The organism is Streptomyces zingiberis (assembly GCF_012034935.1).
Taxonomy (GTDB): domain Bacteria; phylum Actinomycetota; class Actinomycetes; order Streptomycetales; family Streptomycetaceae; genus Streptomyces; species Streptomyces zingiberis.
Window position 1 is genome coordinate 1 of the sequence record NZ_JAATEN010000018.1, and the last position, 57,671, is coordinate 57,671.

Annotated in this window: 45 protein-coding genes (1 of these 45 running past the window's edge); 29 read left to right on the forward strand and 16 right to left on the reverse strand. The window is 74.9% G+C overall.

Going from position 1 to position 57,671, the window contains the following annotated elements; all coding sequences use genetic code 11:
• Positions 1-54 precede the first annotated feature (54 nt).
• Both HCK00_RS20215 and HCK00_RS20220 read left to right on the forward strand, forming a co-directional pair.
• Positions 55-723: a bifunctional 4-hydroxy-2-oxoglutarate aldolase/2-dehydro-3-deoxy-phosphogluconate aldolase gene (locus HCK00_RS20215; protein ID WP_168103434.1), complete on the forward strand. Its 669-nt coding sequence runs from the start codon at positions 55-57 to the stop codon at positions 721-723.
• 595 nt (positions 724-1,318) lie between these two features.
• Positions 1,319-2,695 (forward strand): cytochrome P450 family protein, encoded by a 1,377-nt coding sequence (locus HCK00_RS20220; RefSeq protein WP_168103435.1) that lies wholly within the window; start codon positions 1,319-1,321, stop codon positions 2,693-2,695.
• 114 nt (positions 2,696-2,809) lie between these two features.
• Here the strand turns inward: HCK00_RS20220 and HCK00_RS20225 are convergent, their stop codons facing one another.
• Positions 2,810-3,748 carry a GlxA family transcriptional regulator gene (locus tag HCK00_RS20225; protein ID WP_168103436.1) on the reverse strand — a complete coding sequence of 313 codons (939 nt, stop codon included), beginning with the start codon at positions 3,746-3,748 and terminating at the stop codon, positions 2,810-2,812.
• Positions 3,749-3,954: 206 nt separating this feature from the next.
• On the opposite strand from HCK00_RS20225, the gene HCK00_RS20230 reads away from it, so the two are divergent.
• The 13 genes from HCK00_RS20230 (at position 3,955) to pcaDC (ending at position 19,509) form a co-directional block, all read left to right on the forward strand.
• On the forward strand, positions 3,955-4,644 hold the full coding sequence (locus HCK00_RS20230) for a DJ-1/PfpI family protein (RefSeq protein WP_168103437.1): 690 nt from the start codon (positions 3,955-3,957) through the stop codon (positions 4,642-4,644).
• A 59-nt stretch (positions 4,645-4,703) separates the two neighbouring features.
• On the forward strand, positions 4,704-5,024 hold the full coding sequence (locus HCK00_RS20235) for a hypothetical protein (RefSeq protein ID WP_168103438.1): 321 nt from the start codon (positions 4,704-4,706) through the stop codon (positions 5,022-5,024).
• Positions 5,025-5,456: 432 nt separating this feature from the next.
• The gene (locus HCK00_RS20240) at positions 5,457-6,755 is read left to right on the forward strand and encodes a cytochrome P450 family protein (protein ID WP_168103439.1); all 1,299 of its coding nucleotides are present in this window, start codon (positions 5,457-5,459) and stop codon (positions 6,753-6,755) included.
• Between the two features lie 272 nt (positions 6,756-7,027).
• Positions 7,028-7,810 carry a GntR family transcriptional regulator gene (locus HCK00_RS20245; RefSeq protein ID WP_168103532.1) on the forward strand — a complete coding sequence of 261 codons (783 nt, stop codon included), beginning with the start codon at positions 7,028-7,030 and terminating at the stop codon, positions 7,808-7,810.
• A 631-nt stretch (positions 7,811-8,441) separates the two neighbouring features.
• Positions 8,442-9,416 carry a sugar ABC transporter substrate-binding protein gene (locus tag HCK00_RS20250; protein WP_168103440.1) on the forward strand — a complete coding sequence of 325 codons (975 nt, stop codon included), beginning with the start codon at positions 8,442-8,444 and terminating at the stop codon, positions 9,414-9,416.
• Between the two features lie 101 nt (positions 9,417-9,517).
• Entirely contained in the window at positions 9,518-10,492 is a 975-nt protein-coding gene (locus HCK00_RS20255; protein WP_168103533.1) for an ABC transporter permease, read from the forward strand.
• A gap of 317 nt (positions 10,493-10,809) precedes the next feature.
• Complete coding sequence (locus HCK00_RS20265; protein WP_168103441.1) at positions 10,810-11,727, forward strand: ATP-binding cassette domain-containing protein; 918 nt, start codon at positions 10,810-10,812, stop codon at positions 11,725-11,727.
• 273 nt (positions 11,728-12,000) lie between these two features.
• The gene (locus HCK00_RS20270) at positions 12,001-13,140 is read left to right on the forward strand and encodes an ROK family glucokinase (RefSeq protein WP_168103442.1); all 1,140 of its coding nucleotides are present in this window, start codon (positions 12,001-12,003) and stop codon (positions 13,138-13,140) included.
• A gap of 419 nt (positions 13,141-13,559) precedes the next feature.
• Positions 13,560-14,081: a hypothetical protein gene (locus tag HCK00_RS20275; RefSeq protein WP_311765408.1), complete on the forward strand. Its 522-nt coding sequence runs from the start codon at positions 13,560-13,562 to the stop codon at positions 14,079-14,081.
• Positions 14,082-14,411: 330 nt separating this feature from the next.
• Positions 14,412-15,845, forward strand: coding sequence for a hemolysin family protein (locus HCK00_RS20280; protein WP_168103443.1), 1,434 nt, complete (start codon positions 14,412-14,414; stop codon positions 15,843-15,845).
• Positions 15,842-16,861, forward strand: a complete 1,020-nt coding sequence (locus tag HCK00_RS20285) for a hemolysin family protein (protein ID WP_168103444.1) — start codon at positions 15,842-15,844, stop codon at positions 16,859-16,861. The genes HCK00_RS20280 and HCK00_RS20285 overlap by 4 nt, the downstream gene beginning before the upstream one ends.
• Before the next feature lie 156 nt (positions 16,862-17,017).
• Positions 17,018-17,983 carry an ion transporter gene (locus HCK00_RS20290; protein ID WP_168103445.1) on the forward strand — a complete coding sequence of 322 codons (966 nt, stop codon included), beginning with the start codon at positions 17,018-17,020 and terminating at the stop codon, positions 17,981-17,983.
• A 236-nt stretch (positions 17,984-18,219) separates the two neighbouring features.
• Positions 18,220-19,509 carry a bifunctional 3-oxoadipate enol-lactonase/4-carboxymuconolactone decarboxylase PcaDC gene (pcaDC, locus tag HCK00_RS20295; protein ID WP_168103446.1) on the forward strand — a complete coding sequence of 430 codons (1,290 nt, stop codon included), beginning with the start codon at positions 18,220-18,222 and terminating at the stop codon, positions 19,507-19,509.
• Positions 19,510-19,726: 217 nt separating this feature from the next.
• On the opposite strand, the gene HCK00_RS20300 is transcribed toward pcaDC, so the two are convergent.
• A complete protein-coding gene (locus HCK00_RS20300; protein WP_168103447.1) occupies positions 19,727-21,466 on the reverse strand; it encodes a cellulase family glycosylhydrolase in 1,740 nt (579 codons plus the stop codon).
• A gap of 541 nt (positions 21,467-22,007) precedes the next feature.
• On the opposite strand from HCK00_RS20300, the gene HCK00_RS20305 reads away from it, so the two are divergent.
• Both HCK00_RS20305 and HCK00_RS20310 read left to right on the forward strand, forming a co-directional pair.
• Positions 22,008-22,697, forward strand: a complete 690-nt coding sequence (locus HCK00_RS20305) for an MBL fold metallo-hydrolase (RefSeq protein ID WP_168103448.1) — start codon at positions 22,008-22,010, stop codon at positions 22,695-22,697.
• A 138-nt stretch (positions 22,698-22,835) separates the two neighbouring features.
• On the forward strand, positions 22,836-23,615 hold the full coding sequence (locus HCK00_RS20310) for an exodeoxyribonuclease III (RefSeq protein WP_168103449.1): 780 nt from the start codon (positions 22,836-22,838) through the stop codon (positions 23,613-23,615).
• A gap of 55 nt (positions 23,616-23,670) precedes the next feature.
• On the opposite strand, the gene HCK00_RS20315 is transcribed toward HCK00_RS20310, so the two are convergent.
• Positions 23,671-25,515, reverse strand: a complete 1,845-nt coding sequence (locus HCK00_RS20315; RefSeq protein ID WP_168103450.1) for an SGNH/GDSL hydrolase family protein — start codon at positions 25,513-25,515, stop codon at positions 23,671-23,673.
• Here HCK00_RS20315 and HCK00_RS28215 point away from each other — a divergent pair.
• Entirely contained in the window at positions 25,454-25,585 is a 132-nt protein-coding gene (locus HCK00_RS28215; RefSeq protein WP_277348272.1) for a hypothetical protein, read from the forward strand. The genes HCK00_RS20315 and HCK00_RS28215 overlap by 62 nt on opposite strands.
• Before the next feature lie 331 nt (positions 25,586-25,916).
• The gene (locus HCK00_RS20320; protein ID WP_168103451.1) at positions 25,917-26,423 is read left to right on the forward strand and encodes a DUF6278 family protein; all 507 of its coding nucleotides are present in this window, start codon (positions 25,917-25,919) and stop codon (positions 26,421-26,423) included.
• Between the two features lie 145 nt (positions 26,424-26,568).
• Here HCK00_RS20320 and HCK00_RS20325 read toward each other — a convergent pair whose 3' ends face one another.
• Both HCK00_RS20325 and HCK00_RS20330 read right to left on the reverse strand, forming a co-directional pair.
• The gene (locus HCK00_RS20325) at positions 26,569-28,272 is read right to left on the reverse strand and encodes an alpha/beta fold hydrolase (protein WP_168103452.1); all 1,704 of its coding nucleotides are present in this window, start codon (positions 28,270-28,272) and stop codon (positions 26,569-26,571) included.
• 201 nt (positions 28,273-28,473) lie between these two features.
• Entirely contained in the window at positions 28,474-29,235 is a 762-nt protein-coding gene (locus tag HCK00_RS20330; RefSeq protein ID WP_168103453.1) for a hypothetical protein, read from the reverse strand.
• A 322-nt stretch (positions 29,236-29,557) separates the two neighbouring features.
• Here HCK00_RS20330 and HCK00_RS20335 point away from each other — a divergent pair, with 322 nt between their 5' ends.
• The 7 genes from HCK00_RS20335 (at position 29,558) to HCK00_RS20365 (ending at position 40,949) form a co-directional block, all read left to right on the forward strand.
• Entirely contained in the window at positions 29,558-31,507 is a 1,950-nt protein-coding gene (locus HCK00_RS20335) for a gamma-glutamyltransferase family protein (protein ID WP_168103454.1), read from the forward strand.
• 222 nt (positions 31,508-31,729) lie between these two features.
• Positions 31,730-33,736 (forward strand): hypothetical protein, encoded by a 2,007-nt coding sequence (locus HCK00_RS20340; RefSeq protein ID WP_168103455.1) that lies wholly within the window; start codon positions 31,730-31,732, stop codon positions 33,734-33,736.
• 1,005 nt (positions 33,737-34,741) lie between these two features.
• Complete coding sequence (locus HCK00_RS20345; RefSeq protein ID WP_168103535.1) at positions 34,742-36,016, forward strand: aspartate aminotransferase family protein; 1,275 nt, start codon at positions 34,742-34,744, stop codon at positions 36,014-36,016.
• Positions 36,017-36,130: 114 nt separating this feature from the next.
• Positions 36,131-37,000: an inositol monophosphatase family protein gene (locus HCK00_RS20350; RefSeq protein WP_168103456.1), complete on the forward strand. Its 870-nt coding sequence runs from the start codon at positions 36,131-36,133 to the stop codon at positions 36,998-37,000.
• Positions 37,001-37,096: 96 nt separating this feature from the next.
• A complete protein-coding gene (locus tag HCK00_RS20355; protein WP_168103457.1) occupies positions 37,097-38,518 on the forward strand; it encodes a phytoene desaturase family protein in 1,422 nt (473 codons plus the stop codon).
• A 196-nt stretch (positions 38,519-38,714) separates the two neighbouring features.
• Positions 38,715-40,259 carry an AlkA N-terminal domain-containing protein gene (locus tag HCK00_RS20360; RefSeq protein ID WP_168103458.1) on the forward strand — a complete coding sequence of 515 codons (1,545 nt, stop codon included), beginning with the start codon at positions 38,715-38,717 and terminating at the stop codon, positions 40,257-40,259.
• 156 nt (positions 40,260-40,415) lie between these two features.
• The gene (locus HCK00_RS20365) at positions 40,416-40,949 is read left to right on the forward strand and encodes a methylated-DNA--[protein]-cysteine S-methyltransferase (RefSeq protein WP_168103459.1); all 534 of its coding nucleotides are present in this window, start codon (positions 40,416-40,418) and stop codon (positions 40,947-40,949) included.
• A gap of 369 nt (positions 40,950-41,318) precedes the next feature.
• Here HCK00_RS20365 and HCK00_RS20370 read toward each other — a convergent pair whose 3' ends face one another.
• Entirely contained in the window at positions 41,319-42,104 is a 786-nt protein-coding gene (locus HCK00_RS20370) for an SIR2 family NAD-dependent protein deacylase (RefSeq protein ID WP_168103460.1), read from the reverse strand.
• 86 nt (positions 42,105-42,190) lie between these two features.
• Between HCK00_RS20370 and HCK00_RS20375 the strand changes: the two genes are divergently transcribed.
• A complete protein-coding gene (locus tag HCK00_RS20375; RefSeq protein WP_168103461.1) occupies positions 42,191-43,354 on the forward strand; it encodes a glycerate kinase in 1,164 nt (387 codons plus the stop codon).
• 300 nt (positions 43,355-43,654) lie between these two features.
• On the opposite strand, the gene pssA is transcribed toward HCK00_RS20375, so the two are convergent.
• The 9 genes from pssA to HCK00_RS20420 all read right to left on the reverse strand — a co-directional run bounded on the left by pssA (position 43,655) and on the right by HCK00_RS20420 (position 55,493).
• Positions 43,655-44,437, reverse strand: coding sequence for a CDP-diacylglycerol--serine O-phosphatidyltransferase (pssA, locus tag HCK00_RS20380; protein WP_206320664.1), 783 nt, complete (start codon positions 44,435-44,437; stop codon positions 43,655-43,657).
• Positions 44,438-44,498: 61 nt separating this feature from the next.
• Positions 44,499-45,146: a phosphatidylserine decarboxylase gene (locus tag HCK00_RS20385; protein ID WP_168103463.1), complete on the reverse strand. Its 648-nt coding sequence runs from the start codon at positions 45,144-45,146 to the stop codon at positions 44,499-44,501.
• 188 nt (positions 45,147-45,334) lie between these two features.
• Positions 45,335-46,540, reverse strand: coding sequence for an acyl-CoA dehydrogenase family protein (locus HCK00_RS20390; protein WP_168103464.1), 1,206 nt, complete (start codon positions 46,538-46,540; stop codon positions 45,335-45,337).
• Positions 46,540-47,052, reverse strand: a complete 513-nt coding sequence (locus HCK00_RS20395) for a MaoC family dehydratase (RefSeq protein WP_168103465.1) — start codon at positions 47,050-47,052, stop codon at positions 46,540-46,542. The genes HCK00_RS20390 and HCK00_RS20395 overlap by 1 nt, the downstream gene beginning before the upstream one ends.
• A 5-nt stretch (positions 47,053-47,057) precedes the next feature.
• A complete protein-coding gene (locus HCK00_RS20400; RefSeq protein WP_240965814.1) occupies positions 47,058-48,143 on the reverse strand; it encodes an HpcH/HpaI aldolase/citrate lyase family protein in 1,086 nt (361 codons plus the stop codon).
• Positions 48,140-50,260 carry an ethylmalonyl-CoA mutase gene (locus HCK00_RS20405; RefSeq protein ID WP_168103466.1) on the reverse strand — a complete coding sequence of 707 codons (2,121 nt, stop codon included), beginning with the start codon at positions 50,258-50,260 and terminating at the stop codon, positions 48,140-48,142. Before HCK00_RS20405 ends, HCK00_RS20400 begins: the two co-directional genes overlap by 4 nt.
• Positions 50,261-50,275: 15 nt before the next feature.
• Positions 50,276-51,613, reverse strand: a complete 1,338-nt coding sequence (gene ccrA / locus HCK00_RS20410; protein ID WP_168103467.1) for a crotonyl-CoA carboxylase/reductase — start codon at positions 51,611-51,613, stop codon at positions 50,276-50,278.
• A 1,101-nt stretch (positions 51,614-52,714) separates the two neighbouring features.
• A complete protein-coding gene (locus HCK00_RS20415; protein WP_168103468.1) occupies positions 52,715-53,671 on the reverse strand; it encodes a TetR family transcriptional regulator in 957 nt (318 codons plus the stop codon).
• A gap of 85 nt (positions 53,672-53,756) precedes the next feature.
• Positions 53,757-55,493 carry a 3-hydroxyacyl-CoA dehydrogenase family protein gene (locus HCK00_RS20420; RefSeq protein ID WP_240965816.1) on the reverse strand — a complete coding sequence of 579 codons (1,737 nt, stop codon included), beginning with the start codon at positions 55,491-55,493 and terminating at the stop codon, positions 53,757-53,759.
• 1 nt (position 55,494) lies between these two features.
• Here HCK00_RS20420 and HCK00_RS27815 point away from each other — a divergent pair, with 1 nt between their 5' ends.
• Both HCK00_RS27815 and HCK00_RS27820 read left to right on the forward strand, forming a co-directional pair.
• Positions 55,495-55,785, forward strand: coding sequence for a hypothetical protein (locus HCK00_RS27815; RefSeq protein ID WP_240965818.1), 291 nt, complete (start codon positions 55,495-55,497; stop codon positions 55,783-55,785).
• A gap of 914 nt (positions 55,786-56,699) precedes the next feature.
• Positions 56,700-57,473 carry a HEAT repeat domain-containing protein gene (locus tag HCK00_RS27820; RefSeq protein WP_240965820.1) on the forward strand — a complete coding sequence of 258 codons (774 nt, stop codon included), beginning with the start codon at positions 56,700-56,702 and terminating at the stop codon, positions 57,471-57,473.
• Positions 57,474-57,479: 6 nt separating this feature from the next.
• Here the strand turns inward: HCK00_RS27820 and HCK00_RS28525 are convergent, their stop codons facing one another.
• Positions 57,480-57,671, reverse strand: partial view of a peptidoglycan-binding protein gene (locus HCK00_RS28525; protein WP_311765409.1) — the final stretch only. It continues 744 nt past the right edge of the window; the window shows 192 of its 936 coding nt (coding positions 745-936); its start codon lies off the right edge, out of view — the gene reads right to left on this strand; the stop codon is at positions 57,480-57,482.

Sequence of the window (57,671 nt, forward strand, 5' to 3'; positions counted from 1 at the left end):
TCCGGCCCCACCGCCGCACCCGACAGCCACCCACCACCCCGAAGGGCAACTGCCGTGTACCGCTGGGAGATCACCCGCACCGTGCTGGCGCAGCGCCTGGTCGCCGTCGTCCGCGACGAGACCTACGACCGTGCCGTGACCCGGGCGGAGACCCTGCTCTCCGCCGGGGTCACCGCCGTGGAGGTTTCGCTCACCACCCCGGGGGCCCTGGACGCCCTCACCACCCTCGCGCGTCCCCCGCGCGGGGAGGCGGTGGTCGGCGCGGGCACCGTCCTGGACGCGGCCTCCGCCCGGGCCGCCGTGGACGCGGGCGCCCAGTTCCTCGTCTCCCCCGCCCTCCAGCCGGAGGTGATCCGGACCGGGCACCGCCTCGGCGTCCCGGTGATCCCCGGGGTCGCCACCCCCACCGAGATCGTGCACGCCCTGGAACTCGGCGCGGACGCCCTGAAGGTGTTCCCCGTCTCCGGCAGGTCGCCGCGGTGGCTGGCGGACCTGCGGGCCGCGCTGCCGCAGGCGCCCCTGGTCCCGACGGGCGGGGTGACGGTCGAGGAGGCGCCCGCGTGGATCGCCGCCGGCGCGGTGGCCTGCGGGATGGGCGCGGCGCTCACCGCGGGTGACCCCTCGGAGATCCGCGGGCGCGTCGGCGGCCTGCTGCGCGCGCTGGCCGCCGCGGCACCCCGCGGGGAGACGCCGGCCGGTGACGGTGCCGGCGAGGGAGCATGAGAGGGGACATGCCGGGGCGAGGGGGGAACGGGGGCGCGTCGCCCGGGCGGTGGGGGACGAGGCGTGGTGGCCGGCGGAGCCGTGCGGGCGGGCGCGGGGCCGGAGCGGGTGGCGAGGCGGAGAGGTGGCGGGAGGGGCGACGGCACCGGGCCGGGGACGGCCCTCGACGGACCGTCAGGCGCGGGGAGAGGTACCCCCGAGGCATCACCGGAGCGGCCGGCCGGGGCGGGTGCGGCGCCGGTGGCGCGGCGGCTCCGCTCGCCGTCCGGGCGGCGGGCACCGGTGCCGCGGGACGGGCCGGACGCGGGACCGAGTGGAATGATCAGGCCACGCCCGCATGTCCGCCCCGGGCCCGGGTTCGCGGCCGTGACCAGTCAGTTCTGCGGCGCGGCGCAGTGATCACGGCGACTGGGACCGTCAACTCCCGCTACGGAGCGGCTGATTCCGAATCCCCCGTGGGGCCGACGCCCGCGCCCCGGTACCCCGCCTAGGCTGCCGTCACCGGCCCGTACCGGTCCGTGCCCCCACCCGTTCCGGCGGGATCGGGGCGCGGTGGTCGCGGGCACCGAGAGGAGACAGCGGGAGGGAGCGCTCCATGGAGAAGGGGTACGACACGGGCACGGCGGAGGCGGTACGGAACGGGGGACGGACCCCCGGCGGTGACGCGCCGGACGGTGGCGCGGGCGGCGGCATCGGGAACGGAGGCGCCACGGACGTGGGCGGCGGATCGAACGGCGGCGCCACCACGGCCCTCGCCACCCCGGCGGGCACGGCTGCCCCGGTCGCCGACCTCACCGCCCTCGGCGCCGACTTCACCGCCGACCCGTATTCCGTCTACGCCGGCCTGCGGGAGCGGGGCCCCGTCCACCGGGCCCGCTCGGCGGAGATCGGGGACTTCTGGCTGGTGGTGGGATATGAGGCGGCCCGGGCCGCACTGACCGACCCCCGGCTCGGCAAGGACTGGAGTCTGCTCTCCCCGGAGCGGTTCACCCCGACGCCGATCAGCGCGAACATGCTCCAGGTGGACCCGCCCGACCACACCCGGCTGCGGCGGCTCGTCTCCCGGGAGTTCACGGCGCGCCGGGTGGAGGCGCTGCGCCCCCGCGTCGAGGAGATGACCGACGGACTGCTGGACGCCATGGCGGCGCTCCCCGACGGCCGCGCCGATCTCGTCGACGCGCTGGCCTTCCCGCTCCCGATGGGGGTCATCTGCGAGCTGCTCGGCGTGCCGGACCTGGACCGGTCCGCCTTCCGCGCCTGGAGCTCCGACCTGGTCTCCTTCTCGGGTCCCGAGAAGGAGGCGGCGGCCGTGGAGGCGGTCGGGCGCTACCTCACGGAGCTGATCGCGAGGAAGCGGCTGAACCCCGGGGACGATCTGCTCAGCGCGTTGATCCGGACCACCGACGAGGACGGCGACCGGCTGTCCCCGGAGGAACTCGTCGGCATGTCCTTCCTGTTGCTGATCGCCGGGTTCGAGACCACCGTCAACCTCATCACCAACACCGTCCACGCCCTGTTCCGTCACCCCGACGTCCTCGCCGAGCTGCGCGCCGACTTCACCCTGACCGAACGCGTGGTCGAGGAAGGGCTCCGCTGGGACGGGCCGGTGGAGGGCGCGACGCTGCGCATCGCCGCCGAGCCCGTGGAGATCGGGGACGTGACCATCCCGGCCGGGGGAACCGTCCTCGTCTCCCTCGCCTCCGCCGACCGCGACCCCGCCCGCTTCCCGGACGCCGACCGCTTCGATCCGCACCGCGCGCCCGGCGGCCACGTCGCGTTCGGCCACGGCATCCACTTCTGCCTGGGCGCCCCCCTGGCCCGGATGGAGGCCCAGATAGCCATCCGGCGGTTGCTGGAACGCTTCCCGGAGCTGGCCCTCGACCGCGATCCCGGCGTCTCCGACGCGGATCTGCCCTGGATCCCGGGCACGCTCATCCGCGGCCTGCGGGAGCTGCCCGTACGGTTGCGCTGAGCGCTGAGCGCTGAGCGCTGAGCGCCGGCGGGCCGGGGTGCGAGCCCCGCCCCGCCGGCGCCGGGCTCCCGTGCTCCCCTCCGTACCGGCCGGCTGGAGGAGCACAGGGCAGAGTCAGCTGAAGGAGCGGCGGTAGGCGTGGGGGCTGACGCCGACGGTGCGTTTGAAGCGGTCGCGGAAGGCCGTGGGTGAGCCGAAGCCGACCTGGGCGGCGATGCGCTCGATGGAGTGGTGAGTGGTCTCCAGGAGGTGCTGGGCCTGGCGGATGCGCGCGCGGTGGAGCCACAGGAGCGGGGTGGTACCGGTCTGTGCGCTGAAGCGGCGGATCAGGGTCCGGATGCTGACGCCGGCCTGGGCGGACATGTCGGCGAGGGTGAGGGGGCGAGCGAGGTTGTCCTGCATCCAGGAGAGCAGTGGTTCGAGGGCGGAGCCCTGAGGGGTTGGCGCGTAGCCGTGGACAATGAACTGGGCTTGTCCGCCTTCGCGTTCGAGCGGCATGACGGACAGGCGGGCGGCGTCGGCGGCGACGGCCGAGCCGTAGTCGCGGCGGATCATGTGCAGGCACAGGTCCAGGCCCGCGGCCGCGCCCGCTGAGGTGAGGATCTGCCCGTTGTCGACGTACAGCACGTCCGGGTCGACCTCGACGTCCGGGTAGGTGGTGGCCAGGAGGCCGGCGGCGGCCCAGTGGGTCGTGGCCCGCAGACCGTTGAGCAGGCCGGCAGCGGCCAGGGGGAAGGTGCCCGAACAGATGGAGGCGATGCGCGTGCCGTCCGCGGCGGCTGCTCGCAGCTCACCGCGGACGGCCGTGGAGAGCGGGGCTTCCGGCGCGGCGGTACCGGGCACGATGATCGTGTCCGCGTCCCGGAGCCCATCGAGGCCCCAGGGTGCGCGCATGACGAAGGCCCCGGTATCGATCTCCTGTCGCTCGGCACACACGCGGATCCGGTAGCCGGGTCGCCCGTCCGGGAGACGGGTGCGGGTGAAGACCTCGATCGGGGTGGAGAGGTCGAACGGGATCACATGGTCCAGCGCGAGAACGGCGACGGTGTGCATGGCCGGAAAATACCCCGCCGCCGGACCACGGTTCCGGTCCCGGTCCCGGATATCCCGGCTCAACCGCAGTGCAGCGGCCGCTCCCCAGGCTTGGCACTATCCCGTTGTTTCCTGTCACTCCTGCCACTGGGAGAGGAGGTGGCAGCCGGTTAGGTTCGGGGCGTACCCAACACAGCCGCCACTTCCCGCAGCCGAAGGACCCCTCCATGCATGCCCAGATCGTCTTGTTCGACGGCTTCGATCCGCTCGATGTCATCGCCCCTTACGAGGTGCTGTACGCCGGCGGTACGGCCTCCGCGGGCGCGGTGAGCGTGGAACTGGTCTCGGCCGAAGGGCCACGCGAGGTGGTCAGCGGCACCGGCGGGCTGGCGCTGCGCGCCACCGCCGCCCTCGACCCCGGGCGTGCCGGCGTGATCCTGGTTCCCGGCGCCTCGGGCCGGGTCGGGGAACCCGGCGAGGTCCCTGACGGCGATGCGGCGGCCGGGGAGTGGCAGCAGGACGCATTCATCCCCGTACTGCTGGGCCGCACCCTGACCACCGAGCTGCCCGCGCTGTTGAAGGCTGCGATGGAAAATCCCGAGGTGACCGTCGGTGCGGTGTGCGGCGGCTCACTCGTCCTGGCCATGGCCGGCCTCCTGGAGGGACGCCATGCCACCACCCACCACATGGGCCTGGACATGCTCGACGCCACCGGCGTCCACGCGGTGAGCGCCCGCGTCGTCGATGACGGCGACCTCGTCACCGGTGCCGGCGTCACCTCAGGACTCGACCTCGGCCTGTATGTGCTGGAGCGCGAGGTGGGGCCCCGGATCGCTCATGCCGTCGAGGCGCTCTTCGCCCATGAGCGCCGCGGCACTGTCTGGCGGAACAAGGGCCCGGAGCCTGTCCGGTTCTGACCCGATGCCCTTCCCGCTCCACCGCCCCCCGCACCACTACCGTGAGGAAGAACAGCGGCATGTCCGTCGAAGGAACGTGGGACCTGTCCATCTCCACCCCCATCGGCAAGATCAAGGCCGTGGCCGAGTTCCGGCGCAAGGACGGTGTCCTCGTCGGAACCGCCTACGGGGCCGGAGAGGAAGTACCGCTCAGCGACGTCGTCCTCGACGGCGACCGGCTCACGTGGAAGCAGGCCATCACCAAGCCCATGCGGCTGAACCTGGCCTTCGCCGTGACGATCGACGGCGACACCCTGACCGGAACCTCCAAGGCCGGACGCCTTCCAGCCTCGAAGGTCACCGGCGAGCGCCGCACCCTCCACGCGGGCACAGGGCACTGACTCCCGGGCGGCTTGGCCGGAGCCGGCCGCAGCCGGGCCCTGGCCACGCAGCAGGCCGAAGCCGACGTCGGGCCTGGTGCCGTACCCCTCGGGCCCGATGCCGAGTCGGTGGGTGCCGTACTCGCCGAATCGTGTGATGTGCTCGGTCCGGTACGGGGAGACCTGGGCCACGCCCTCCGGGCCGATCTCCCGTCCCTCCTCCGGGAGCCGGCGGACGATCTCGGCGATACCCCGGGGCGGCCCCGCGCCGCGCCGCGGCGACACGGCCGGTTCCGGCATGGCCGGCCCGGACCCGCGCCACTAGCGTGGTGGCGTCCCGAACCCGGGGACCGGCCCGGAGGCCGGCCCGGGGCGGGACGCCGGGCCGGCGGGCGTCAGCCGCGACGGAATCCGGAAACCGGGCAGAAGGCGGAAGCCGGAACAGGGGACGGGATGACCGGGGAGACGGTGAACACCGCGGAGCCCGGCGGCACTCCGGGCCCTGCGCCCGGCGCTCCGGCCGAGGGCTCAGCGGGTGGCGGCCCGCACCCCGCCCTCCCTCCGCTCGTCGATCTGGCCGCCCTCGGCGAGGAGTTCACCCGCGATCCGTACCGCGTCTACGCCGGGCTGCGGGCCCGTGGCCCCGTGCACCGGGTGCGGATGCCGGAGGGCGCCGAGGCCTGGCTCGTCGTCGGCTACGCGGAGGCGCGCGCGGCCCTCGCCGATCCGCGGCTCTCCAAGGACTGGGAGAACGCCTCGCCCTCCCTCGGCCTGCGGAGCGTCGCGTCCGGAGCGCACATGCTCAACTCCGACCCGCCCCGCCACTCCCGGCTGCGCCGCCTGGTCGCCGGGGAGTTCACCCCGCGCCGGGTGGAGGCGCTGCGCCCGCGGGTGGAGGAGATGGCCGGCGGCCTCGTCGACGCGATGCTGGCCGCGCCGGACGGCCGGGCGGACCTGGTCTCCGCGCTCTCCTTCCCGCTGCCGATGGCCGTGATCTGTGAGCTGCTGGGCGTGCCGGATCTGGACCGGGAGGCCTTCCGCGAGCTGAGCGACGCGATGGTGACCTCCACCGACCGCGCCCGCCGGGCGGCCGCCACCGAGGCGGCCTCCCAGGTCATCGCGGGGCTGGTGGAGAGCAGGCGGCGCGACCCCGGGGAGGACCTGGTCAGCGCGCTGGTGCGGGCCACCGGCGAGGACGGCTCCCGGCTGACGGACCACGAACTCATGGGCACCGTCTGGCTGTTGCTGGTCGCCGGGTTCGAGACCACCGTCAACCTGATCTCCAACGCCGTTCTCGCCCTGCTCACGCACCCCGGCGCGCTGGCCGAGGTGCGCGCCGACCCGTCACTGGCCGACCGGGCCGTGGAGGAGACGCTGCGCTGGGACGGGCCGGTGGCGACGCCGACGTACCGGTTCACCACGGAACCGGTCGCCGTCGGCGCCACGGTGATCCCCGGCGGGGGCGCGCTGGTGCTGCCCTGCCTGGCGGACGCCGACCGCGACCCGGCCCGTTTCCCCGGCGGCGAGGACTTCGACCTGCACCGGCCGCCGGGCGGGCACCTCGCCTTCGGCCACGGCATCCACCACTGCCTGGGTGCCCCGCTCGCCCGTCTGGAGGGACGCACCGCCCTGCGGGTGCTCCTGGACCGCTGTCCGGACCTCGCCCTGGACGCGCACCCGGCGGCGCTCTCCCACCGCGGCGGGATGATGATGCGCGGCCCGCGACGGCTGCCGGTCCGCTGGCGGGCGTGACCGGACGCCCGGACGTCCGGACGCCCGGGAGCGGCCTCGCGCCGCGGCCGGCCGGCCCGCCGGAGGGTACGGGGAGAGGTGACATGCGGATCAGCGGCCGGCGCCCTCATCCGGCCGTCCCATTCCCGTTCCTCAGGCGCGATACCCCTGAGGTATCGGGCTTCTCCGGGGAGACGGCGGCACCGCGCATGTCCGGGCAGCTGTGTATGTCCGGACAAAAAGCCCGGTGAGCTGTCGCCGGCCCGCCCCGGACGGCTACGCTCGCCCCCGTGGTGAAGCGTGACAGGGGCCGGGACGGCGAGCGGGCGGGCGCCGCGGGCTCGCTCCGGCTCGGGGTCGACCGGAGCAGCCCCGTACCGCTCTACTTCCAGCTCGCCCAGCAGCTGGAGGCGGCGATCGAACAGGGCGCGCTCGCCCCCGGCAGCCTCCTGGGCAACGAGATCGAACTCGCCGGCCGGCTCGGGCTCTCCCGCCCCACCGTCCGGCAGGCCATCCAGTCGCTGGTGGACAAGGGCCTGCTGGTGCGGCGGCGCGGGGTCGGCACCCAGGTGGTGCACAGCCAGGTCAGGCGTCCCCTGGAGCTGAGCAGCCTCTACGACGACCTGGCGGCCGCCGGGCAGCGCCCCGCCACCCGCGTGCTGCGCACGGCCGTCGAGCCGGCCGGCGCCGAGGTCGCCGCGGCGCTCGGAGTGGCCGAAGGGGCCGCGGTGTGCCTGGTGGAGCGGTTGCGCCTGGCCCACGGCGAACCCATGGCCCGGCTCCGTAACCACCTGCCGTTCGGCCTGCTGGAGCTGACCGCCGAGCGGCTGGAGGAGACGGGCCTCTACCGGCTGATGCGGGAGGCGGGCATCGGCCTGCACAGCGCGCGGCAGTCGGTGGGTGCCAGAGCGGCGACCCCCGCGGAGGGGGAGGCGCTGGCGGAGCCCGCCGGGGCGCCGGTGCTGACCATGGAGCGCACCACCTACGACGCCACCGGGCGCGCCGTGGAACTGGGCTCCCACATATACCGGGCCTCGCGCTACTCCTTCGAGTTCCAGCTGCTCGTCCGGCCCTGACACCGCCCGTCGCCCCGGGTGCGACGCCCGCCTTGAACACCCTTTCGGCCCTTCTCCGGTTCTCCGTACCTCCGGTTCTCCGGGACCCGGTCCCGGCCCGCCCCGTCCGGCCCCCTCAACTCACCCGTCGATCCAGTGGTGTTGGAGTGTGGCCGAACCGTGTCCACCGCCCGGGCCTGTCCCCGGGGCGGCCGGGGAAAGACCTGCCGGGGGAGCGCCGTGCGCCGTAACGGATACTTGACCGGTTGACCGGGCCCGGACCTGCGGTTCCCTCGGCCGGTGCCCCGGGGCCGCCGCTCCCCGGCCGTGGCAGGGCCGGCCACGACGGGACGGGGGACGGTGACGGCGCGGCGGAACGCGGCACGGCGGTGACGGAGCGCGGCGGAACCGGACGGCCGCGCCGCGGGCGGCCGGCACGGCGCACGCGGCGCGCACGACACCCGTGACCAGGCCCGGAGAACAGCACGGACAGCACAGGCACGACACAGCAGCACAGCAGAACAGCACCGCACAGCGACACAGCACCGCACAGCGACACAGCACGGCACAGCACGACGGGGAAGTCCGTACCGCCGGTACGGACGGTGAGAAAGGCAGAACAACCGTGGCAAGGGTTCACAGGGGCATACGGATGGCGAGCGCCGCCCTGGCGCTCGGCCTGGCTCTCGCGGCATGCAGCAGCACGGGCGGCAAGCGCGCCGAGGAGAAGGCCGAGCAGGCCGGTGGCAGGTCCGCCGCGGGCACCCCGCGCTGGACCTTCGCCATGGTGACCCACTCCGGCGACGGGGACACCTTCTGGGACATCGTCCAGAAGGGCGCGGAGAAGGCCGCCGCCAAGGACAACATCCGGTTCCTCTACGCGCAGCACGACGAGGGGCAGCAGCAGGCCGAACTCGTCCAGTCCATGATCGACCAGGATGTCGACGGCCTGATCGTCTCGCTCGCCAAGCCCCAGGCGATGAAGTCGGTGGTCAAGCGGGCGGTGAAGGCCGGTATCCCGGTGATCACGGTCAACTCCGGCTCCGCCGAGTCCGAGGAGTTCGGCGCCCTGACCCACATCGGCCAGGACGAGACCGTCGCGGGCCGCGCCGTCGGCGAGGAGCTCAACGAGCGCGGCCGGAAGAAGGCCGTCTGCGTCCTGCACGAGCAGGGCAACGTCGGCCACGAACAGCGCTGCGACGGGGCCCGCGAGACCTTCGACGGCAAGCTGAAGAACCTCTACGTCGAGGGCACCAACATGCCCGAGGTGCAGTCCGCCATCGAGGCCGAACTCCAGTCGGACACCGCCGTCGACGCCGTCGTCACGCTCGGCGCGCCGTTCGCCGCCGCCGCCGTCAAGGCCAAGGACACCGCCGGCAGCGAGGCCGAGATCTCCACCTTCGACCTCAACGAGGAGGTCGCCCGCGCCCTGGACGAGAAGGAACTGGCCTTCGCCGTCGACCAGCAGCCCTACCTCCAGGGCTACCAGGCCGTCGACCTGCTCTGGCTGTACCGCTACAACGCCGACGTGCTCGGCGGCGGTGAGCCCGTGCTCACCGGCCCGGAGATCGTGGGCCAGGAGGACGCCGCGGCCCTGACCCGCTACGCGAAGCGGGGTACCCGGTGACGGCGCAGGCCACGGCGGCCCGGCCCGCCCCACCCGCCGGCGGCGCGGGAGACACCGGCGACGACGGACGACTGGAGCGCCGCTCCCTTCCCCGCCGGCTGATGAGCCGTCCCGAACTGGGCGCCGTCGTCGGCGCGGCGGCCGTCTTCGTCTTCTTCGCGGTCGTCTCCGACAGCTTCCTGAAGCCCGCGGGGCTCAGCACCGTCCTCTACGCCGCGTCGACCATCGGCATCATGGCCGTCCCCGTGGCGCTGCTGATGATCGGTGGCGAGTTCGACCTCTCGACCGGCGTCATGGTGACGTCCTCGGCGCTGATCTCCTCGATGTTCAGCTACCAGATGACGGCCAACGTCTGGGTCGGTGTCCTGGTGTCCCTGCTGGTCACGCTCGCCATCGGCTTCTTCAACGGCATCATGCTGATCCGCACGAAGCTGCCGAGCTTCATCATCACCCTCGGCACCTTCCTGATGCTGACCGGTCTCAACCTCGGCTTCACCAAGCTGATCAGCGGCGGTGTCTCCACCCGCACCATCGGCGACATGGAGGGCTTCGCGTCGGCCCGCGTCCTGTTCGCCGCCCACCTCCAGCTCGGCAGCGTCCGGCTGGAGGCCACCGTGCTGTGGTGGCTCGCCCTGGTGGCGCTCGCCACCTGGGTGCTGCTGCGCACCCGCGCGGGCAACTGGATCTTCGCCTCGGGCGGCGGGGCCGAGGCCGCCCGCGCGGTCGGCGTCCCCGTCAACCGCACCAAGGTCGGCCTCTACATGGCCGTGGCCTTCGCCGCCTGGATCTCCGGCCAGCACCTGCTCTTCCGTTACGACGCGGTGCAGTCCGGCGAGGGCGTGGGCAACGAGTTCCTGTACATCATCGCCGCCGTCATCGGCGGCTGCCTGATGACCGGCGGTTACGGCTCGGCCATCGGCGCGGCGATCGGAGCGCTGATCTTCGGTATGACCAGCCGGGGCATCGTCTACGCGCAGTGGGATCCCGACTGGTTCAAATTCTTCCTGGGAGGCATGCTGCTGCTGGCCACGCTGCTCAATGCCTGGGTCCGCAAGCGGGCGGAGGCGACACGATGACCGAGCGAACCGACGAGACCGGGAACACCCCGGACACCGGGAACGCCCCGGACACCGGGAACGCCCCGGACACCGGGAACGCCCCGGACACCGGGAACGCCCCGAAGACCGGGAGCGCCGGAAACACCGGTAACGCCGCGAACGGCATGAAGGCCGCGAACAGCGGGGAGGCCGGGCCCGGCGGTGACGCGGCGGCCGCTCCCCGCCCGGAACGCCCGGGGGAGCCCCGCGACCCCGGCGAGGCGCCCGCCGCGGCCACGGCGCCTCCCGAGCCGGCTCCGGAGACGGGCCCGGCGGCCACCGCCGGGCCGGACCGGGTGGAGCAGCACCCCCCGCTGGTCGCCCTGCGCGACGTGAGCAAGTACTACGGCTCCGTCCGGGCGCTGGAGGGGGTCGGCCTGGAGGTGCACGCGGGCGAGATCACCTGTGTGCTGGGGGACAACGGGGCCGGCAAGTCCACCCTCATCAAGATCATTTCTGGGCTGCACCTCCACGACTCCGGCTCCTTCGCCGTCGCGGGGGAGGAGCGCCGGCTCTCCTCCCCGCGTGAGGCGCTCGACCTGGGGATCGCCACCGTCTACCAGGACCTGGCGGTGGTGCCGCTGATGCCGGTCTGGCGGAACTTCTTCCTCGGGTCGGAGCCCACCCGCGGCCGGGGCCCGTTCCGGCGGCTCGACGTCGCGCAGATGCGCGCCACCACCCGCGGGGCGCTGCTGCGCATGGGGATCGACCTGCGCGACGTCGACCAGCCGATCGGCACGCTCTCCGGCGGCGAGCGGCAGTGCGTGGCCATCGCCCGCGCCGTCCACTTCGGGGCCCGCGTCCTCGTGCTGGACGAACCCACCGCGGCCCTCGGCGTCAAGCAGTCGGGCATGGTGCTGAAGTACGTCGCGGCGGCCCGCGACGCCGGGCTCGGTGTGGTGCTGATCACCCACAACCCGCACCACGCCTACCTGGTCGGTGACCGGTTCGTCCTGCTCAAGCGGGGAGCGATGGCGGGCAGCCACACCCGTGACGAGATCGGGCTGGACGAGCTGACGCGGCAGATGGCGGGCGGCTCGGAGCTGGAGCAGCTCAGCCACGAACTGGAGCGGGCCCCCGCCCCGGACCTGCCCTCGGCCACGCCGCCACCGGGCCCCGCGGCCACCCCGTCACCCGTTCCCGGGAGCAGGCCACCGGCGGGGCCGTCGGCGGTGCCCGCGGAAGCCGCCGGGGACGGCGCCGGGACCGGCTGACGCCGGCACCGCCGCCGGAAGCCGGGACCGGCGGGCCACCGGGACCGGCGGGGCGGCCGGGGGCGGGCCGTCCCGTCCCGCGCCCCGCCGGGCGCCCGGCCGTCCCGCGCGCCCGGGGCCGGGGGCCGCGACGTGCCCCGGCACGGCCGCTTCGCGCCCTCCGCCCCCTCTGAGGCACAATCGTCCACCGGGCGGCCGACCACCGCCGGCCGGGCCCGCCCGGCGCCCCGGCGCGGCGGACGCCTGCCGCCACCCCGACGACCTTGTGAGCCGATGAGCACCTACCGCGAGTTGACCCACCGGGGAGCGGCCCGGGCCACCGTCCTGCGGACCGTGGGCCCGCGCGAGCGGCGCTCGCACCTCAGCGCCCCGCGTGTGCCGACCGTCGGCATCGACATCGGAGGCACCAAGGTCGCTGCCGGTGTCGTGGACGCGGACGGCAACATCCTGGAGAAGATCCGCACCGAGACCCCGGACAAGTCCAAGAGCCCCAAGGTCGTCGAGAACACCATCGTCGAACTGGTGCTGGACCTCTCCGACCGGCACGACGTGCACGCCGTGGGCATCGGCGCGGCCGGCTGGGTCGACGCCGACCGGTCCAACGTCCTGTTCGCGCCCCATCTGGCCTGGCGCAACGAGCCCATCCGGGACGCCCTCACCGCCCGGCTCGCCGTCCCCGTCATGATCGACAACGACGCCAACACCGCGGCCTGGGGCGAGTGGCGCTTCGGTGCGGGCCGGGGCGCGGACCACATCGTCATGATCACCCTGGGGACCGGGATCGGCGGCGCGATCCTGGAGGAGGGCGAGGTCAAACGGGGCGCCTACGGCGTCGCCGGCGAGTTCGGCCATATGCAGGTGGTGCCGGGCGGCCACCGCTGCCCCTGCGGCAACCGCGGCTGCTGGGAGCAGTACAGCTCCGGCAACGCCCTGGTCCGCGAGGCCCGCGAGCTGGCCGCCGCCGACTCCCCGGTGGCCTACAACATCATCGACCGGGTCGGCGGCAACATCGCGGACATCACCGGCCCGCTGATCACCGAACTCGCCCGCGGCGGCGACGCCATGTGCGTCGAACTGCTCCAGGACATCGGCCAGTGGCTGGGTGTCGGCCTGGCCAACCTCGCCGCCGCCCTGGACCCCTCCGCGTTCGTCGTCGGCGGCGGCGTCAGCGCGGCCGACGACCTGCTGCTCGGCCCAGCCAGGGACGCCTTCCGCCGCCAGCTCACCGGCCGCGGCTACCGCCCCGAGGCCACCATCAGCAAGGCGGAACTCGGCAACGAGGCCGGCCTCGTCGGCGCCGCCGACCAGGCCCGGCTGGTGGCGCGCCGCTTCCGCCGCACCAACCGGCGCCGGGTCGAGCGCCACGCCCGCTACGAACGGTACGCGCAGGTCGTCAGGGGAGGCCGGGCATGACCGGTGAGGAACCACGAGCCGCTCGGCGCGAGCCCTCCCCGGTGGACCACGGGCCCGGCGGGCAGCACGGCCCCGGGGCCGGAGCCGGACCGGGCCCCGGAGCCGGACCGGGCCCCGGAGCCGGACCGGGCGAGCCGCCGGCCGGGCCGCGGCACGCGCCCTCCGGTGAGACGCGCCCCGTGCCGTCCGGTGGCGCGTCCGGTTCTCCGCCGGCCGGCGCGGCGGGACGTGAGCCGTCCGCCGGCGCGGCGCGCGGCGCGGGACGTCCCACGGGAAACGTCCCGGAGAGCGGCCCGGAGAGCGGCCCGGAGAGCGGCCCGGGAGGAACCAAGCGGCCGCGTTCCTCCTGGAGGGAGCGCTCGCACTCCTCGTGGAAGCACCCGAGCAACCGCCGCCGCCTCTTCATCCTCTGCGTCATCGTGCTGCTCATCGGCATCCCCACCGGTTACATCGTGATCTCCGCGGAGCAGAGCCGGGACAGTGGCCGGGACAAGCAGGCGCGGGCCGCCGCCACCGGACTCACGTTCGAGTGGCCCCCCCGGGTCACCCGCCGCATCTACGAGGTGCCGATCACCGGCTACTCCGCCGACGTGGCGTGGTACGAGACCAACAGCTGGGAGACGAGCAAGCTCTACGTCCAGTTCACGACCTCGCCGGGCGGGCTCGACCTCTTCCTCGGCCGGATCGGTGCCGTCCGCGGTGACCTCCGCGAGGGCACCGTGCCCGTCGCGGACGAGGATGCCGCCCAGGTCGGCTGGCGGCTCGGCGCCGGGCATCCTTCCGGTTCCTCCCACGCGGTGAGCACCGCCCCCACGGCCCGCGCGGACTGGTCCGGGCTGGTGCTCGACCACCCGGGGCCCCGGCCGCGGCTCGAGATCGCCGTGGACCGCAGCAACCCCGAACACCCCATGGTCTACGTCGTCTCCACCGTGAAGCTCTGAACCGGGCCGGCGGCCCGGTGGCCCGCGCCGGCCGCGGTCCCGTGCGGCCCCGGTGCGGCCGGGCCGCGCGGACCCACGGGACCTCGCGGAACCAGGGGCCGTTCGCCTCCCCGCACGCTTCTACGGGCCTGTAGAGTCCCGTTCGAGGGTACGGGCGCCGGACGCCCGGTGGACAGCCGGCCGGCCGGTGTGGCCGGCCCTTGTCCTGCGCCCCTTCCCCTTTCGGAGGAGTACCTTGTCCGCCAGTCCGACGGACCCCCCGGGGCACAGTCCCCGACCACCCCGCCAGGCTTCCCGGCCTGAGCACGGCACACGGCGGGGTGGTGTTCGTTGAGTGCCGTCGCGGGCCTGCTGGCCGTCTTCGTGCTGACCGCCGGCACCGGCTACTTCGTCGCCCAGGAGTTCGCGTACGTCTCCGCCGACCGCCTCGCCCTGGCCCGGGAGGCCGAGGCGGGGGACAAGAAGGCCGCCCGCGCCCTGAAGGTGCTGGAGCGGCTGTCGTTCATGCTCTCCGGCGCCCAGCTGGGCATCACCGTGACCGGTCTGGTCGTCGGATTCATCGCCGAGCCCTCGGTCTCCGCGCTGCTCCGGCCCGTGCTCTCCGGTGCGGGGGTCCCCGGGGCGGCGGTGAGCGGCATCGCCGTCGTGCTGGCCTTCGTCCTGGCCACGGTCGTGCAGATGGTACTGGGTGAACTGGCGCCGAAGAACCTGGCCATCGCGGTGCCGGAACGCCTGGCCAAGTCGTTGGCCGGTTCCACGCTGGCGTATCTGAAGGTGGTGGGCCCGCTGGTGCGCGTCTTCGACGGGGCGGCGAACAGGCTGCTGCGCAAGGCCGGTATCGAGCCGGTGGAGGAGCTGCACCACGGCGCGACCCTGGAGGAACTGGGGCACCTGATCAGCGAGTCCCACGAACAGGGCGGGCTGCCGCGGGAGACGGCGGCCCTGCTCGACCACGCCCTGGAGTTCTCCGACCGGACCCTGGACGAGGTGATGGTCCCGCGCGCCGACGCGGTCTTCCTCCGCGAGGACGCGACCGCCGAGGAGACCGTCGGCCTGATAGCCCGGCACGGCCACTCCAGCTACCCGGTGCTCGGCGAGCACCCGGACGACCTGGTCGGTGTGGTCGGTGTACGGGAGCTGACCGGGCTGCCCGCCGGCCGGCTCACGGCCACGACGGCCGGCGCGCTCGCCCGCCGCCCCCTGCTGCTGCCCGACACCCTGCCGCTGCCGGAAGCGGTGAAACAGATGAGGGAGCGCGACGACGAGTTCGCCGTGGTCCTCGACGAGCACGGCGGCGTGGCGGGCGTCGTCACCTACGAGGACATCGCCGAGGAACTGGTCGGCGACATCGCCGACGAGTCCGACACCGTCACCGAGACCGCGGTGGCGGACGGCGGTGGCTGGCTGGTGGACGCCGGACGGCGCCTGGACGAGGTGGCCGCCGCGACCGGCGTCCACCTTCCGGAGGAAGAGGACTACGACACCGTGGCGGGCCTGATCGTGGACCGGCTGGGGCGCTTCCCGGCCATCGGCGACCGCCTCACCGTGGAACTGACCGGTGCGGACGGCGCGCACCCAGGAGATCACGCGCGGATCGAGGTCCGCACGCTCGACCGGCATGTGCCGGACCGGGTGCGCCTGGAGCGGGTGGCCGCGTCCGGCGGCGATCCCGGCACCGGACGTGCTGAGGACGGGACGGGACGTGACCGCGAGGCGGAACGCGGGCCCCGGGCCGGACGCGACCGTGAGGAGGGACGGAAGTGAGTTTCCCGATGGCACTCCTCGTCACCGTGCTGCTGCTGATCGGCAGCGGGTTCTTCGTGGCCGCCGAGTTCGCCCTGGTCGCGGCCAAGCGGCACCGGATGGAGAAGGCCGCCGCCGAGGGGCGCCGCGGCGCCGGGGCGGCGCTCGCCGGAATGCGCGAGCTGTCCCTGATGCTGGCGGGCGCGCAGCTCGGCATCACCGTGTGCACCCTGGGCCTGGGGTCGGTGTCCAAGCCGGCGATCTCCCACGAACTCGACCCGCTGCTGCACCGGCTGGGCCTGCCCGCCGCGCTCAGTTACGGTGTGGCGTTCGCCGTGGCCATGGTGGCCGTGGTCTTCCTGCACATGGTGGTGGGCGAGATGGCGCCCAAGTCCTGGGCCATCGCGCGCCCGGAGCGCGCGGCGATGCTGCTGTCCCCGCCCTTCCGTGCGGTGGTCACGGTGGTGCGCCCGCTGATCCGGGTGCTGAACGCGCTGAGCAACGCCCTGGTCCGGCTCTGCCGGGTCACCCCGCGCGACGAGCTCCCCTCCGTCCACAACCGCGAGCAGCTCACCCACCTCGTGGCGGAGTCGGAACGGCTGGGACTGATCAGCAAGGACGACTCCGAGCTGATCACCAATTCACTCACCGAACCGCAGACCCCGGTGGGTGACCTCCAGATCCCGGCCGGCCGGATCATCTCGGTGCCGGCCGGGGCGGGCCTCGACGAGTTGCTCGCCACGGCGGCCGAGCACGACCGCAGCCGCCTGCTGGTGCGGGACGGCCCGCTGGTCGTCGGCTCGGTCCACGCCCGGGACGCGCTGGTCGCCCGCGGCCGGGGGCGCACCGTCACCGCGCGGGAACTCGCCTGCCCGGTACCGGAGCTGACCGTCGGTGACACGGTCGGTCACGCCATCGAGCAGCTCCGGCGGCGCCGGGCCTCCCTCGCCGTCGTCCGCGACGGCCAGGGGCGTCTCACCGGCCTGGTCACCCTGGACGACCTGCTGGCGCGCCTGCTGCACCCGCAGCCGGCGTGACAGAATCCCCTCAGGGCGCGCTCCCGCGGTCCCCGGGCTTCGGCCCCGGTGGAGCGGGGGCGTGCCCGTGCGGAACGGCCGGCGTCCGGAAGGCGGGCGGGGTCGTCACGGAACGGAACAGAGCGCTGTGAAGCGTGGAAAGACTGAGCATCCCCGATGATCGACGACGGGACCACACGCTTACCCCTCCGTCATGCCCTGGCCGCGCACTGCCGCGCCGTGACCGGGACACGCCGGTTCGCCGTCGGCGTCTTCGCCCTCATCCTGGCCAACGCCCTCGTCCTCGGCGTGGAGACCTACTCAGGGGTGGTCCACCGCTGGCACGACGAGCTGAAGCTGCTCGAGTACGGCCTTCTCGCCGCGTTCACGGCCGAGATTCTCCTGCGCGCCGGCGCCTGCGCGGACCGGCCGAGGGAGTATTTCCGCGATCCGTGGAACCTCTTCGACGCCGCCGTGGTCCTCTGCGCCTACCTGCCCTTCGTGCGGGAGAACGTCGTCGTGCTGCGGCTGCTGAGACTGGCCCGCGTCCTGCGCGCGGCCCGCTTCATGCCGCAACTGCGGGTCGTGCTGGTGGCGGTGGCCCGCAGTCTGCCCGGCACGGTGACGTTCCTGATGGTGGGCGCGGTCCTGCTGTACGTGTACGCGATGGCGGGCTGGGTCCTCTTCGCCGAGGAGGCACCCGAACACTACGGCTCCATCGGCCGTGCCGTCCTCACGCTCTGCTTCCTGATGATCCTGGAGGATCTGGGGGACATCGTCCGCGAGGGCCTGGAGATCTCCCGCTGGAGCGTCCTCTACCACGGCTCCTTCGTCCTTCTCGCCTCCTTCGTCCTGGTCAACGTCCTCATCGGGGTCGTCATCAGCTCCCTCGACGAGGCCCGTGAGCTGGAGGGGCACGAGGAGCAGCGGGGCGGCGAGCGCGCCGGCGTCCCGGCCGGGAGGGCGCCCGGCCCGGAGGCACCGTTCGCCGGCGAGGTGCACGAACAGGAGGTGCGGCTCCGGATCGCCCTGGCACGCCGGGCCCTCGACGATCTGGAGGAGAGCCTGGAGCGCCGCCCGCTGCCCGGCGAGCCCGTACCGGGGGACCGCGCTCCGTCCGCTTCGGGGGCCCCGATGCCGTGAGAGACCGGTGCTCCGCCCCGGCCCCGTGGCCCGGGCCGCCGGCCCGTCGGCCTGCCGGCCCGCCTCCGCGTACGACCGGGCCGGGCCACTCGGGCGTGCGCGCCGCGGGGGAGCGGCCTTCCGGCCGTGCCGTCCCGGCTGCCGGAAATCTCCATACTTCCTCCACGACGTGGGCGGCTTGCGGGGGCTCCCGCCCCAGGGACGGCGGAAAACGTGAGATGTGAGAACGTACGGGCGTGAGTGAGACACCGGCGAAGACCCTTCAGTACCGCGTCGACGGGCGGGAAGACGCTCCCGTCCTGGTCCTGGGTCCCGCACTCGGCACCACCTGGCACATGTGGGACCGCCAGGTCCCCGCGCTCAGCGGGCACTGGCGCGTCATCCGCTTCGACCTGCCCGGTCACGGCGGTGCTCCCGCCCACGCCGCGGGCTCCGTGCCCGCCCTCGCCGACTGCCTGCTGGCCACCCTGGACGAGCTGGGCGTGGACCGGTTCGGCTACGCGGGCTGTTCCCTCGGCGGGGCCATCGGCGCCGATCTGGCGCTCCGCAGCCCGGAGCGGATCGTCTCGCTCGCCCTCGTCTCCGCCGCCGCCCGCTTCGGCACCGCCGACGAGCACCGGCAGCGCGGTGTCATCGTCCGCACCAACGGACTGGAGCCGGTGGCACGCTCCGCGCCCGAGCAGTGGTTCACCCCGGCCTTCGCGGCCGCGCAGCCCGCGATCACCGAATGGTCCGTCCAGATGGTGCGCACCACCGATCCGGGCTGTTACATCGCCGCCTGTGAGGCGCTCGCCACCTTTGACGTGCGGGAGCGACTCGGCCGGATCACCGTGCCGACCCTGGTGCTCGCCGGCTCCGAGGACCGGGTCACCTCGCCCGCCGACGCGCGTGTCCTGGTCGCCGGCATACCGGACGCGCGGCTCGCCCTCGTGCCCGGCACGTCCCATCTGGCGCCCGTCGAGCAGCCCGCCGCCGTCACCGACCTCCTCGTCCGCCACTTCACCAGCACCTGGAGGGGCGCCGGGGCCACCCCCGCCCCCCTGGTCTCCGCCGCGGGCCGGTCCGCCGCCCTCACCACCCCCGCCCACGGTCCCGTCGCCGAGATCGCCCCGCCCGAGATCCCCGCCGAGGCCCCGGCCGGCCGTCCCGACCCGTACGAGCCGGGCATGAAGGTCCGCCGTGAGGTGCTCGGCGACGCCCATGTGGACCGGGCGCTCGAGACCACCGACGATTTCACCGCCGACTTCCAGGAGTTCATCACCCGCTACGCCTGGGGCGAGGTGTGGACCCGGACCGGTATCGACCGCCGCACCCGCAGCGTCATCACCCTCACCGCCCTGGTCGCCGGCGGGCACCTGGACGAACTGGCCTTCCACACCCGCGCCGCGCTCCGCAACGGCCTGACGCCGGCGGAGATCAAGGAAGTCCTGCTCCAGACGGCCGTCTACTGCGGTGTTCCGGCGGCGAACGCGGCCTTCAAGGTCGCCCGGGACGTCATCCAGCAGGAGACGACCCCGCCGGCGTGACCCGCCGCCCCTGCCGTTCCCGCGGGAAGCCGGGCCCCCGGTGCGGACGTCCCGAGGGCGCGTCCGGCGAACGCGGTGGGGCCGGTGGCCGGACCGGCCCGTGCCGGGCGCGGTCCGGCCACCGGCCCCGGATACCGGACGAGCCGGTCAGGTGGCCGGCCGGTCAGCCGGTCAGGTGCTCAGCCGGCGGCCAGGTGGCCAGGTGGCCAGGTGCTGATCAGGCCGTGGTCCCGGTGACCGATGAACCCGACTTGGTGACGTGGTACCGCACCGTCGTGCCGCTCCAGTAGTGGAAGGTGAGCGTGACCCGGGCACCGTCGCGGACCTCGGCGAAGAAGTCGGAGGTCAGCTTGGTGGTGCCGGCGGCGTAGTCCGGGGCGAAGGTGCGGCCGAACTCCTTGTAGGAGGTCCAGTCGTGCGGCCCGGCGAAGCTGCCGTCGTCGTACGTGGCCTCCATCGTCGCGATCTGGTCGCCGCGGAACTCCGTGGGGATGGCGAAGCCGCTCGTCGTCCCGGAGGTGTTCCGCAGGATCGGCGGGTCGTAGGTGACGAGGCCGATCCGCCAGGGCACACCCGCCGAGAAGTGCGCCGACAGCGTGGCGTTGGTGCCGTAGGCCCGCGCGCCGCTCAGCCGGCTGATGGTGGCGGCCTTGAGGGTGAGCCGGTCGCCCGAGAGGGTGTAGTCCGTGCCCCGCGTGAGGGTGGTGGTGCCGTGCCGGAGCGCGCTGAACGACGTGCCGTTGAGGTTCAGTGTGAGCGTCTTGTCGGTGACGGCCGCCGAACGGGAGCTGAACACCTGGTCGGACGACGCGGTTCCGGAGCGGGTGGTCCAGCTCGACTTGATCTGGGCGAAGAAGTCCGGGTCGTTCCACCGGAAGGCGGTGCGCTGGAAGTGCTGGCCGTTGTCCCAGAGCATCGTGGTGATCTTCTTGGTGCGGGTGACGTACCCGAGGTACTCGAAGAACTTGAGCATCTCACCGCGCTGGATGGTTCCGGTGGCGAGGTCGAAGCCGAGCAGCCCGTACTCGCCGAGGATCACCGGGATGCCCTTGGCGACGAAGGTGTTGTGGACCCGGGTGAACGCGTCGGTCACGTCCTGCTGCGCGGTGGCGTCGAAGCGGTAGCCGCCCGCGACGTTCACACTGAACGGCCAGTACCCGTAGTAGTGCACCGTCGCCACCAGGTTGGGGTCGTTCAGCCTGCTGAAGGTGGCGGTCAGTTCATCCAGACGGGCCTGGTCGGACGAGGTGTAGACGGTCGGCAGGACGAGCAGGCGGCTGGAGTTGTTGCCGCCGGACTGCCGCACGATGCGGTGGAAGGAGCTGTTCAGCTCGTTCAGCAGCTCGGCGTTCTGGGCGTCCCCCGAACTGTTGGTGAACTGCGGTTCGTTGACGCTCTCGAAGAGCAGCTTGCCCGAGTGGTTCCGGAAGGTGTTCGCCAGCTGCGTCCAGATGGCGTTGTAGCGGGCGAGCACCCCGGACCGGTCGGAGGGCATGGCCGCCATCCACTCCCAGGAGTCGTGGTGGATATTGATCATGACGTGGAAGCCGTCCGCCAGCGCCCAGTCCACCACCTCCTTCACCCGGTTCAGGTAGGCCGGCTCGATGGTGTAGCCGGGTGCGCCACCCTGGTGGTGCCCCCAGGTCACGGGGATGCGGATGCTCCTGAAGCCCTGCGCCCGGATGTTGTCGAGCAGTTCGGGGGTGATCCGCGGGTTGCCCCAGGAAGTCTCGTCGCTGCCCGTGGCGTCGAGCGAGTTGCCGAGGTTCCACCCCGGCTGCATCGCGGCCACCTCACTCATCGCGTCCCGGGGTGCCGCGGCGCCGCCCGGGGCGGCCGCCACCGCGGGGACGCCGGTGACCAGCAGGGCCAGCCCGGCGAGCAGGATGACGGCACCTCCGGCCAGTGAGCGGGCCCACCGCGCGAATACTCCTGTGCCCTCGCGTAATCCGGCCATGACGCTCCTCGGAATGTTGGTCCGCCCATGCGGCGGAACGGTCGGAACGGAACTGAGCGGGAACTCGGCCGGTGGGCGGGGGAAGGGCCGAACGCCTCCGCGGAGCGGCGGTCATGGTCCGTGGGCGGGCCGCTCCGCCGCGTGATGGTGGCAGCGGAGGTACGGCCTCCGCAAGGGCCGGGACAAGGGCCGGCCGGCCTTCCGGAAGCGTCAATCGGACGTCCCGGGCTCAACCCAGACGTTCGACCGGAGCGTTCGACGGGGCCCGGATCGTCGAACGGCATTCGACGGCCGGCGGCGCCGGTTCCCGCCGCCGGTGGTGCCGGTCCGGCGGGCGGCCCGCCGGGGCCGGGCGGAGGGACACGGCGGGGGAGCCGCCGGTGCGGGCCCGCACCGGCGGCGTACCGTACCCGCGGTACGCACCGTGTTCGCCGGACCCCCGTCGCCGCCCCCGTCGCCGTCGTGGAGGCCGGTGAAGTCCGGCAGACAGCAGACAGCAGACAGCAGAACAGACCGCAGCAGCACACACGAGGAGCGCCACGTGGAGTCGAACACGCCGACAGGTCCCGGTGAGCCGGGAGAGCCCACGAGGCTCACGAAGAAGGGCCACGCCTGCGTCCGGCTGGAGAAGGCGGGCCGGACCCTCGTCATCGACCCGGGAGGTTTCAGCGAGCCGGACGCCGCGGTGGGCGCCGAGGCGGTGCTCGTCACCCACGAGCACCCCGACCACTTCGCCGAGGACCGGCTGCGGGCGGCCCTGGAGGCCGACCCGGCCACGGAGATCTGGACCCTGGAGAGCGTCGCCCGCCAGCTCACCGCCGCCTTCCCGGGGCGGGTGCACACGGTCGGGAACGGTGACACCTTCGAGGCCGCGGGGTTCGAGGTGGAGGTGCACGGGGAGCTGCACGCCGTGATCCACCCGGACCTCCCGCGGATCACCAACGTCGGATATCTGCTGGACGGTTCGGTCTTCCACCCCGGGGACGCGCTGACCGTGCCGGGCCGGCCCGTCGACACGCTGCTGCTGCCCGTCCACGCCCCCTGGAACAAGATCGCCGAGATCGTCGACTACCTCCGTGAGGTCCGGCCCCGGCGGGCGGTGGACGTCCACGACGGCCTCCTCTCCGAGCAGGCGCGACCGGTCTACGACCGGATGCTCGGCCCGGACGGCCCGGGGGTGGCGGGCGCGGATCACGAGCGGCTGGCCCCGGGCGCGGCGCTCACCCTGTAGGCCCGGGCACCGCGGCGGCGCCCGGTCCCGTCCCGCCCGGTCCCGTCCCGCGCCCGGCCGGTCCCGTCCCGCGCCCGGCCGGTCCCGGGCGGGCGCGGGCGGGCACGGGCTGTCCGTGGCGGCGGGTAGATTCGGGCCATGCGCATCGCCACCTGGAACGTCAATTCGATCACCGCCCGGCTGCCGCGGGTGCTGGCCTGGCTGGAGGGCAGCGGGACGGACGTGCTGTGCCTCCAGGAGACCAAGTGCACCGACGAGCAGTTCCCGCGTGAGGCGCTGCGGGAGCTGGGGTACGACTCCGCGGTCCTCGCGGACGGCCGGTGGAACGGCGTCGCCGTGGTCTCCCGGGTGGGCCTGGACGACGTCGCCCCGGGCCTGCCCGCGGACCCGGGGTACGACGGCCGTACGGAGCCGCGCGCCATAGCGGCCACCTGCGGCCCGGTGCGCGTCCGGTCGGTCTACGTCCCCAACGGCCGCGAGGTCGGCCACCCCCACTACGCCTACAAGCTGGGCTGGCTGGAGGCGCTGCGCGAGGCCGTCGCGGAGGACGCCGCGGGGGAGCGCCCGTTCGCGGTCCTCGGTGACTACAACGTCGCCCCCACCGACGAGGACGTCTGGGACCGCTCCCTCTTCGAGGGCGCCACGCACGTCACCGGCGAGGAGCGCGCGGCGCTGGCCGCCCTGCGCGGGACGGGGCTGACGGACGTGGTGCCCCGCCCGCTCAAGTACGACCACCCGTACACCTACTGGGACTACCGCCAGCTCTGCTTCCCCAAGAACCGGGGGATGCGGATCGATCTCGTCTACGGCAACGCGGCCTTCGCCGCCGGGGTCGCGGACGCCTACGTCGACCGCGAGGAGCGCAAGGGCAAGGGCGCCTCGGACCACGCCCCGGTCGTGGTGGACCTGGACGTCTGAGCGAGCCGGCGGCGGGTGCCGGCCGGTGGACCCCCGTCCGGGGGCGGCGCGGGTCTCAGCGGTGGCCCCCGCCCGCCAGCAGCCGCAGGTCGACGGCCTCGGCCAGCGCCCGCAGCCCCGCGTCGCCGGGGTGCAGTCCGTCACCGCTGTCGTAGGCGGGCAGCATCCGCTCGGGGTGCTCCGGGTCGGCCAGGGCCCGGTCGGCGTCGACCAGGGCGTCGAACGGGCCGCCGTCCGCCCGGGTGCCGTGCTCCCGCAGATAGGTGTTGACGGCGGTGCGCCGCGCCTCCACCTCGGGGGTGCAGTCCGGGTAGCCGCCGCACGGGGTCAGCGTCATGGCGACGGTGCGCACGCCCCGGGCGCGCGAGCGCTCGGCGATGGCCCGCAGCCCGTCGACGACCTCCTCCGGCGGGGTCTTCCAGCGGACGTCGTTGATGCCCTCGAAGACGAGCAGGGCGCGGACGTTCGTCTGGGCGAACACGTCCCGTTCCAGCCGGTGCTGGGCGCTCGTCCCCGCGGTGTCCGTGTCGACGCCCTCGCCGGGGTAGCGGTCGGTGACGATCCGGTTCGCCGAGAGACCCTGGTTGAGCACCCCGTACCGGTCCACCTCCGCCTGCTGCCGGAGCCGTTCGGCGAGGACGTCGGGCCAGCGGCGGTTGGCGTCCTCCGTCGAGTGGTTGCCGTCGGTGATGGAGTCGCCGAGTGTGACCACGGATCCGGCGCCGCCGCCCACGTCCACGCCGGTGAGGAAGGGGTAGGTGGTGAGTGAGCCGGTCCAGGCCCCGGCGTCGGTGTCGCCGGTGCGGTCCCCGCTGTGCTGGGCGCTGAGGTAGGAACGCTGTAGCGCCTTGCTGTGCACCGGGGCCGCCGTCACCGTCTCCGGCAGATGGAAGCTGACCAGCAGGTTCGTCCCCCCGGAGACGGGGAACGGGAGGGGGTCGCTCCACTGCTGGGTGCCCGCCGGGATCTCCGTCCCGCGGTGACCGCCGAAGGTGAGCGGCACCGGGGCGCCCTGAGGCTCGGCGCCGTCCCGCTGGAGCGCGACCGACGCGGCGCCGATCCGCACCGGCCGGTCCGCGAAGGTGTTGTCCAGCCGCACCCGGACCCGGGGCCCGCCCGCGCCGGCGTGCACCACCAGCCGCAGCGTCCGGTCGGTCCACGGGCCGACCTCGGTGTAACCGCCGACGGCCCGGGACCAGCTCCCCGTCCAGTCCGTGTCCGGGGTGCGCGCCGACACGGCGAACACGTGCAGATCCGTCCGCGGCCCGGGGTCCCGGGGGAGGGTGAGCGAGGAGACGGCCCGGCCGCGCGCGGCGGGGACGGTCACCGCGTACAGCCGGGCTTTCGCGGCCAGCGGGCCGTCGGGCGTGTTGACGCGCGGCAGGGTGAGGGCGCGGGTGGCGGCCGGACCCTCCCGCCAGTCGGGGGCGGTGAGGGTGTAGGTGCTGCGGGAGCCGTCGCGGTAGCGGATGACGCCGGTGCCGCTCGCCTCCCCACCCGTGGCGGCCACCAGGAAGGTGATCGCCCCGCCGCCGGTGAGCCGGACGGACTGGCCGTCGGCCCGGACGTTGTCCGGCCGGCCCGGTGCCGAGTGCGGCCAGGTCAGCCGGGCCGCGTCCAGGCCGAGGACACGTCCCGGCGTCCAGCCGGCGGCCCGCAGGGCGCCTGAGGAGAGGGAGTTCCCGGAGCCGTCGAAATCCGCGCCCGCCGGGTCCGCGTCCTCGCTGACCGCCCGGTTGTCGAACAGCTGATGGAGGGGGCGGGGAGGGCCGCCGGCCGGGGACGGGCCCGTCGCCGCCGCCAGTGCGGGGGTGCCCAGCGCGGTCAGGGAGAGCGAGGTGGCCAGCACCGTTCCCCAGCGTCCCAGACGTGCGGCACGGCTTCCCCGTGACCTCGGCATCGATGACCAACCCCATCTGCTCGGCGGCGGTGAGAACTACGGCGGCGGGACGGCGCCGGGGCGGCGGTGAGGCGTACCGCGGTGACGTCGACGGTGATCGTGGGGAGACCGGTGCCCCCGCGAGGGCGGCGACGGCGGGTACGGCACCACAGGACGGCAACGGCAGGCACGGCGGCGACGGCGGCAGGAGCGGCGGCATGGGCGGCGGCAGGGATGACGGCAGCGGTCACGGCGCCCGCACCGGTCCTCCCGGAGGCGGGCGTGTGGACGCGTGGCAGCCATGGGACAGGGACCGGGTGACGCCCCGGGGAGACCAGGATGACATCGGTGCGAACAATCGGCCAGACGGAGACCGCGCGCCGTGTAGCGGGCGGGTGACGGCGGGTGTCACGCTGATTGGTATGGACATCCCTTTTCTTGCCGGATGGCGCAGGCGCCGGGAGACCGGCGGCGGAACGGCGTTACGGGGCCCCGGGGTGAGCTCGGGGACCGGCAGCGGGAACGGGGACGGGGACGACGGCGGCCGGGCCGCCGGCCAGGTGGGCGAGGGCGGCGACGGGCTGGACGAACTCCTCGCGGAGTGCGAGCTGTTGCGGGCCCGGGCGGAGGCGGCCGGTGTCGGGCTCGACGGCAGCCCCGGCTCCCTGTCCGCGCTGGACCAGATCCCGCCGCGCTGGCGCGAGGATCCCGAGGAACTCTCCCAGCTGGGCAATGACGCCGGTCTCTACCTCGGAACGGTCCTGGTCCGCACGGTGCCCGGTGCCCGCTGGCATCTGTGGCCGGACGTGGGGCCGATGGTGCGGCTGCCGTCGGGCCGCGAGCTGGACGTGGTCCGCGCCGGGACGGACTGGGCGGCGACCGGGGTGCCGGAACTGTCGCAGCTCTACGCGGAGGCGGCGGAGACCTGAGCGGACCGCGCCGCCCGGGCGGGCGCGCCGGCCGCCCCGGTCCGCCGTCCGTCCGGGTCGGTACGCGGCGCGGCCACCGCGCACCGGCCCCGGCGCCGGTCTGCCGCCCTTCCCTCCCGTGGCGGCCGTTTCTCCCACCGCCCGGTCACTCCCGGAACGGCACCGAGACATGGGACGGGTCGCCCGCGGGGGAGGAGAAGGTGAGGCGGGCGCCGCTGGGGTTGTGCTCGGCGTAGAGGGGGTCCACGGAGTCGATCACGAGGGCCAGCCGGTGGCCCGCCGGCACGTCGTACGCCGTGGCGTACAGCTCCAGGTCCACCGGGAACGGGACGCCGGGCGTGCGGTCGTGGAAGGTGACGGGCGCGTGGGTGACGAGCCGGCCGACGCCCAGCGGGCCCACGTCGTAGAGGTGGGCGACGGCCGTGCCGCTGGACTTGTTCCCCGTCACCGTGGTGTGCAGGGTCACGGCGCCCCGGATGCGGCGTTCGGCGCGGTAGCGCTCCGACTGCCAGACGGCGGCGAGGGAGCGGGGCAGCAGCGGGACGGAGACCGCTGGCGGCAGCTTGAGGAACTGGTCGAGCGCGCCGGAGAGCAGGACCGTTCCGCCGTTGGCCCCGGAGTCCAGGTTGGTGTTGATCTCCCGGGTCGCGCTCAGCGGGACGCGCTCCGTCTTCGCGGCGACGGACTTCCAGTCCGGGTAGCTCTCGTCACCGCCGCCCGAGCGGGAGACGAGACGCACCGGCGCCTCGCGGTCGACCCCGTTGGCCTCGCCTTTCAGGTGGTGGTCCAGCCAGCGGCGGGTGCTGGTCCAGGTGTCGTTGTCCAGTCCGAGCAGGCCGCCCGCCTCGGGGGTGGCGTGGTCGCCGGGCCGGAATTCCAGGCGCTTGTCCACCGTCAGCCGCTCGAAGAAGTCGGCGTACTGGTTGGGTGGGAAGATCGAGTCACCCCAGGCGTTGCCGAGCATGATCGCGGCACCGTTGGCGTTGATCCGGTCGGCGTAGGTGGCGGGTGAGCGTGTCCGCCCCCACTCGATCATGGCCGCCTCGCGGGAGAGGTCCGAGGAGAAGAAGCCGTCCAGCACGGCGGTGAGTTCGTCCCCGGGGCGGCCGGTCAGATGGCCGGCGCCGGTGAGCATCGCCGCCGCCTGGAGGTGCTGGGTCCGGCCGCTGTAGATGGCGCCGACCAGATCGGCCCAGCCGCTCAGCGCGGCGACGGCCTTGATCCGGTCGTCGAACGCGGCGGCCAGCAGGCTGATGCCGGCTCCGTAGGACACCCCGGCCATGCCGATCGCGCCGGGGTCGGCGGGCGTGTGGGCCAGGGCCCAGTCGATGACGGCGGAGGCGTCCCCGAGATCCTCGGCCCCCGCGACCTCGATCTCGCCCCCCGACTGCCAGAAGCCCCGGGAGTTGTAGCTCAGCACCACATAGCCGGTGTCCGCCAGTTTCCGGGCCTGCGCCAGGTACTCGACCTGGGGCACCGCCCAGCTCGTGGGCAGGACGACGAGGGGCAGCCGCCGGGACCCGTCGTGGCCCGAGGGCGTGACGACGTTGGCGGCGAGCTCGGTCCCGCCGTGCCCGGGGATCCGGACGAAGCGGACGGAGGCGGATGCGGATGTGGGGGCGGAGGCGGTGGCCGGGGAGACCGCGGGCGCGGCGGCCGTACCGCCGGGATCGCCGGCGACGGTGACCGCGCTGACCGCGGTGGATGCGGGGGCGGCTGCGGGGGCGGCGGCCCCGGCCGCCTGCGCGGCGGACGCGGGGGCGAGCCCGAGGGCGGTGGAGGCGAGCACGGTGGCCGAGGCCAGGCCGGCGGTGGAGGCACGCAGGGGCTTACGGCGAGGGTGTCCCATGGGGGTCAGCTCCTGACATCGGTGCCGGGCGGGTGGGGACCGGCACGCGGACGTGCGGAAGTGACCCGACGGTAACCTCTGCGTCTTACCGCGGGTAATGGTCCGGTCGGTCAAGCGTCGGTAACGATGGCGGTGGCCCGCCGGTGGCGCCGGGGACGGTGCGAGCCCGTCCCCCGGCCCGCGGGGTGGCGCCGGCCGTGCTCAGGTGCCGCTCGCCGCGCGGCGGGCGGTGCGGGGGCCCGGCGGGGCCGGGGCGGGGGAGGTCGCGGCCTCGGTGACGTCCGCGACGAGCTCCACCAGGTCCGGGCCGTACGCCTGGGAGTTGACCACTTTCAGCAGCAGGACGAAGGTGCGGTCGCCGTGCGTGCGGGCCAGCCGGGTGTGATGGCGCGCCAGATAGCGGACGGCCGCCTGGTTGGCGATCGAGTGCTGGCCGCTGGCGAGGAACACCGGCCGCTTCCCCTCCCCGGCGGTGAGCCGCGCCACGAGGACGTACTCGGTGCGGCCCGGCTCCCAGCGGTACTGCTCGGTGCCGATCCGGAACATGCCGCGGTCCGGGCCCGGTTCGGGATCGGTGGTGACCTGGACGCCCGGCAGCATCGAGAACAGGTGGGCGGCCATCCGGTGGTTCGAGACCGGGCCGCCGATGCAGAACTCCGTCCGTTCGCCGAAGCCCTGCTGGGCGGCGTCATGGGGGACGATCTGCGCGTGGGCCTCGCAGTCCTTGATGAGCGCCGCCAGTTCCAGCAGGGCGAAGACGTCGCGGCGGGCGACCGTCCAGTCGCTCGCCCCCGCCGAGCGGTTGACGACCAGCAGGCACTCGGCGTTCGTCGGCAGCCCGAAGAAGCGCTGCTTGCGGCGGAGACCGCGGCGCCACAGATAGGTCCGGGCCAGCCAGCCGAGGGAGGCGCTGACGCCGGTGCCGAACACCCCGAGGACCAGGTTGCGCACGTCGTCGTTCATGCCGGGGGATCGTAGCGGGGCCGGGCACTTCTGTTCGAGAGGGGTGAGGGCGCGCGAGGGCGGGGAGGCCCGCGGCCCCCTCCGGTCGGCGACGCCGTGAGACGGAGCCGGCGGCCCTGCGCGGCCCCGGCCGGGCGCGGGGACGGCGCCACCGTGCCCGCGCGTGGCGTACTGACGGCGGTGGCGCCACGCGGTTAGGCTGCCGCGAACCACCCTTCGGGGGAGCGCCGTTGAGGTCGCGCGGGTGGGTGAGGGCCTCGTGCCTGCGCCGGCCCGCCGGCCCGCCGCCGTGCCCCGCGCCGCCGTGCCGATGGAGGTCCGCATGACCCGTCCCGCCGTACGGAGCCTGTCGCTGCTCACCGCCGTCGCCGCCGTGCTGTCCCTCACGGCCGCCGCCCCGCCGGCGGCTCCGCGGCATCCCGGCGCCGTACCCGCCGCGGCCGGTACGGCCGGGCCCGGTACCGCGCCACCCGTCGGGGCGCCGCCTCCCAAGACACCCGTGGCGGTGGGCCGCGGCGGCGCCGTCTCCAGCGTCGACGCGGACGCCTCGGCCGCGGGCCTGGAGATCCTGCGGCGCGGCGGCAACGCCGTGGACGCGGCCGTGGCGACCGCCGCCGCCCTCGGCGTCACCGAGCCGTACTCGGCGGGTGTCGGCGGCGGAGGCTACTTCGTCCACTACGACGCGAAGCACCGTACGGTGCGCACGATCGACGGCCGCGAGACCGCGCCGCGCACCGCCGACGAACGCCTCTTCCTCGGCGAGGACGGCAAGCCGATCCCCTTCGACGAGGCCGTCACCAGCGGGCTCTCCGTCGGCACCCCGGGGACGCCCGCCACCTGGGACGCCGCACTGAGCGCCTGGGGCAGCAAGTCCCTGCGCGAGGTGCTGCGTCCCGCCCAGCGCATCGCTCGGCAGGGCTTCACCGTCGACGAGACGTTTCGGCAGCAGACCGCCGACAACGCCGACCGCTTCCGGGACTTCCCGGCCTCCGCCGAGCTGTTCCTGCCGGGCGGGGAACCGCCCGCCGTCGGCTCCACCCTTCGCAATCCCGATCTCGCCCGCACCTACGAGCTGCTGGCGCGCGGTGGCGGCCGGGCGCTGTACCAGGGCGAACTGGCCCGGGACATCGTCGGCACCGTGCGCCGTCCCCCGGTCCGCGCCGGCGCCGGCCGCACCCCCCGCCCAGGTGATCTGACCACCGCCGACCTGCGGGACTACCGCACCAAGCGGCAGGCGTCCGTCGCCACCTCCTACCGGGGGCTGGACGTGCACGGGATGGCGCCGTCCTCCTCGGGCGGCACCACGGTCGCCGAGGCGCTCAACATCCTGGAGAGCACGGGCCCGCGCCGCACCGCCGGCGAGCACCGAACCGGTGCGGCCGACGGCCCGCGGAGCGCCGGCGGCACCGCTCGCGACGGCGGCGCCGGCCATCTGCACCGGCTGATCGAGGCGAGCCGGCTCGCCTTCGCCGACCGCGGCCGCTGGGTCGGCGACCCGGCGTTCAACGACGTGCCGGCCCGCGAGCTGGTGTCCCAGCGGTTCGCCGACTCCCGCGCCTGCCTGATCCGCGAGGACGCGGCGCTCACCAGCCCGGTGGCGCCCGGCGATCCCCGGAACCCGGCCGCCTGCGGTACCTCCGGCGCCCCGGCGCCCACCCCTTACGAGGGCGAGTCCACCACCCATCTGACCACGGCCGACCGCTGGGGCAACGTCGTCGCCTACACGCTCACCATCGAGCAGACCGGGGGCAGCGGCATCACCGTCCCCGGCCGCGGCTTCCTCCTCAACAACGAGCTGACGGACTTCTCCTTCACGCCCGCCGCGGCCGGTGTCCCCGACCCCAACCTGCCCGGCCCGGGCAAGCGGCCGCGCTCCTCGATGTCCCCGACGATCGTCCTGGACGAGCAGCGCCGGCCGGTGGTGGCACTGGGCTCGCCCGGCGGCTCCACCATCATCACCACCGTGCTGCAGACCCTGACCAACCATCTGGACCGGGGAATGCCGCTGGCCGACGCCATCGCGGCGCCGCGCGTCAGCCAGCGCAACACCGAGACCACCCAGATGGAACCCGGACTCTGGGACGATCCCGCGCGGCAGCGGCTGGAAGCCCTCGGCCACCGCTTCACCCGCACCCCGGAGATCGGCGCGGTCACGGGAGTGCAGCGGCTGCCCGGGGGGAAGTGGCTCGCCGCGGCCGAGACCGAACGGCGCGGCGGCGGCTCCGCGATGGCGCTGGACGGCGGGGCGCCCGGGCACGGGCACGGCCGCTGACGGGGGAGCGGTGCCGCCGGCCGGAGGCGAGGGGAGAAGCCAGGGGAGAAGGGGGAACGGACGCACGGGCGCCCGGCGGAGCAGCCGACGGCCGGGAGGGGCGGACGGGGGCCGGTCCCCGTCCGCCCGGCCCTGCGGCCACCCGTCCGCGCATCCGGAGGAAAAACGTCCGTAGCCTCGCGGCCACCCCGCGCGTAACACACGGGGTGTCCAATGCCACCGATGCCGACGGAGGCCGCGGCACCGCCCGTGGCCCGGAGGGAGGCGGTGGTGGAGGTCGGGCAACCCCAACCCTCGCCCGGCCTGGGCGAGTTCGGGCGGCTGATCGCCGATGTGACCGGCGCGCTGGACCCGGAGAGCGGCTGGTACGGGGTCTTTCTGCGGCGCGACCCCGAAGCCCTCGCCGCCTGCGCCGACGGCCGCGCGCTGCTGCCGTGGGACGTGACCGAGGCGCTGCTCCAGGATGTCGCGGCGTTCTACGGCGCAGAAGCCGCCGACGGGGCGTACACGCGGCTGCGCGTCGCCTACCGGGCGGCCACCGCGGTGCACGACGCCCGGCCCGACGGCCGGAGCGAGCTGCTGGAGCGCCTGGCCGCGGCGTACCGCGAACGGCGGTTCGCGATGGTGGCGCGACGGAGGCTCGCGGCGGCCCGTGCGGTGGAGCGGGCCCCCGCCGAGCGCGCCCGCCTCGCCGCGGAACTCGCCTGGGCGGACGACGACCTGGGCCGCGCCTCGGCCCGCTGCGCCGAGTACCGCGCCCGGCTCGGCGCCCTGGAGGTCATGGACGCGTGGGTCACCCCGGGCGCCCCGGGCCCGGCGCCCGCACCACAGGGGGCGGCGGGGGCCGGGTGCGGGACGGCGGACGGACCCGGGGCCGTGCCCCGAGCCGCCCCCGTGCCCGCTCCGGTGGACTCCCCGCGCGATCCGGTGGACCCCGGGCGCGATCCGGTGGACCCCGTGCCCGGTCCGGTGGCCTCTGTGCCCGGGGCCACGGCAGAGCGCGACACCCCGTCCGGGACCGCTCCTGGGCGCGGGCGCGGGCCCGGTGACCCGGAGAAGGAGGGGCGTGACGCCCGGCCCCGTGACACATTCCGGGACGTGCCTCCGTACCGGGCCCGTGAGGCGGCGGATACGCCGCCCCGTCCCGTAGACCCCGCACCGGTCTCCGCTGCCGAGCCCCGCCCCGGGACGGCGGCCATGCCCGGGACCGCGGCCGAGGCCCCGGCCGGGACCGGTGCCCCGGCCGGAGCCGAGGTCACGTCCGGAACCGAAGCCGGGGCCCTTGCCGAAGCCGGGGCCGGGGCCGAAACCGCAGCCACCGCCGGGGTGGCCCTGCGAGCGGTCCCCGGCGCGGAGACCGGTGCAGGTGCAGAGGCAGGTGCAGAGGCAGGTGCAGGGGCGGGTGCAGGAGCAGGGGCAGGGGCCGCCGGGGCCTGTTCGGCCGCGCCGCCGGCCGGTGCCGCGGCAGAGCGGAGGAGGGGCCGCCCCCGCGGCGCCCGCTTCGCCGGGCTGGAGATCGACGCGGCCCCGCACCCCGCCGTCGTCCCGCCGCCGGCGGCCCCCGCCGGCGTCTCGGCGGCGGGCGGTTCACCGGCACCGCGCGGTGCGCGGTTCGCGGGCGCCTACGGGGGCGGCGGTGAGGCCGACGGAGACGGTGACCGCGCCGCTCGTGAGCGCGAGGCCCTCGCCTCCGCCCGCACCCACGCGGCCGAGACGGCGCGACGCCTGCGCGAGCTGCGCGGAGCCCGGCGCCACGGTGAGGCGTACGCGCTGCTGTGCGAAGCCGTCTCCGGGGCGCCGGCGCGGCTGCCGCTGCTGGCGGAGGCGCTGGAGCGGACGGGCCTGTCGTCCGAGGTGCCCACCGTGCTGTGGGAGGCGGGCGCGCTGCCGCCCTCCTCCGTGGCCACGGCCGCGGGGGCGCTCGCCGACGCGGGGCGCCCCGGCGACTGCCGCACGCTCCTCGCCCAGTGCGCCGGCCGGCCCACCGCCGAGGTGGCGGACACCGCGATCGCCCTGCGCACCGCGGGGCGCGACGACGAGACCAGGGCACTGTTCGGCGGCGTGCTCCGGGCGCGCACGGACCAGGACGCGGCCACGGTCGCCAAGGCCGACCCGGGAAGCCTGGTCCGCCCGCTCCTGGAGGCGGCGTCCCGCTCGCCGCATCGCTACGCGAACCTCGCCCACGTCCTGCGCGGCGCGGGCCTCCCGGGCGTTCCCGACACGGCATGACGGCACCACGGGATGACGGCACGACAGCAGAGATGCGTGCGGGGGGTGGGCGGGCGGAGGCGGGGCACGGCGGCACGACGGCACCACGGCACTACGGCACCACGGCACCACGGCACCACGGCAAAAAAGCACACGGCACAAAGGCAGGGCAACGGAGCGTGGAGTGGCGGATCGACGACGGGTGTGCCACGGGGTGTTCCGTCTCTCCAGGCGGTCTTGCCCCGGCGCGGGAGGACGGCCTACGTTCTCCCTCACCTCCCGCGGCCCCGTCCGGCCGCTCACGGGCCGGGTGGCCGAGCGTGCCCGGTTCCCCACCGGACACCGCCCGGGCGCCCGGCGCCGTACGCAGAGCCGCGCGGAGAACCCGCCGTCCCCCGTCCGTCCCGTCCTCTCTCCCCGCTCTTCCCCGCTCTTCCTCCCGGGCACCGCACCGCCGTCCCCGCCGGGCAAGGGACCCGCCGGAGGCACGGGGCCCGCACCGCGCCGGGCACCGACCGGGCTTTCCCCGCCGCGGAGCCCGGCCGGCGCCGCCGACCGGGACCAGACGCCCCCGGGACCGCCGGTCACCGTGCCCGGGCGTACCTCGCCCCGGTCCCGGGACCGGGGCTCCCGCCTCCGGCCCGGCCCGACCCCCGTTCCTCCGAGTTCCCGGCCCCGGAACCCCGGTGCCCGTCCCCGAACCCACGCCCACGCCCCGAGCCCACCCTCCGACGCCCACGAATCCGGACGCCCGCCGGCCCCGCGCCCGCCTCGCGTCCCCGGGGGCCCGGAAACACCGAAAGCTGGTGCCGCGCCATGACCGTTCCCTCCTCGTCGGCGGCCTCGGCCGTGCCGTCCGGTGCGGCCGCGCCGTCCGGCCCCACGGAGTCACCCGGCGCCGCGGGGGCACCCCGTCCGGCCACCGCCGATGACACGGCACTCCCCGCCGCCGAGGGCAAGGCGGTCCGCCCCGGGGCCGGTGACGGCGCGCCCCGGACCTCGCTGCACGACCGGCACCGCGCGGTCATGCCGGACTGGCTGACCCTCTCCTACACCTGCCCGATCGAGATCACCCACGGGGAGGGCCGCCGGGTGTGGGACGCGGAGGGCCTCCGCTACCTCGACTTCTACGGCGGCATCCTCACCACCATGACGGCCCACGCGCTGCCCGAGGTGACCGCCGCCGTCGCCGGGCAGGCCGCGCGCGTCCTGCACACCTCCACCCTCTATCTCAACCGCCGGATGGTGGAGCTGGCCGAACGGGTGGCCGCCCTCTCCGGTATCCCGGACGCGCGGGTCTTCTTCACCACCTCCGGTACCGAGGCCAACGACGCCGCTCTGCTGCTGGCCACCGCCCACCGGGGCTCCCACCAGGTCCTGGCGATGCGCAACAGCTACCACGGACGCTCCTTCAGCACGGTCTCCGTGACCGGCAACTCCGCCTGGTCACCCACGAGTTACTCGCCGTTCCAGACGCTGTACGTGCACGGCGGGACGCGCTGCCGGGGGCCGTTCGCGGCGATGTCCGACGCGGAGTTCATCCGGGCCTGCATCGCCGACCTGGAGGACGTGCTCGGGCAGGCGCACGGCCGGGTCGCCGCGCTGATCGCCGAACCGGTGCAGGGCGTCGGCGGGTTCACCTCGCCGCCGGACGGGCTGTACGCGGCGTTCCGCCGGGTGCTGGACCGGCACGGCATCCTCTGGATCAGCGACGAGGTGCAGACCGGGTGGGGCCGCACCGGCGACCACTTCTGGGGCTGGCAGGCGCACGGCGAGGCCGGCCCGCCCGACGCACTGACCTTCGCCAAGGGCATCGGCAACGGCATGTCGGTCGGCGGGGTGGTGGCCCGCGCGGAGGTCATGAACAGCCTCGGCGCCCACTCGATCTCCACCTTCGGCGGCAGCCCCGTCACCATGGCCGCGGCGCTCGCCAATCTGACGTATCTGCTGGAGCACGACCTCCAGGGCAACGCCCGCCGGGTCGGCGGGCTGCTGATCCAGCGGCTGCGGGCCGTCACCGCGGGGGTGCCCGCCGTACGGGAGGTCCGTGGCCGGGGGCTGATGATCGGGATCGAGTTCGCCGGCGCGGACGGGGCACCGTGGCCCCGCGCCGCCGAACTGGCGATGGAACACACCCGCGAGGAGGGCCTGCTCGTGGGCCGGGGCGGCCGGGAGGGGCATGTCCTGCGCATCGCGCCGCCGCTGACGCTGACCGTCGCCGAGGCGGAGGAGGGCGCGGAGCTGCTGGCGACGGCGGTGCGCCGCACCCAGGCCGTGCTGGAGAGCGAACGGCGGCCCTGACCGGCGGCCCTGACCGGCGGGGTGAGCCGGGCCGGGGCGGCGGCCCGGGCCGGGGGCGGCATCTCCCGGCACGAGGCGGGCGCGGGGGCCGCCACTCGTGGTTCGATGGTGGGCATGATCGACAACCTGTCCGCGGAGGAGTGGACCAAGCTGCTGGCCGCCGCCGAGGAGGCCGTGCGGGAGGCTGCCGCCGCCGAGGTGATGCCGCGTTTCCGGCAGCTCGGTGAGCACGAGATCGACGTCAAGACGGGGCCGCACGACCTCGTCACGGTCGCCGACCGGCTGGCCGAGGAGCGGCTGACCGCGGCGCTGCCCGCGCTGCTGCCGGGGTCGGTGGTCGTCGGCGAGGAGGCGGTCTCCGCCGATCCCGGGGTGCTGGCCGCGCTGGAGGGCACCGCCCCGGTGTGGATCGTCGACCCGGTGGACGGCACCCGCCAGTTCGTCCGGGGCGATCCGGGGTTCTCCACCCTGGTCACCCTGGCCCACCGGGGCGAGTCCCTGGCTTCCTGGACCTACGCGCCCGCCTCGGACCGGATGGCGGTCGCCGTCCGCGGCGGCGGGGCACGCCTCGACGGCCGGCCGCTCCGCTGCGGGCCGGCGGTGCCCGGCGAGCCGCTGGAGATCGCCACCTCGCACCCCGACTTCACCTCCCTGGAGGAGGACCGGGCGTTCGCCCGGCTGGTGGTCGACGGGGTGGTGCCACGGCCGTGCGGCTCGGCGGGGCTCGAGTACCTGCACGTGGCGCAGGGGCGGCTCGGCGCGGTCGCGTTCGGCTGGGAGAACCCGTGGGACCACGCGGCGGGGCTGCTGCTCGTGGCCGAGGCCGGCGGCTTCGACGCCACCGTGTCGGGTGAGCCGTTCCGTCTCGCCGGAGGTAACGCGCTGCCCTTCACCGCCGCCCGCGACGAGCGCACCGCCCGGCGCGTCCTGGAACTGATGCGCGGCTCCGACCTGCCGTTCCGCGAGGATCAGGGCGGCCGCTGACCGACGCCGCGCCCGGGGCGCCGGCGACCGGGCGCGGTCACGCCGCGTCACCTGCCTATCCTGGCAGCCGCCGGGACAAGCCGAAGGAGGGCCGGGGTGCCGTCGATGCTCGATGCGGTCGTGGTGGGGAGCGGGCCCAACGGGCTGACCGCCGCCGTCGAACTGGCCCGCCGCGGGATGTCCGTGGCCGTCTACGAGGCGCGGGAGCGGATCGGGGGCGGGGCCGCCACCGAGGAGCTGACGCTCCCGGGGTTCCGGCACGACACCTGCTCGGCCGTCCATCCGCTCGGCATCGGCTCGCCCGCGTTCGCCACGATGCCGCTGGACCGCCACGGCCTGGAGTGGGTCCACCACGAGCTGCCCCTGGCGCACCCCTGGGCGGACGGCACCGCCGCCGTGCTGGCGCCCACCGTGGCGGAGACCGCCGTCTCCCTGGGGGCGCGGGACGCGGGCGCGTACCGGCGGCTGGTCGCCCCGTTCACCGGCCACTGGGACACGCTCGCCGCGGACTTCCTGCGCACCCAGTGGCTCGGCGTGCCCCGGGCCCCGCTGCGCTGGGCGCGGTTCATGGCGGTCGCCGGGCTGCCCGTCGCCGCGCTGGTGCGGCGCTTCCGCGACGGCAAGGCCCGCGCGCTGCTCGCCGGCCTCGCCGGGCACGTGATCGCGCCCCCCACGAGCCTCGCCTCCGGCGGGGTGGCGCTGATGTTCGCCCTCGCCGCGCACGAGCGGGGCTGGCCGATCGCCCGCGGCGGTTCGCAGGCGATCTCCGACGCCCTCGCCGGCTGGCTGCGGGAGATGGGCGGCACCGTGCACACCGGCTTCACCGTCAAGCGGCTGGACGAACTGCCGCCCGCGCGGGCGTACGTCTTCGACACCGCGCCGCGTGACCTCGCCCGGATCGCGGGGCTGGGCGACGCCTACCGGGGTTTCCGGCACGGCCCCGGCGTCTTCAAGATCGACTACGCGCTCTCCGGCCCCGTCCCCTGGACCGCTCCCGAGGCCCGGCGCGCCGGCACCGTCCACATCGGCCCCACCTACCCGGAGATCCGGGACGCGCTGCGGCGCGCGACCGGCGGCCGGCCGCCGCGGGTGCCGCTGCTGCTCACCGCGCAGCCCACCCTCGCCGACGCCTCCCGCGCCCCCGAGGGCAAGCACACCTTCTGGGCGTACGGGCACGTGCCGCACGGCTGGACGGGCGACGCCACCGAGGTGATCGAGCGGCAGATCGAGCGGTTCGCGCCGGGCTTCCGGGACCTGGTACTGGCCCGCGCCACCGCCGGGCCGCCGGAGATGGCCGCGAAGAACGCCAACTACGTGGGCGGTGACATCGGCTGCGGCGCCTTCGACGGCCTGCAGACGGCGATCCGCCCCAAGCTGGCCCGGGTGCCGTACACCACCGCCCACCCGGCCGTCTTCCTCTGCTCCTCGGCGACCCCGCCCGGCGGCGGAGTCCACGGCATGTGCGGCCACCACGCGGCCCGCCACGTCTGGCGCCGGCTGCGGACGGCCGCGCGCTGAGCCACGGGCCCGGCGCTCCGGGCACCTGGGCCGTGCGTTCCGGTGCCGTCACCGTGGTGTCACCTGCCTGCGGCGCGCATCCGCCGGTCCGGGGCGGAGGTGCGGGCCCCTCTCCGGGGCCCCGGTGCGGGACCGTCGCGAGGGCCGTGTCGGAAATCCGCCGGTCCGCCGTCCCGTTCTCACCGATGCTGGAGTCATGCACACCGACACCGAGAGCTGTCTGCGGGCGGTGCGGTCCAGGGACGCGCGTTTCGACGGGTGGTTCTTCACCGCCGTCCGCACCACCGGGATCTACTGCCGGCCGAGCTGCCCGGCCGTGCCGCCCAAGCCCGGGAACATGACCTTCTACCCGAGCGCGGCCGCCGCCCAGCAGGCCGGCTACCGCGGCTGCAAGCGGTGCCGCCCGGACGCCGCGCCCGGCTCGCCACAGTGGAACGAGCGCGCGGATCTGACCGCCCGCGCCATGCGGCTCATCGCCGACGGTGTCGTCGACCGGCAGGGTGTCCCCGGTCTCGCCGCCCGTCTCGGGTACAGCACCCGCCAGGTGGAACGGCACCTCCGCGCCGAGCTGGGCGCCGGGCCGCTGGCCCTGGCCCGGGCGCAGCGCGCCCAGACCGCGCGGCTGCTCATCGAGACCAGCGCGCTGCCCATGGCCGACATCGCCTTCGCGGCCGGGTTCGCCAGCATCCGGGCGTTCAACGAGACCGTCCGGGAGGTCTTCGCCCTCACCCCCACCGAGCTGCGCGCCCGCGCCTCCCGCACGCTCCCCGCGGGCAGCCCTCCCGGCCCCGGGTCCGGAACCGCACCGGCCGCGCCCCGGCCCGGCGGGGACGGCGGCGGCCCGGCCCCGGCCACCCTCACCCTGCGGCTGCCGTACCGGGCCCCGCTCACCCCGGACAACCTCTTCGGCCACCTCGCCGCCACCGCCGTACCCGGGGTGGAGGAGTGGCGGGACGGCGCCTACCGGCGCACGCTGCGCCTCCCCTACGGGCACGGCACCGTCTCCCTCCGCCCCGGCCCGGGCCACATCGCCTGCCGGCTCTCCCTCACCGACCCGCGCGACCTCACCGGCGCCATCAGCCGCTGCCGCCGCCTGCTCGACCTGGACGCCGACCCCGTCGCCGTGGACGAACTGCTCGCCGCCGACCCCGTGCTGCGCCCCCTGGTGGAGCGGGCGCCGGGGCGGCGCGTGCCGCGCACGGTGGACGCCGCCGAGTTCGCCGTCCGCGCCGTGCTCGGCCAGCAGGTCTCCACGGCCGCCGCCCGCACCCACGCCGCCCGCCTGGTCCTCGCCCACGGAGACCCGGTGGACGACCCCGACGGCGGCGGCCTCACGCATCTGTTCCCCACCCCCGAGGCGCTCGCCGGCCTCGACCCCGGGAAACTGGCGCTGCCCCGCGCCCGCCGCGCCACGCTCACCGGGCTCGTCGCCGCCCTCGCCGGCGGGGACCTCACCCTGGACCCCGGCAGCGACTGGCGCTCGGCCCGCGAGCGGCTCGCCGCCCTGCCCGGGTTCGGCCCCTGGACGGTCGAGAGCATCGCGATGCGCGCGCTCGGCGACCCCGACGCCTTCCTCCCCACCGACCTCGGCCTGCGCCGCGCCGCCCGCGCCTGCGGGCTGCCCCCGACCTCGGCCGCCCTCACCGCCCGCGCCGCCGCCTGGCGCCCCTGGCGGGCCTACGCCGTCCAGTACCTCTGGGCGACCGACGACCACACGATCAACCACATGCCGGAGGGATGAGGTGAGGCCGTACCGTCGGCGGGCCGGCGACGGCGCCCGCGCCGGCGGAGAGCCCGGCCCAGGCACCGGCCGCACCGGGACCCTGCCCGCCGGGCCGGCCCACCGCACCACCGAGGGCGCCACCGCGCCGCACCCGCACCACGAGGAGAGCCACGCATGCACCGCAGGACCCACACCGTCACCGACAGCCCCGTCGGCCGGCTGACCCTGGTCGCCACCGACGGCGTCCTCTCCGGCCTCTACATGACCGGGCAGCGCCACCGCCCCGCCGAGGAGACCTTCGGCGACCGGTGGCGCCCCGGGGACGACCCCTTCGCGGCGGTCGTCCCCCTCCTCGGCGCGTACTTCGCCGGAGAGCGCCCGGAGTTCGACCTGCCGCTGCGGCTGGACGGCACCCCGTTCCAGCAGACGGTGTGGTCGGCGCTGCGGGACATCCCCTACGGCGCCACGCTGAGCTACGGTGAGCTCGCCGCCCGCCTCGGCCGCCCCTCCGCCTCCCGCGCGGTGGGCCTCGCCAACGGCCGGAACCCCATCGGCATCATCGTCCCCTGCCACCGTGTCGTCGGCGCCGGCGGCTCCCTCACCGGTTACGGCGGTGGCCTCGACCGCAAGCGGCAGCTGCTCGCCCTGGAGGGCGCGCTCCCCACCCCGGCTCCCGCGACGGCGCCAGGGCCGGCGGCGCTGTTCTGACGGGCGGCCCGGCTCCGGGTACGTGTGGCCGGGCCGCCGCTCCGGTGACCGTCCGCGGTCGCATCGGCGGCGGCCGTTCTCCCCGGCCGGCGCCCTGCCGGGGGCAAAGGGTGGCTCCGACACGCACCGGGCCGCCCATCCGTCCGGAGGTGCCGCCGCCGAACCGTCCCGCACTGCCCGGGAACGGCCCAGGGCCGTTCCCGGGTCACGCCGGAACGCACTCCAACGCGCCGAAACGCCCGGTGTGCCTCATCGCCGCGGCCGGCCGGCGCGCTTCTCAGGTGAGGGCGCGTCCGCGACGGCGGCCACGCCCCCTGTCTGCCCGCCTGCCCGGCCTGGCAGCCTGCCGGTCCTTCTGCCCCGGGCCGATCAGCCACGCCCGTCCGGCGCCGGCCCGCCGCCGGCCGCACCGCCGAGCCGGCGCAGCAGCTCCGGCAGGGCGGTGCCGATGGGCTCCCGGACGATCTCGTCGGCCAGGGCGTCGTACGGGGTCGGCTCGGCGTTGACGATGATCAGCCGGGCCCCGTGGTCCGCGGCGATCCCCGCCAGCCCGGCGGCCGGCTGCACCTGCAGGCTCGTCCCGACGGCGACGAACACCTCGCACGCCTTGGCGATGGCGAGCGCCTCACTGAGCACTGCCGTGTCGAGACTCTCCCCGAACATCACCGTGGCCGACTTCAGGATCCCGCCGCACTGCCGGCACGGCGGGTCCTCCTCACCGGCCTCCACCCGCGCGAGGGTGTCCCGCATCGGGCCGCGGTCGCCGCAGCCCGTGCAGACCACGCTCCGCGCGCTGCCGTGCAGTTCGAGCACCTTGCGCTCCGGCATCCCCGCCCGCTGGTGCAGCCCGTCCACGTTCTGCGTGATCACGCGCACCGGCACCCCGGCCCGCTCCAGGCCGGCGACGGCCCGGTGCGCGGCGTTCGGCTCGGCGTGGAGGGTGCGGTTCTTCCGGCGCATCTGCCAGGACCGGCGCCGGATCTCCGGATCGCCCATGTAGTAGCCGTAGGTGACGAGCTTCTGCGCCTCCGGATCCCGCCGCCACAGCCCGGCCGGCCCCCGGTAGTCGGGGATCCCCGAGTCCGTCGAGATCCCCGCCCCGCTGAACACCGCCACCAGGGGCTGCCGTCCCCTGCCCTCACCGCCGCCGCTCATGCGCCCGAGGGTACGCACGGTGGCCGCGCCCCGGCGAACGGGTAGGGTCACGGCGTCACCGCCCTCCGTCACAGAACAAGGGGTGCATGCAGGTGCCGGACACCGCAGCGGCCGCGAACGTGCTGATCGCCACGGACAAGTTCAAGGGATCGCTCACGGCCGTGGAGGTCGCCGGTCATCTCACCGAGGGCATCCACCGGGCCGCACCCGGGGTGGCCGTGGAGGCGCTGCCCGTCGCGGACGGCGGGGACGGCACCGTCGCCGCCGCTCTGGCGGCCGGGTTCACGCGGCGCGAGACCGGGGTCACCGGTCCGCTCGGCGCGCGCCACACCGCCGCGTACGCGCTCCGCGACGGCGTCGCCGTCATCGAGATGGCCGAGGCGTCCGGGCTCCGGCATCTGCCGGCCGGGCGGTTCGCCGCGCGGACCGCCACCACCTTCGGCACCGGGGAACTGCTGCGGGCCGCCCTGGACGACGGAGCCCGGGAGATCGTCCTCGGGGTCGGCGGCTCGGCCACCACCGACGGGGGCGCCGGGATGCTCGCCGCGCTCGGCGCGCGCTTCCTGGACCCGTCCGGCGCTCCCGTCCCGCCCGGCGGCGGCGGGCTGCGGGAACTCGCCGTGGCCGACTTCTCCGGCCTGGACCCGCGGCTCGCGGACACGGAACTGCTGCTCGCGAGCGATGTCGACAATCCGCTGACCGGCCCGCACGGCGCGGCGGCCGTCTACGGCCCGCAGAAGGGGGCCGGCGAGGACGACGTGCGCGCCCTGGACCTCGCCCTGGTCCACTACGCGACCGTGCTGCACCGGGTCCTGGGGGCGCGGGCCGCCGAGGCCGCGGCGGCGCCCGGGGCCGGCGCGGCGGGCGGCGTGGGGTATGCCGCGCTGGCCGTCCTCGGGGCACGGTTCCGGCCCGGGATCGAGGTGCTGCTGGAGGTCCTGGGCTTCGAGGCGGCCCTGCGCCGGGCCACCCTGGTGATCACGGGTGAGGGCTCCCTGGACGAGCAGACGCTGCGGGGCAAGGCGCCGGCCGGGGTGGCCGCCGCGGCCCGGGCGGCGGGCCGCCCGGTGGTCGCCGTCTGCGGCCGGCTCGCGCTGCCGGCGGCGGCGCTCGCGGCCACCGGTCTGGACGGGGTCTACGCCCTCACCGACGTGGAGCCGGACCCGGCGCGCTGCATCGAGAACGCGGGCCCGCTGCTGGTCCGCACGGGGGAACGGCTGGCGCGGGAGCGACTGGCCCCGGCCGGATAGCGGACGGGGCCGGCCGCCGGGGCGCCGGAGCGTGAGCCGGCCGGCGGCCGGCGGGGGCCGGCGGGGGCCGAGCGGTCAGAGCCCGCACGGGTGACCGGCAGGACAGCGCGGGCCGGTACAGGACCGCGCAGAGCAGGCCGCGAGCTTCCGGCCCCCGTCACCGGCACGGGAAACGCCTGGGGGCCCGAGCGTCGCGCTCGGGCCCCCAGGCGTGTCGTTCTGTTCCGGCTCCCCGGCCGGCCCCTGCCCCCCCCCCGGGCCCCGTGGGGGCTGCCGGGACGGCGGGGAGGCCGCGGGGCGTCACGGCAGCTGGGCCGCCCGCGCCTCGCGGCGGTTGTCACGGAAGGTGTGCACCCGCCGCGCCGTGGCGAAGAGGGGGATCACCGCGCCCAGCACCACCTGGAGCGCGCAGCCCGTCTGCAGCATGAGCTGCCCGCCGGGCGAGTCGAAGGCCCAGGCGGCCAGCATGCCCATGCTCGCGGCGATCCAGGCGAGCATGGCGATGGCGAGGGCGCCCCGCGGCTTGGGGTACTCCACCCGGCTCACCATCAGCCAGGCCACCCCGATGATCGCCAGCAGGGTCGGCAGGAACGGCAGCTCCAGCAGCACGATCGAGACGACCGTCAGCGCGCCGAACGGCGAGGGCATGCCCTGGAAGATGCCGTCACGCAGGGTGACGCAGGAGAAGCGGGCCAGTCGCAGCACCACCGCCAGCAGCACCACGACCGCGGCCACCGCCGACATGCTCTGGTGCGCGTCGTCCGCGACCATGCCCCAGACCAGGACGAAGTACGCCGGCGCCAGGCCGAAGCTGACCAGGTCGGAGAGGTTGTCCAGCTCCGCGCCCATCGCCGAGCTGCGCAGCTTCCGCGCGACCAGCCCGTCGAAGAGGTCGAACACGGAAGCGAGCAGCATCAGCATCACGGCCGTCGCGGCGCTGTGCCGCGCCATGCCGCTGACCTCGCTGCCCGTGATGTGCGGGATGAGCACCCCGGTGGTGGTGAAGTACACCGCCAGGAAGCCACAGGTGGCGTTCCCCAGGGTCAGGGCGTCCGCTATCGACAGCCGCGTCGACAGCGGCATGTCGTCGTCCTCGTCGGCGGTGCCGTCGGGGACCCAGTCGGTGTCGGACTGTGATCGGGATTCAATCGAGGTCAAGACGAGTCACCCCTGCCTGTGTGGCCTGGCCGACCTCGACACCGGGCTCGATCCCCTCGGGGAGGTAGACGTCGACGCGGGAGCCGAAGCGGATCAGGCCGATGCGTTCACCCTGCTCGACCTTGGAGCCCCGCGGGACGTAGGGCACGATGCGGCGGGCGACGGCGCCGGCGATCTGCACCATCTCGATGTCACCGAGTTCGGTGTCGAAGTGCCAGATCACCCGCTCGTTGTTCTCGCTCTCCTTGTTGAACGCCGGGACGTAACCGCCGGGGACGTGCTCGACGGAGGTCACCGTGCCCGCCAGCGGGGCGCGGTTGACGTGGACGTTCAGCGGGCTCATGAAGATCGCGACGCGGGTGCGCCCGTCCTTCCACGGCATGATGCTCTGGACCACGCCGTCGGCCGGGGAGATCACTCTGCCCTGGCCGATCTCGCGCTCGGGGTCCCGGAAGAACCACAGCATGCCCGCCGCCAGAGCGGTGGCGGGCACGGCGACCGCGGCCCAGCGTCCGGAGCGGCGGGAGCGGGAGAGGCTGACGGCCGCGGTGGCCACGGTCGGGAGGAGCCACGGCGACGCGCCGCGCGCGAGGCGGACCCGGCCGACTGGTGCAGAGGCTTGGCTGTGGGGCATGAGTGACCTTCGTAGCGAATGATGCCGCGTTCGACGGGGGACGGCGGCTTTCCGGGATGGTATCGGTTACGGGCGGCAACTGGGCAAGCCAGAGGCCGAGTCGGTGTCCGAACAGCGATCACCCCGGGTGAGCGTCCGTGGTCGTCCTCCGGGGGAAACCGGCACCGAAGGGGATGGATCGGCAGTGATCACCCCTGGATCCGGTACTCCTCCAGCAGACGGCGGCCAATGATCATTTTCTGAATCTCGGCGGTGCCTTCACCGATCAGCAGCATCGGCGCTTCCCGGTACAGGCGCTCGATCTCGTACTCCTTCGAGAAGCCGTACCCGCCGTGGATCCGGAAGGCATCCTCGACGACCTCTTTGCAGTACTCCGAGGCCAGATACTTCGCCATGCCTGCTTCGAGGTCGTTGCGTTCCCCGGAGTCCTTTTTGCGTGCTGCGTTGACCATCATCGCATGGGCGGCCTCGACCTTGGTAGCCATCTCGGCCAGCCGGAACTGGATGGCCTGGTGCCCCGCGATCGGCCGGCCGAACGCCGATCGCTGCTGGGCATAGGAAACGCCCAGCTCAAAGGCGCGCCGGGCGACTCCGCAGCCGCGGGCGGCGACATTGACGCGGCCGACCTCGACGCCGTCCATCATGTGATAAAAACCGCGTCCGGTGGTGCCTCCGAGGACTCGATTCGCCGGTACCCGAAGGCCGTTCATGACGAGCTCGGTGGTGTCGACCCCCTTGTAGCCCATCTTGTCGATCTTCCCGGGAACGGTGAGCCCCGGGCGGACCTCGCCGAAGCCGGGCTCCTTCTCCACCAGGAAGGTGGTCATCGACCGGTGGGCCGGGGCGTCCTCGGGCAGGCCCTCGTCGGTGCGGCAGAGGACGGCGACCAGGGTGGAGGTGGCGCCGTTGGTCAGCCACATCTTCTGGCCGTCCAGGACGTACGCGTCACCGTCCCGGACGCCCCTGGAGGTGATCGCCGCCACATCGGAGCCGAGCCCGGGCTCGGACATGGAGAAGGCGCCGCGCACCTCACCCTCGGCCATCCGCGGCAGGAAGTGGTCCTTCTGCTCCTGGGTGCCGTGCTGCTTGATCATGTAGGCGACGATGAAGTGGGTGTTGATGATGCCCGAGACGCTCATCCAGCCGCGGGCGATCTCCTCCACGCACAGCGCGTAGGTGAGCAGCGACTCACCGAGGCCGCCGTACTCCTCGGGGATCATCAGGCCGAAGAGGCCGAGCTCCTTCAGGCCCGCCACGATCCGCGCCGGGTACTCGTCGCGGTGTTCCAGCTCGGTGGCGACCGGCAGGATCTCCTTCTCGGTGAAGTCCCGGACGGTGGCGAGGACCTCCCGCTGGACGTCGGTCAGGCCGTGGGTCTGCGCGAGTCGGCTCATCACTTCTCCTGGGGCAGGGGCTCGGGGCGGCCGGGCTGCTCGCCGCCGCGCGCCTCGGTGTACTTCGCGGTGGGGACCATCACCTTGCGCCGGAAGACGCAGACCAGCGTCCCGTCCTGCTTGTGGCCGCGGGTCTCGACGTGGACGATGCCGCGGTCGTCCTTGGAGCGGGAGGGCGTCTTGTCCAGCACGGTCGTCTCGCCGTAGATCGTGTCGCCGTGGAAGGTGGGCGCCACGTGGCGCAGCGACTCGATCTCCAGGTTGGCGATGGCCTTGCCGGAGACGTCCGGCACGGACATGCCCAGCAGCAGCGAGTAGACGTAGTTGCCCACCACGACGTTCCGGCCGAAGTCGGTGCTCGTTCCCGCGTAGTTGGCGTCCAGGTGGAGGGGGTGGTGGTTCATGGTCAGCAGGCAGAAGAGGTGGTCGTCGTACTCGGTGACCGTCTTCCCGGGCCAGTGCTTGTAGACCGCGCCGACCTCGAACTCCTCGTAGGTGCGTCCGAACTGCATGGCGATCAGGCCTCCGGCGGGGTGAAGGAGGTGGTCCGGGTCATCCCGGCGGCGCGGCCCTTGCCCGCGACGACCAGCGCCATCTTCCGGCTGGCCTCGTCGATCATCTCGTCGCCGAGCATGGCCGAGCCCTTCGCGCCGCCGGCCTCGGAGGTGCACCACGCGTAGGCGTCGAGGATCATCTCCGCGTGGTCGTAGTCCTCCTGGGCGGGGGAGTAGATCTCGTTCGCCGCCTCGATCTGGCCGGGGTGGAGCACCCACTTGCCGTCGAAGCCGAGCGCCGCGGAGCGCCCCGCCACCTCGCGGAACGCGTCCACGTCCCGGATCTGGAGGAAGGGCCCGTCGATGGCCTGCACGTCGTGGGTGCGGGCGGCCATGAGGATGCGCATGAGGATGTAGTGGTAGGCGTCGGCCGGGTAGCCGGGCGGCTGCCGGCCGACGACGAGGGACTTCATGTTGATGGAGGCCATGAAGTCCGCCGGGCCGAAGACGATCGTCTCCAGACGCGGCGAGGCGGCGGCGATCGCGTCCACGGCGACCAGGCCGGCCGCGTTCTCGATCTGGGCCTCGATGCCGATGCGGCCCACCTCGAACCCCATGGTCTTCTCGATCTGCGTCAGCAGCAGGTCGAGGGCGACCACCTGCTCGGCGCTCTGCACCTTGGGCAGCATGACGCAGTCGAGGTTGGCGCCCGCGCCCTCGACGACGGTGACCACGTCCCGGTACGTCCAGTGGGTGGTCCAGTCGTTGACCCGCACCACCCGGGTCTTGCCGCTCCAGTCGCCCTGGTTGAGGGCGTCGACGATCGTGTGCCGGGCGCCCTCCTTGGCCAGCGGGGCGCACGCGTCCTCCAGGTCCAGGAAGACCTGGTCGGCGGGGAGGCCCTGGGCCTTCTCCAGGAAGCGCGGGTTGCTGCCGGGCACGGCCAGGCAGGAGCGGCGCGGACGGAGCCGGTGGGCGCCGGCGCCCGCGCCGGTGCCGGGCGACGGGGCGGGGGCGGAGGGGGACGGGGACGACGGGGACGCCGGGGACGACGAGGAAGAGGCGGACGAGGCGGACGAGGCGGAGGGGACGGGGGCGGCGGTGGTCATGCGGTGGCCTCCTGGCTGTGCGGCTGATGCGGCTGGTGCGGTTGGTCCGACTGGCGGCGCTGCTCGGGCGGGTGGGGCCGGCCCTCGGGCCGGTCGCCGGGGCCGGCCGGGGGATCGGTGAGCGGGGCGAGGCGGTGGGCGGCGCGGATCTCGTCGACGATACGGCCGATGATCTCCGTGATCCCGAAGTCCTTCGGGGTGAAGACCGCGGCCACGCCCGCCGCGCGGAGCGCCCGCGCGTCGGCGCCGGGGATGATCCCGCCGACGACCACCGGCAGGTCCGCGGCGCCGGCCCGGCGCAGACGGTCCAGGACGTCCGGGACGAGCTCGGCGTGCGAGCCCGACAGGATCGACAGCCCGACGCAGTGCACATCCTCGGCCACGGCCGCGGCGGCGATCTGCCCGGGGGTCAGCCGGATGCCCTGGTAGACGACCTCGAAGCCGGCGTCCCGGGCCCGTACGGCGATCTGCTCCGCGCCGTTGCTGTGCCCGTCCAGGCCGGGCTTGCCCACCAGCAGCCGCAGCCGGCCGCTGCCCAGCTCCTCCGCGGTGCGGGCGGCCTTCGCCCGGACGGCCGCCAGCGGGCCGCCCTCGCCGGCGGCGACGGCCACGGGCGCGCCGGAGACCCCGGTGGGCGCGCGGAACTCGCCGAAGACGTCCCGCAGCGCCCAGGCCCACTCGCCGGTGGTGACGCCCGCGCGGGCGCACTCCAGGGTGGCGGGCATGAGGTTCTCCTCGCCCGCGGCGGCCGCCTTGAGCGCGGCGACCGCCTCCTGGGCGCGGGGCTCGTCGCGCGCGTCCCGCCAGTGGTGCAGCGCCTCGGTGACCCGGGCCTCGTTCCCGGGGTCGACGGTCAGCACGGCGGTGTCCAGGTCCGCGGTGAGCGGGCTGGGCTCCGTCTCCGTGTGGCAGTTGACGCCGACGATCCGCTCCTCGCCGGACTCGATCCGGGCCCGCCGCCGGGCGTGCGAGGCGACCAGCTCGGACTTGAGGTAGCCGGACTCCACGGCGGCCATGGCGCCGCCCATCTCCTGGATCCGCTCGATCTCGGCCCAGCTCTCCCGGACGAGGGAGTCCGTGACCTCCTCGACGACGTGTGAGCCGGCGAAGAGGTCCTCGTACTCCAGCAGGTCCGACTCGTGGGCCAGCACCTGCTGGACGCGGAGCGACCACTGCTGGTCCCAGGGGCGGGGCAGGCCGAGCGCCTCGTTCCAGGCGGGGAGCTGCACGGCGCGGGCACGGGCGTCCTTGGAGAGGGTGACGGCCAGCATCTCCAGCACGATCCGCTGGACGTTGTTCTCCGGCTGGCTCTCCGTCAGGCCGAGGGAGTTGACCTGGACGCCGTAGCGGAACCGGCGCTGCCGGGCGTCCTCCACCCCGTAGCGCTCACGGGTGATCCGGTCCCAGACGCGGCCGAAGGCGCGCATCTTGCACATCTCCTCGACGAAGCGGACGCCCGCGTTGACGAAGAAGGAGATCCGGGCGACGACGTCCCCGAACCGCTCGGGAGGCACCTGGCCGGAGTCGCGCACGGCGTCCAGCACGGCGATCGCCGTGGACATCGCGTACGCGATCTCCTGCACGGGTGTGGCCCCGGCCTCCTGGAGGTGGTAGCTGCAGATGTTGATGGGGTTCCAGCGCGGGACGTTCGCCACCGTGTACGTGATGAGATCGGTGGTCAGCCGCAGGCTGGGCCCCGGTGGGAAGACGTGCGTCCCCCGGGAGAGGTACTCCTTGACGATGTCGTTCTGCGTGGTGCCGGAGAGCGTGGTGATCTCCGCGCCCTGCTCCTCCGCGACCACCTGGTACAGCGCCAGCAGCCACATGGCCGTGGCGTTGATGGTCATGGAGGTGTTCATCCGCTCCAGCGGGATGTCCTGGAACAGCCGGCGCATGTCGCCGAGGTGGGAGACGGGGACGCCGACGCGGCCGGCCTCGCCGCGGGCGAGGACGTGGTCCGGGTCGTAGCCGGTCTGTGTCGGCAGGTCGAAGGCGACGGACAGCCCGGTCTGCCCCTTGGCGAGGTTGCGCCGGTAGAGCTCGTTGGAGGCCTCCGCCGTGGAGTGCCCGCCGTAGGTCCGCATCAGCCACGGACGGTCCTTGTGACGCTCGGTCATGCGGTGGCCGCCCCCTCAGACGTTCCGGAAGCGGTTGATGGCGTCCGCGTGCCGGGCCCGCAGTTCGTGGTCGCGCACGCCCAGGCCCTCCCCGGGGGCGAGGGCGAGCACGCCCACCTTGCCCTGGTGGAGGTTGCGGTGCACGTCGTAGGCGGCCTGCCCGGTGTCCTGGAGCGCGTAGGTGCGGGAGAGCGTGGGGTGGATCCTCCCTTTGGCGATCAGGCGGTTGGCCTCCCAGGCCTCGCGGTAGTTGGCGAAGTGGGAGCCGACGATCTTCTTCAGCGACATCCACAGATAGCGGTTGTCGTACTCGTGGCGGTACCCGGAGGTGGAGGCGCAGGTGACGATGGTGCCGCCCTTGCGGGTGACGAAGACGGAGGCGCCGAAGGTCTCCCGGCCGGGGTGCTCGAAGACGATGTCCACGTCCTCACCGCCGGTGAACTCCCGGATGCGTTTGCCGAACCGCTTCCACTCCCGGGGGTCCTGGGTGTTCTCGTCCTTCCAGAAGCGGTAGTCCTCGGCGGTACGGTCGATGATCGCCTCGGCGCCCATGGCGCGGCAGATGCCCGCCTTGGCGTCGCTGGAGACCACGCAGATCGGGGTGGCCCCGCCGGCCAGCGCGAACTGCGTGGCGTAGGAGCCGAGTCCGCCGCTGGCGCCCCAGATGAGGACGTTGTCCCCCTGCTTCATGCCGGCGCCGTTGCGGGAGACGAGCTGCCGGTAGGCGGTGGAGTTCACCAGCCCGGGGGCCGCCGCCTCCTCCCAGCTCAGATGGGCGGGCTTGGGCATCAGCTGGTTGGACTTGACCAGGGCGATCTCGGCGAGCCCGCCGAAGTTGGTCTCGAAGCCCCAGATGCGCTGTTCCGGGTCGAGCATGGTGTCGTCGTGGCCGTCCGCGGACTCCAGTTCGACGGAGAGGCAGTGCGCGACGACCTCGTCGCCCGGCCGCCAGGCGTTGACACCGGGCCCGGTGCGCAGCACGACCCCCGCCAGGTCGGAGCCGATGACGTGGTACGGCAGGTCGTGCCGCGCGGCGAGGGGGGAGAGCCGGCCGTAGCGCTCCAGGAAACCGAAGGTGGAGACCGGCTCGAAGATCGAGGTCCAGACCGAGTTGTAGTTGACGGAGCTGGCCATCACGGCCACCAGGGCCTCACCGGGCCCGAGTTCGGGCAGCGGGACCTGCTCCACGTGGAGGGACTTACGGGGGTCCTTGTCGCGGCTGTCGACGCCGTCGAACATGTCCTGCTCGTCGCGGTGGACGGTCACCGCCCGGTAGGACTCGGGCAGCGGCAGGGCGGCGAAGTCGGCGGACGTGGTGCCGTCGGCGAGGACGGCGTCCAGGATCTGTTGCACGGTGGCCTCCGGCGGAGCGCTGGGAGAACGCTTGAGGGAACGCTGGGGTCTTGTGGGGTCTTGTGGGGTCTCGTGGGGGCTGAACTCGTCGGTGCGATCGGTGCGATCGGTGCGATCGGTGCGATCGGCGCGGTGCGGAGGGCGGAGCGGTGCGATCCGCCGGGTCGGTGGGGCGCGGGTGCGGCCGGTCCGGCACGGGTGCGGTGCCGCGCGCCGTGCGGTCACACGGGGGTGCGCGGTGCCGCGGCGCGGCGCCGGTGGGCGCTCTGCGTGCCGGACGGCTCCGAAACGGCTGTGACGCGGTTGTGACGCGGTGTCAGGGCGCACGGCGGGCCGCGGGGACAGCGCCCTGGACACCCCTCACGGTAATGGCACGCCGTGCCAGCAATCAAGACACTGCGTGCCAGAAATTCCTCTCGTTCGTCGAGAGGGGTGCACATACGAGCGCGTCCCATGCCCCGGGTGTGGACGCCGGGTGGTGTGGACCCCGGGTGGTGACCACTAGGGGGACGAGGAGAGTGCCGGCGAGCCGCATTCCGGCCGCTGGGGCCGGTAGGGCCGTCGGGGCGCGGAGCCGGTGGCCCGGGCACGGTGCCGGGTGGCGCGGGGTGGCGCGGGGTGGCGCGGGGTGGCCGTGCGGGACGGCGCACGGCGGAGGCGCGGTGGGGCTGGGGGTGCGGGAGAGGGGCCGGGGTGGGGTCCGTGGGCGCGGGCGGCCGGCCGTGGGCGGTTCGGGCCGGGCGCCGGGAGGCCCGGGCGACACCCCGGAGGCCGGGCAGGCGCCCGGCGGGCGAAGTCAGGGCCTCATGGCACACCGCCCGGCTCGCGGCTCCTCACCGGCCCGGCCGGGCACACCGGCCGAACGACGGGCGGGAAGCAGCGGCCCAGGTGCGCCGCGGCCGGCGCCGGGGCCCGCCGCGGCGGTGCCCGTCGTCGCCGGCCTGGTGTGGGACCGGCGCTTGGCGGTGGCGCGCCCGCCGGGCCCACAGCTCCGGGCGGACGCCGGCCCGGGGCTGGCGCTTCCGGGTGGCGCGCCGGCTCAGCCCCGCGGTGTGCGGGTGGGCCGGGCCGGAGCCCGGCCCCGGCGGGGCGGTCCCGGGGTCACCTCTTGCCGAGGGCCTCCTCGATGGTCCGCATCACCTCGCTGAGCGGGGCGTCGGTCCGTGCGACGGTGACCAGAACCTCGTCGCGCACCGACGCCCGCGCCACCGGTGCCGTGCCGTCCGCCCCGGCCGGTTCCCGGCCCTCCGTCCCGGCCGTCCACTCCGGCGCGGCGTCCGTCCCCGGATGCGTCCCGGAACGCGTCCCGGTCCCGGAATCCGGGCCGCCGCCCGCCCGGCCCCGCTTCACCGGGGGCCGGGTGGCCGCGGCGATGCCGCCGCCGAACGTCTCCCGGACGATGGCGAACGCGCGGTCGAGCTGGGCCTCCACGTCCCCCTCGCCGCCGCCCCGCAGCCAGCGCCGCAGCACGTGGTTGTGGGCCGTCACCACGGCCGAGGCGGCGACCTCCGCCAGCAGCGGGTCGTCGTCGCCGTCCCGGTGCGCCCGCTCGTCGAAGTGGCCGAGGAGATAGCGGGTGAACAGCCGTTCGTACCGGGCGACCGAGGCGATCTCCCGTTCCCGCAGGGTGGGCACCTCGCGTGTCAGCCGGTACCGCTCCACGGAGACCGCGGGGGAGGCCGCGTACATCCGCATGACCTCCTTGATGCCCCGGCAGACGGTGTCCAGCGGGTGCTCCTCCGGCGGCGCCGCCTCCAGCACCGCCTCGGCCCGGACGAGCGTGTCGTCGTGGTCCGGGAAGATGGCCTCTTCCTTGGAGCGGAAGTGGCGGAAGAACGTCCGGCGGGCGACACCGGCGGCGGCGGCGATCTCGTCCACGGTCGTCGCCTCGTAGCCCTTGGTGGCGAAGAGTTCCATCGCCGCGGCGGCCAGCTTCCGGCGCATGGTGAGCCGTTGCGCGGCGGCGCGCCTGCTGCCCGGGGCGTCCGGCCGCGGGGGAGACTGCGGCCCCTTCACGGCCGTGCGCGGTGTGCGGGCGGACTTCACGGGGTGGGACATGTGGGGAACGTAACACGGCTCCCCGGGGCCGCGTGGGGACGGGCGGCCGCTCGCCGGCAGCGGCCCGCCCCACCCCGGTGACCGGTCACGCCCGCGCATACTCGTGGAAGCCGCGGCCCGATTTGCGGCCCAGGCAGCCCGCGGCGACCAGGTGCTCCAGCAGCGGCGCGGGTGCCAGCCCCGGCTCGCGGAACTCCTCGTGCAGCGCCCGCTGGATGGCCAGCGAGACGTCCAGCCCGACGACGTCGAGAAGCTGGAACGGGCCCATCGGGTAGCCGCCGCCGAGTCGCATCGCGGTGTCGATGTCGTCCGGGGTGGCGTAGTGCTCCTGCACCATCCGCACCGCGTTGTTGAGATACGGGAAGAGCAGGGCGTTGACGATGAAACCGGCCCGGTCGCCGCAGTCCACCGGGTGTTTGCGGATCTCGGCGCACACCTCGTGGACGGTGGCGTGGGCGTCGTCCGCGGTGAGCACCGTACGGACCACCTCGACCAGTTTCATCGCCGGCGCGGGGTTGAAGAAGTGCATTCCCACGACGTCCTGGGGCCGGCCGGTCGCCCGGGCGCAGGCCACCACGGGCAGGCTGGAGGTGGTCGTGGCGAGCACCGCGCCCGGCTTGCAGACCCGGTCCAGCGCGGCGAAGAGCTGCCGCTTGACCGCCAGGTCCTCGGCGACGGCCTCCACGGCCAGGTCCACGTCACCGAAGGCGTCGAGCGAGCCGGCCGGGGTGATGCGGGACAGCGTCTCCTCCCGGGCCCCCGCCGTCATCCGGCCCTTGTCCACGGAGCGGCCGAGGGATTTCGCGATCCGCGCCCGGGCCTTCCCGGCCTTCTCCGGGGTGCGGGCGGCGAGCACCACGCCGTAACCGGCCCTGGCGAACACCTCGGCGATGCCGGACGCCATGGTGCCGGACCCGGCCACGCCGACGGAGCGCACCGGCCTTCCCGCCGCGGCCGCCGCCTCCCCGGCCGGGGTCAGGGCGTCGGGGACGACCGCCGCGCTGCCCGGGGCCTCGTAGGTGTAGAAGCCGCGGCCCGCCTTGCGTCCGGTCAGCCCCGCCGCGCCGAGCTGCCCCAGGACGGGGGCCGGGGCGTGCAGCCGGTCGCCGGACGCGGCGTACATGGCCTCCAGGACGGTCCGCGCGGTGTCGATGCCGATGAGGTCCAGCAGCGCGAGCGGCCCCATCGGCAGGCCGCAGCCGAGCCGCATGGCGGCGTCGATGTCCTCGCGGGTGGCGTAGCGCGACTCGTACATCGCCGCCGCCTGGTTGAGGTAGCCGAAGAGCAGGCCGTCGGCGACGAACCCGGGCCGGTCGCCGACCGCCACCGGCTCCTTGCCCAGCTCGCGGGCGAGGCCGGTGACCGCGGCCGTGGCTCCCGGCGCGGTCAGCACGGTGGAGACCACCTCGACCAGCCTCATCGCCGGGGCGGGGTTGAAGAAGTGCAGACCCAGCACCCGCTCCGGGTGGGCCGAGCCGGCGGCCAGCCGGGTCACGGAGAGCGCGTTGGTCCCGGTGGCGATCACGGTGTCCGGGCGGACGACGGCGTCGAGGGCGGTGAGGACCTCGCGCTTGAGCGCGTGGTCCTCCGGCACGGCCTCGATCACGAGATCGGCCCCGGCGGCGGCCCGCAGCTCCGTGAAGGTGCGGAAGCGGGCCAGCACGTCCTGGCGGTCGCGGTCGCCGAGCCGCCCGCGCTCCACGGCGTTCGCGGTGGAACGCTCCAGCGCGGTCACGGCGTTCCGCGCGGCGGTCCCGCTCACGTCGATGCCGATGACCTCCCGCCCGGAGCGGGCCAGCACCTCCGCGATCCCGCTCCCCATCGTGCCCAGGCCGACGACGGCGACGACCGGGAGCAGGGAAGGGGCGGGGGAGGGGGACGGGGAGGCGGCCGACGCGGAAGCGGCGGGTGGCGCGGCGGACCTGGAGGGTGCGGCCGGGGACGTGGCGCCGGCCGCCGGAACGGGGGAGGCGGCGGAGGCGGCGGAGGAAGGGGCCGGGGCGGCGGAGGGGGCGGACGAGCCGGAGGGTGCGGGAGCGGCGGATCCGGAAAGGGGCGTGCGGTCCATCACGGGACTCCAGACGGTGATCCCCGACCACGGGCGGGGCGAGTGACGACTGACGGGACGGTGCCGGGGCCGGACACGCCGGAGACGAACGGGCGTGTGGCGGCCGGTTGGTAGGGGGCTGCCGGGGCTGCTGAGCGGCCGGGCGGCGGGGCCGCACCGGCCGCGCCGCGCCGCCGCACGCACGGGTGGGCCGTGCGGTGCGCCGCGGCGCCGTGAGCCGCCCCGCGCGGGCCTGCGCCCGGCGGGACACGGGCGGGCCCTGTCCCGGGACCCGGCCCGTCCTGCGGTACGGCGAGCCGTACCGGAACGGTGCGCCACCGGCGGCTGCGTCACCAGGCCGCCGGGGGCGGGGCCGCGCCACCGCGGTGGCGGCGCGCGGACTCCTGTACCCGAGAGTAGGGGGCGGTTCGCTCCCGCACCATCCCCGTGCGCATGTGATGTGAGTCGCCCTCACGTGAGCGGATTCCCGGCCGGTGTGCCAGGTGGGCCAGGCGGGCCGGGTGGGCCGGGCCGGAGAGGCCGGGCCGTGGAGCGGCGGGCGGCCGCCGGCGCGCGACGGCGCTCGGTGGGGCGGCGCCGGCGCCCGGCGGGGCAAGGCCGGGCGGCGCCGGGGCAGTGGCGCGGCGCCGCCCGCGCGGGCGTGGCGGCGGCGCTGCCGGGACGGCGGCGCAACCAGGAGGGCGGCGCGGCGGCGCGGCCCGGCGGCGCTTCCCGGCGAAGGGGCCGCGCCCGGAAAAAAGCTGACGGATCGTCATCGAATGAGGCCGGTGCGGCGTAAAGTGGCGGCAGAGGCCGGGGCGGGCCACCCGCGGGCCGGTTCCGGGGAACCGGCCGCCGCGCGGAAGTGACCTCGGGCCCCGCGCCGGGTAGAGAGGTTACGCCCGGTATCGGCGGCCGCTTCCCGGCGGCGCGGACCGGTGCGGAACGTTCACGGCGCCCACGGGTGGGGAGGGGGACGGCATGCCGTCCGGTGGTCATACGGCTGGTCGTACGGCGGAGCGCGAGAACCGGTCGGCGTTCGGCGCGCTGCTGGACCGGACCGCCCTGGAAGCGGCCGGAACCGGGGAGTCCGGCGACCACGGCACGCTCGCCACGCTCGCCCGCAAGGTGCTCGCCGGCCCGGACGGCTCCGCCGTCCTGGACGAGCTGGCGGCCGTCCTCACCCGCCCCGGGCAGCCGCTGTGGGCCCGCGAGCTGGCGGCCTTCGCCCTCGGCTGCCGCGGTGACCGGCGCGCGTTCGAGACGCTCGTCCTGCTGCTCAACCACCGCGACCCGGCCCGCTGCGCCACCGCGGCGCACGCCCTCGCCCGCCTCCGCGACCCCCGGACGGCGCGGGCCGCCGCCGCGCTCGCCACCAACCCGCTGCGCACCGCCTACGCCCTCCACCCGGTGCGGCTGCTCACGGCGTTGCGGGCGCCCGAGTCCGTGCCGGCGCTGATCACCACGCTGGAGCGGCTGGTCGGGACCTCCCGCCGCGGCGGCCTGACGGGCTACCGGCAGATCGCGCTGGCCTGCGTGGAGGGGCTGGCCGTCCTGGGCGACCGGCGCGCGATCCCGGTGCTCAACGCCGCCCGGGAGCACCCCCGGCTCGCTCCCGCCGCGTCGGCCGCGCTGGGCCGGCTCACCCGGACCGGCCCGGCGGGCCAGCCGGTGAGCCGCCCGGGACGCACCGGACGCACGGGGCGCAGCGGAACGTCCCCGAGCAGGGGCCAGGGGTCGGCGCCGCCACCCTGAGCCGGTTCACGTCGACGTGCGGGACTCCAAGTCGCGGCGGGTGGCGTCGCCGTACACCCCCTCCTCGTCGCCGCGGATGCCGTACCAGAGCTGGAAGCGTGCCACGGCCTCGGTGAGCCCGGCGTCGTAGCGGCCGTCGACCCGGCCCTCGGTGTAGACGTCGGGGATGCGGGAGAGCCGTTCCTGGAGTTCGGAGAC

Bases quoted from the DNA above. Each gene is read 5' to 3' on its own strand.
- HCK00_RS20330 (WP_168103453.1), bottom strand. From the start codon at position 29,235: ATGAACGACGACGTGCGCAACCTGGTCCTCGGGGTGTTCGGCACCGGC.
- HCK00_RS20255 (WP_168103533.1), top strand. From the start codon at position 9,518: ATGAGCCGTCCCGAACTGGGCGCCGTCGTCGGCGCGGCGGCCGTCTTC.
- pssA (WP_206320664.1), bottom strand. From the start codon at position 44,437: ATGCCGCTGTCGACGCGGCTGTCGATAGCGGACGCCCTGACCCTGGGG.
- HCK00_RS20360 (WP_168103458.1), top strand. From the start codon at position 38,715: ATGCACACCGACACCGAGAGCTGTCTGCGGGCGGTGCGGTCCAGGGAC.
- HCK00_RS20365 (WP_168103459.1), top strand. From the start codon at position 40,416: ATGCACCGCAGGACCCACACCGTCACCGACAGCCCCGTCGGCCGGCTG.
- HCK00_RS20395 (WP_168103465.1), bottom strand. From the start codon at position 47,052: ATGCAGTTCGGACGCACCTACGAGGAGTTCGAGGTCGGCGCGGTCTAC.
- HCK00_RS20335 (WP_168103454.1), top strand. From the start codon at position 29,558: ATGACCCGTCCCGCCGTACGGAGCCTGTCGCTGCTCACCGCCGTCGCC.
- HCK00_RS20230 (WP_168103437.1), top strand. From the start codon at position 3,955: ATGCATGCCCAGATCGTCTTGTTCGACGGCTTCGATCCGCTCGATGTC.
- HCK00_RS20340 (WP_168103455.1), top strand. From the start codon at position 31,730: ATGCCGACGGAGGCCGCGGCACCGCCCGTGGCCCGGAGGGAGGCGGTG.
- HCK00_RS20270 (WP_168103442.1), top strand. From the start codon at position 12,001: ATGAGCACCTACCGCGAGTTGACCCACCGGGGAGCGGCCCGGGCCACC.
- HCK00_RS20220 (WP_168103435.1), top strand. From the start codon at position 1,319: ATGGAGAAGGGGTACGACACGGGCACGGCGGAGGCGGTACGGAACGGG.
- HCK00_RS20300 (WP_168103447.1), bottom strand. From the start codon at position 21,466: ATGGCCGGATTACGCGAGGGCACAGGAGTATTCGCGCGGTGGGCCCGC.
- HCK00_RS20290 (WP_168103445.1), top strand. From the start codon at position 17,018: ATGATCGACGACGGGACCACACGCTTACCCCTCCGTCATGCCCTGGCC.
- HCK00_RS20420 (WP_240965816.1), bottom strand. From the start codon at position 55,493: ATGGGGAGCGGGATCGCGGAGGTGCTGGCCCGCTCCGGGCGGGAGGTC.
- HCK00_RS20250 (WP_168103440.1), top strand. From the start codon at position 8,442: ATGGCGAGCGCCGCCCTGGCGCTCGGCCTGGCTCTCGCGGCATGCAGC.
- HCK00_RS20415 (WP_168103468.1), bottom strand. From the start codon at position 53,671: ATGTCCCACCCCGTGAAGTCCGCCCGCACACCGCGCACGGCCGTGAAG.
- HCK00_RS20345 (WP_168103535.1), top strand. From the start codon at position 34,742: ATGCCGGACTGGCTGACCCTCTCCTACACCTGCCCGATCGAGATCACC.
- HCK00_RS20400 (WP_240965814.1), bottom strand. From the start codon at position 48,143: ATGACCACCGCCGCCCCCGTCCCCTCCGCCTCGTCCGCCTCGTCCGCC.
- HCK00_RS20240 (WP_168103439.1), top strand. From the start codon at position 5,457: ATGACCGGGGAGACGGTGAACACCGCGGAGCCCGGCGGCACTCCGGGC.
- HCK00_RS20375 (WP_168103461.1), top strand. From the start codon at position 42,191: ATGCAGGTGCCGGACACCGCAGCGGCCGCGAACGTGCTGATCGCCACG.
- HCK00_RS20320 (WP_168103451.1), top strand. From the start codon at position 25,917: ATGGACATCCCTTTTCTTGCCGGATGGCGCAGGCGCCGGGAGACCGGC.
- HCK00_RS20350 (WP_168103456.1), top strand. From the start codon at position 36,131: ATGATCGACAACCTGTCCGCGGAGGAGTGGACCAAGCTGCTGGCCGCC.
- HCK00_RS20225 (WP_168103436.1), bottom strand. From the start codon at position 3,748: ATGCACACCGTCGCCGTTCTCGCGCTGGACCATGTGATCCCGTTCGAC.
- HCK00_RS20370 (WP_168103460.1), bottom strand. From the start codon at position 42,104: ATGAGCGGCGGCGGTGAGGGCAGGGGACGGCAGCCCCTGGTGGCGGTG.
- HCK00_RS20405 (WP_168103466.1), bottom strand. From the start codon at position 50,260: ATGACCGAGCGTCACAAGGACCGTCCGTGGCTGATGCGGACCTACGGC.
- HCK00_RS20235 (WP_168103438.1), top strand. From the start codon at position 4,704: ATGTCCGTCGAAGGAACGTGGGACCTGTCCATCTCCACCCCCATCGGC.
- HCK00_RS20385 (WP_168103463.1), bottom strand. From the start codon at position 45,146: ATGCCCCACAGCCAAGCCTCTGCACCAGTCGGCCGGGTCCGCCTCGCG.
- HCK00_RS27820 (WP_240965820.1), top strand. From the start codon at position 56,700: ATGCCGTCCGGTGGTCATACGGCTGGTCGTACGGCGGAGCGCGAGAAC.
- HCK00_RS20390 (WP_168103464.1), bottom strand. From the start codon at position 46,540: ATGAGCCGACTCGCGCAGACCCACGGCCTGACCGACGTCCAGCGGGAG.
- HCK00_RS20310 (WP_168103449.1), top strand. From the start codon at position 22,836: ATGCGCATCGCCACCTGGAACGTCAATTCGATCACCGCCCGGCTGCCG.
- HCK00_RS20315 (WP_168103450.1), bottom strand. From the start codon at position 25,515: ATGCCGAGGTCACGGGGAAGCCGTGCCGCACGTCTGGGACGCTGGGGA.
- HCK00_RS20325 (WP_168103452.1), bottom strand. From the start codon at position 28,272: ATGGGACACCCTCGCCGTAAGCCCCTGCGTGCCTCCACCGCCGGCCTG.